Source organism: Janthinobacterium sp. SUN073, from assembly GCF_030397665.1.
In the GTDB taxonomy this organism is placed as follows: domain Bacteria; phylum Pseudomonadota; class Gammaproteobacteria; order Burkholderiales; family Burkholderiaceae_D; genus Janthinobacterium.
This window is the reverse complement of the sequence record NZ_JAPUBT010000017.1, coordinates 1-57,671: the sequence shown is the minus strand read 5'-3', so window position 1 is coordinate 57,671 and position 57,671 is coordinate 1. Positions and strand designations below refer to the sequence as shown.

The following is a 57,671-nucleotide window of genomic DNA, read 5'->3' as shown; positions in this document are numbered from 1 at the left end:
ACTGTTACTCCTGACGTCGCTACCGCCGTGAAAAACGCGAAAGCCGGTCAAGTTCAGTACCGTACCGACAAATCCGGTATCATCCACGCTACCATCGGCCGTAAATCGTTCGCTGACGCAGATCTGAAATCGAATCTGGTCGCACTGATCGACGCACTGAACAAAGCCAAGCCAGCATCGAGCAAAGGCGTGTACCTGCGCAAAGTTTCGCTGTCGTCGACCATGGGCGCTGGCGTCCGTGTTGACCAGACTAGCCTGGCAGCTTAAGTAAAGAATCAAGTCCTGTGGCGCCTCCGGGCGCTGCGGGCGCATCTTTGGGCTGTCTGTCCGGTGTTCGCACCAGGCAGGCAGACAATCAAAGACCGTTGGGCCGACTGTGATCGTACATGCAGAAGGTTAATAGGCTTGCCGGCAACGGCAAGTGCCCAACGCAGATGGTGTACCCGAACAAGTTTTGTAGTCCTCATGCTGCGTGAATCCATCCGCTCAGTTTAGTACTTCTTGACTTCGGACGCCGTGTTCGAACCGATGCAAGGCGCTCAACCACTCGGTTGTGATTGCCGAACATCATTTAAGGAGGTTGACCGTGAGTCTCAATCTGAATGACAAAAAGGCCGTCGTCGCCGAAGTTTCCGCACAAGTAGCAAATGCGCAAACGATCGTCGTGGCCGAATATCGTGGCATCCAGGTTGGTCACTTGACGCAACTGCGTGCTAAAGCGCGTGCCCAAGGCGTGTACCTGCGTGTGTTGAAAAACACTCTGGCTCGTCGCTCCGTTGAAGGTACCGCATTCGCCAGCCTGGCAGATGCCATGACCGGCCCGTTGATCTACTCGATCTCGGCCGATGCCGTTGCAGCAGCTAAAGTCATCGCTGACTTCGCTAAAACCAACGACAAACTGGTCATCAAAGCAGGTAACTACGCAGGCAAGCCGCTGGATACAGCTGCTGTCACCGCGTTGGCGAGCATTCCTAGCCGTGAAGTCCTCATTGCGCAGTTGTTGGGCGTTATGCTGGCTCCGGTTTCGGGCTTTGCACGTGGTCTGGCTGCCCTGGCAGCGAAAAAAGGCGAAGGCGCCGAAGCTCCTGCAGAAGAAGCAGCAGCAGAAGAAGCCCCAGCAGCCGCTTAATTGCGCGCGCTTTTTTCTCTCAGTACCAATCTGATGTAACTAACGTAATAAATTTAGGAGTTTCAAAATGGCAATTAGCAAAGACGATATCCTGGAAGCAGTTAGCGCCATGTCCGTAATGGACCTGAACGACCTGGTTAAAGCATTCGAAGAAAAATTCGGCGTGTCCGCAGCAGCGATGGCTTCGGCCGGTCCTGCAGCAGGCCCAGCAGCAGCTGCTGAAGAACAAACCGAATTCAACGTCATCCTGGACAGCTTCGGCGCAAACAAAGTTGGCGTCATTAAAGCAGTTCGCGAAATCACCGGCCTCGGCTTGAAAGAAGCTAAAGACCTGGTCGATGGCGCACCAAAAACTGTGAAAGAAGCAGTGTCGAAAGCTGACGCTGAAGCAGCACAGAAGAAACTGGTAGAAGCCGGCGCAACCGCTTCGATCAAGTAATATCTGTACCGGCGGCAGTTAGCGCCCGAGTCAAAGTCTGAGGTTTCCCCTCGCAAGGGGGGAAATCCGACTTTGGCTCCTTTGTCGTCTGCATCGTATTTGTCATGTAGTTGCAGCAGCAGTTTTTATTCGATTCAAGCCGGAAAGCAGAGCCTTGAGGTTTCGTCTGTGTCACACGCAGCGGTGCAAACGAACACTTGCAAAACCTGAATTTTCTATCCTTTCTGTCACTCACGGAGTGTCCATGCACTACTCATTTACTGAGAAGAAACGCATTCGCAAATCATTCGCGAAGCGCGCCAACGTTCACCACGTTCCGTTCCTGCTGGCGACCCAGCTCGAGTCTTATCATAGCTTCTTGCAAGAGGACATAGCACCGTCCGGCCGCAAGAATGATGGCCTGCAGTCGGCTTTCACTTCGATTTTCCCTATCGTGTCGCACAATGGTTTTGCGCGTCTCGAATTCTTGTCGTACGTCCTGGGTGATCCTGCCTTCGACGTCAAAGAATGTCAACAACGTGGCCTGACGTTCGCGTCGCCGCTGCGCGCGAAAGTGCGCCTGGTGATCCTGGACAAGGAATCGCCAACCAAGCCTGTCGTCAAAGAGATGAAGGAACAGGAAGTCTACATGGGCGAATTGCCGCTCATGACGACCACCGGTTCGTTCGTGATCAACGGCACGGAGCGGGTTATCGTTTCCCAGCTGCACCGTTCGCCTGGCGTGTTCTTCGAGCACGACCGCGGCAAGACTCACTCGTCCGGTAAGCTGCTGTTCTCCGCGCGTATCATTCCTTACCGCGGTTCGTGGCTGGACTTCGAGTTCGACCCGAAAGACATCCTGTTCTTCCGCGTCGACCGCCGCCGCAAGATGCCAGTAACGATCCTGCTCAAAGCCATCGGCATGTCGCATGAGCAAATCCTGGCCAATTTCTTTGTCTTCGACAATTTCAACCTGCGCTCCGAAGGCGCGGAAATGGAATTCGTCGCCGAACGTCTGCGCGGCGAAGTGGCGCGCTTTGACATCGTCGACAAGTCGGGCAAGACCCTGGTGCTGAAAGACAAGCGTATCAACGCCAAGCACGTGCGTGATATCGAAGCTGCCGGCATCAAGCACATTTCCGTACCGGAAGACTACCTGCTGGGCCGCGTATTGGCGAAGAACATCGTCGATGGCGACACCGGTGAAGTCGTCGCTTCCGCGAACGATGAGCTGACGGAAGACTTGCTGGGCCGCTTGCGCGATGCCAGCATTTCCGAAATCCAGACCTTGTACACCAACGACCTGGATCAGGGCGCCTACATCTCGCAAACCCTGCGTATCGACGATACCGCCGATCAGATGGCTGCGAAAGTGGCGATCTACCGCATGATGCGTCCAGGCGAACCGCCAACGGAAGACTCCGTTGAAGCGCTGTTCAATGGCCTGTTCTACAACTCGGACCGCTACGACCTGTCGGCCGTGGGCCGCATGAAGTTCAATCGCCGCATTGGCCGCGATGAACTGACCGGCGCCATGACCCTGTCGAACGAAGACGTGCTGGCCGTGATCAAGATCCTGGTGGAACTGCGCAATGGCCGCGGCGAAGTCGACGATATCGATCACCTGGGTAACCGTCGCGTACGTTGCGTGGGCGAACTGGCTGAGAATCAATTCCGCGCCGGCCTGGTGCGTGTTGAGCGCGCCGTCAAGGAACGCCTCGGCCAAGCCGAAGCGGACAACCTGATGCCGCACGACCTGATCAACTCGAAGCCGATTTCGGCTGCGATTCGCGAGTTCTTCGGTTCGTCCCAGCTGTCGCAGTTTATGGACCAAACCAATCCTCTGTCGGAAATTACCCACAAGCGCCGTGTATCGGCTCTGGGACCCGGCGGTCTGACACGCGAACGCGCCGGTTTTGAAGTGCGCGACGTGCATCCGACCCACTACGGCCGCGTCTGCCCGATCGAGACACCGGAAGGTCCGAACATTGGTCTGATCAACTCGCTGGCTCTGTATGCCCGCCTGAATGAATACGGCTTCCTGGAAACCCCGTACCGCAAGGTCGAAGGTTCCAAGATTACCGATCAGATCGACTACCTGTCCGCCATCGAAGAAGGCCGCTACATCATCGCTCAGGCGAATGCGACCATCAGCGATGAAGGTACGCTGTCCGATGAACTGGTCTCGGCCCGTGAAGCCGGCGAAACCATCCTGGTCTCCCCGGAGCGCATCCAGTATATGGACGTGGCGCCAGGCCAGATCGTTTCCGTCGCTGCCTCGCTGATTCCGTTCCTCGAACACGATGATGCAAACCGTGCATTGATGGGCGCCAACATGCAACGCCAGGCTGTGCCTTGCTTGCGTCCTGAAAAAGCGCTGGTCGGTACCGGTATCGAACGCACCGTTGCGGTCGACTCGGGCACCACCGTGCAAGCCTTGCGTGGCGGTATCGTCGATTACATCGATGCGGGCCGTGTCGTGATTCGCGTCAACGATGACGAAGCCACCGCTGGTGAAGTGGGCGTCGACATCTACAACCTGATCAAGTACACCCGTTCGAACCAGAACACCAACATCAACCAGCGTCCTATCGTGCAAGTGGGCGACCGTGTTGCCAAGCGCGACGTGATCGCCGATGGCGCATCGACCGACCTGGGTGAGTTGGCACTGGGCCAGAACATGACCGTGGCTTTCATGCCATGGAATGGTCTGAACTTCGAAGATTCGATCCTGATCTCGGAAAACGTCGTCAAGGACGACCGCTACACCTCGATTCACATCGAAGAGTTGTCGGTGGTTGCCCGTGACACGAAACTGGGCGCGGAAGAAATTACGCGCGACATCTCGAACCTGGCTGAAAATCAGCTGGCACGTCTGGATGAGTCCGGTATCGTCTACATCGGCGCTGAAGTCCAGGCCGGCGACACCCTGGTCGGTAAAGTGACGCCTAAAGGCGAAACCCAGCTGACCCCGGAAGAGAAGCTGCTGCGCGCGATTTTCGGCGAAAAAGCCTCGGACGTAAAAGATACGTCGCTGCGCGTGCCTTCGGGCATGATCGGTACCGTGATCGACGTGCAAGTCTTCACGCGTGAAGGTATCGTGCGCGACAAGCGCGCCCAGCAAATTATCGATGACGAACTGAAACGCTTCCGTCTGGATCTGAACGATCAGATGCGTATCGTGGAAGGCGATGCCTTCCAGCGTCTGGAAAAAATGCTGATCGGCAAAGTTGTCAACGGCGGCCCTAAAAAGCTGGCCAAAGGCGCCAAGATCACCAAGGATTACCTGGCCGATCTGGACAAATACCACTGGTTCGACATCCGCCCTGCGGACGACGATGCAGCGGTAGCGCTGGAAGCGATCAAGGAATCGATCAACGAGAAGCGTCACCAGTTTGATCTGGCCTTCGAAGAGAAGCGCAAGAAACTGACGCAAGGCGATGAGCTGCAACCAGGCGTGCAAAAAATGGTCAAGGTATACCTGGCCGTGAAACGCCGCCTGCAGTCGGGCGACAAGATGGCAGGTCGCCACGGTAACAAGGGTGTGGTTTCCCGTATTGTTCCTGTGGAAGACATGCCATACATGGCCGACGGCACGCCAGCCGACGTTGTGCTGAACCCGCTGGGCGTTCCTTCACGGATGAACGTTGGTCAGATTCTCGAGACTCACTTGGGCTGGGCTGCCAAGGGTCTGGGTATCCGCATCGGCGAAATGCTGAAGGCGCAAACCAAGGTCGAGCAAATGCGCAAGTATCTGACGACGATCTACAACGACAATGGCCGCGCGGAAGATCTGGACAAGTTTGATGATGAAGAGATCATGAAACTGGCCGAGAATCTGAAAAAAGGTGTGCCATTCGCCACGCCAGTGTTTGACGGTGCGAACGAAGAAGAGATCCGCCGCATGCTGGACCTGGCGTATCCGGACGACATCGCCAAGAACCTGGGCATGACCCCGTCGAAGAACCAGGTGACCATGTATGACGGTCGCACCGGTGAAGCGTTCGAACGCAAGGTCACTGTTGGCGTCATGCACATGCTGAAACTGCATCACTTGGTCGATGACAAGATGCATGCGCGTTCGACCGGTCCTTACTCGCTGGTGACGCAACAGCCGCTGGGTGGTAAAGCCCAGTTCGGTGGTCAGCGTTTCGGTGAGATGGAAGTCTGGGCACTGGAAGCGTATGGCGCGTCGTATGTCTTGCAAGAGATGTTGACCGTCAAGTCCGATGACGTGAATGGCCGTACCAAAGTGTACGAGAACCTGGTCAAGGGCGACCACGTGATCGACGCCGGCATGCCGGAATCGTTCAACGTGCTGGTCAAGGAAATCCGTTCGCTGGGTATCGATATCGACCTCGAACGCAACTAAAAGACAGCCACCTGTCATTTGGTTTGGGAAACACAAAGCCCGGCTGGGAAACCACGCCGGGCAATGTAGTCTCAGGAATATAGAAATTTAATCACCTCTGGAGTGATACATGAAAGCACTGCTCGATCTATTCAAGCAAGTACAGACCAACGAGACCTTCGATGCAATCAAGATCGGTCTCGCTTCGCCTGAGAAAATCCGTTCGTGGTCCTACGGCGAAGTCAAAAAGCCGGAAACCATCAACTACCGTACCTTCAAGCCTGAGCGCGATGGCCTGTTCTGCGCCAAGATCTTTGGCCCGATCAAGGATTACGAATGCCTGTGCGGCAAGTACAAGCGCCTGAAACACCGCGGCGTGATCTGCGAAAAGTGCGGCGTCGAAGTCACGCTGGCCAAGGTGCGCCGCGAGCGCATGGGCCACATCGAGCTGGCCTCGCCGACCGCGCACATCTGGTTCCTGAAGTCGCTGCCGTCGCGTCTGGGCATGGTCCTGGACATGACCCTGCGGGACATCGAACGCGTGCTGTACTTTGAAGCATACGTCGTGACCGATCCGGGCATGACCCCGCTGAAGAAGTGCCAGATCATGTCGGAAGACGACTACGCCGCCAAGTACGAAGAGTACGGCGACGACTTCACCGCCTTCATGGGCGCCGAAGGTATCCGTGAACTGCTGCGCTCGATCGACATCCACCGCGATGCCGAAACCCTGCGCGTGGAACTGAAGGAATCGAAATCCGAAGCCAAGATCAAGAAATACGCCAAGCGCCTGAAAGTGCTGGAAGCGTTCCAGCGTTCGGGCATCAAGCCTGACTGGATGATCATGGAAGTGCTGCCAGTGCTGCCGCCGGAACTGCGTCCGCTGGTACCGCTGGATGGTGGCCGTTTCGCGACCTCGGATCTGAACGATCTGTATCGCCGCGTCATCAACCGTAACAACCGTCTGAAACGCCTGATGGAGCTGCGCGCTCCAGAGATCATCACGCGCAACGAAAAGCGCATGCTGCAAGAAGCGGTCGATTCGCTGCTGGACAATGGCCGTCGCGGCAAAGCGATGACCGGCGCCAACAAACGTCCGCTGAAATCGCTGGCAGAGATGATCAAGGGCAAGGGCGGCCGTTTCCGTCAAAACTTGCTGGGCAAACGCGTCGATTACTCGGGTCGTTCCGTCATCGTCGTCGGCCCGCAATTGAAACTGCATCAGTGCGGCTTGCCGAAACTGATGGCGCTGGAACTGTTCAAGCCATTCATTTTCAATAAACTGGAACTGATGGGTCTGGCGACCACGATCAAGGCAGCGAAAAAGCTGGTCGAGATTCAAGAGCCGGTCGTGTGGGACATCCTGGAAGACGTGATTCGCGAACATCCGATCATGTTGAACCGCGCACCAACCTTGCACCGTCTGGGTATCCAGGCCTTCGAGCCAGTCCTGATTGAAGGCAAGGCCATCCAGTTGCACCCACTCGTCTGCGCCGCATTCAACGCCGACTTTGACGGTGACCAAATGGCGGTCCACGTTCCTCTGTCGATCGAAGCGCAGATGGAAGCACGCACCCTGATGCTGGCATCGAACAACATCCTGTTCCCATCGAACGGCGAACCGTCGATCGTGCCGTCGCAGGATATCGTGCTGGGTCTGTACTACGCGACGCGCGAAGCGATCAATGCGAAGAACGAAGGGATGATGTTCCCTGACGTCTCGGAAGTGATCCGCGCCTACGACAACAAGGAAGTCGAACTGACGACCCGCGTTACCGTGCGTATTACCGAATACCCGAAAAACGCCGAAACGGGCGAGTTCGAGAAAACGATTACCCGCTACGAAACGACGATCGGCCGTGCGATCCTGTCGGAAATTCTGCCTAAAGGCTTGCCGTTCTCCGTCTTGAACCGCGCGCTGAAAAAGAAAGAAATTTCCAAGCTGATCAACACGTCGTTCCGCAAGTGCGGCCTGCGCGCCACCGTGGTGTTCGCAGACAAACTGATGCAATCGGGTTTCCGCCTGGCGACACGCGCCGGTATCTCGATCTGCGTCGACGACATGCTGGTACCGCCGCAAAAAGTCACCCTGATCGCGGCGGCCGAATCGGAAGTCAAGCAGATCGAACAGCAATACGCCTCGGGTCTCGTGACCGCCGGCGAGCGTTACAACAAGGTAGTCGATATCTGGGGCAAAACCTCGGATGAAGTCGGCAAGGCCATGATGGACCAGCTCAAAGTCGAAGACGTGATCCGCCGCGACGGCACCAAGTCGACGCAAGAATCGTTCAACGCCATTTACATGATGGCCGACTCCGGCGCGCGCGGTTCCGCAGCCCAGATTCGTCAGTTGGCCGGTATGCGTGGTCTGATGGCCAAACCGGATGGTTCGATTATCGAAACGCCGATTACCGCGAACTTCCGCGAAGGTCTGAACGTTTTGCAGTACTTCATTTCGACCCACGGTGCGCGTAAAGGTCTGGCCGATACGGCGCTGAAAACGGCTAACTCCGGTTACCTGACGCGTCGTCTGGTTGACGTGACGCAAGACTTGGTGGTGATCGAGGACGATTGCGGCACCATGAACGGCGCGCTGATGAAGGCGCTGGTCGAAGGTGGTGAAGTCATCGAAGCGCTGCGCGACCGTATCCTCGGCCGTGTTACCGTGCACGATGTCGTCAATCCTGAAACCCAGGAAACGCTGTACGAAGCCGGTTCGCTGCTGGACGAAGACATGGTCGAAGAGATCGAGCGTCTGTCCATCGATGAAGTCAAGGTGCGTACGCCACTGACTTGCGACACGCGCTTCGGCCTGTGCGCCAAGTGCTATGGCCGCGACCTGGGCCGCGGCATGCTGGTCAACGCCGGCGAAGCCGTCGGTGTGGTGGCAGCGCAGTCGATTGGTGAGCCGGGTACCCAGCTGACCATGCGTACGTTCCACATTGGTGGTGCGGCATCGCGTGCGGCAGTGGCATCGTCGGTGGAAGCCAAATCGAACGGTACCATCCGCTTCACGGCAACCATGCGTTACGTGACGAACGGCAAGGGCGCGCAAATCGTCATTTCCCGTTCCGGCGAAGTGCTGATCACCGACGACCATGGCCGTGAGCGTGAGCGTCATAAAGTGCCGTACGGCGCGACCCTGATCGTCAAGGACGGCCTGGTCATCAAGGCCGGTACGGCCCTGGCAACGTGGGATCCGCTGACCCGTCCGATCATTACCGAATACGCCGGTCAAGTGCGTTTCGAGAACGTCGAAGAAGGCGTCACCGTAGCCCGTCAGGTCGACGAAGTGACCGGTCTGTCCACCCTGGTGGCGATCGATGCGAAACGTCGCGGTTCGTTGACGAAAACGTTGCGTCCGCAAGTCAAGCTGATCAACGAGGCGAACGAAGAAGTCAAGATCGCCGGCACCGAACACTCGGTGGCGATCGGCTTCCAGGTCGGCGCGCTGATCATGGTCAAGGACGGTCAACAGGTATCGGTTGGTGAAGTGCTGGCACGTATTCCTACCGAATCGCAAAAAACGCGCGATATTACCGGTGGTCTGCCACGCGTTGCGGAACTGTTCGAAGCGCGCTCGCCGAAAGATGCCGGTATGCTGGCGGAAGTCACGGGTACGGTTGCGTTCGGTAAGGAAACCAAGGGCAAGCAGCGTCTGGAAATCACGGACATGGACGGCAACAAGCATGAGTTCTTGATCACCAAGGACAAACAAGTGCTGGTGCATGACGGCCAAGTCGTGAACAAGGGCGAGATGATCGTGGACGGCCCGGCCGATCCGCAAGACATCCTGCGCCTGCTGGGTATCGAAGCGCTGGCACGTTACATCGTCGACGAAGTGCAAGACGTGTACCGTCTGCAAGGCGTGAAGATCAATGACAAGCACATCGAAGTGATCGTGCGTCAGATGCTGCGCCGTGTGCAGATCGTCAATGCCGGCGACACCAACTACATCGTTGGCGAGCAGGTAGAGCGTTCGGAACTGCTGGATCAGAACGACCTGATGGAAGCCGGAAACAAAATTCCTGCGACCTACGAAAACGTTCTGCTGGGTATTACCAAGGCTTCGCTGTCGACCGATTCGTTCATCTCGGCCGCATCGTTCCAGGAAACCACCCGCGTGCTGACGGAAGCGGCGATCATGGGCAAGCGCGATGGTTTGCGCGGCCTGAAAGAGAACGTCATCGTCGGCCGTCTGATTCCTGGCGGTACGGGCCTGGCCTTCCACCGCGCACGCAAAGAAAAAGAAGCGTGGGAAGTGGAAGAGCGTCAAGCGCTGTTGCTGGCCGAGAAAGCCTCGATGGCCGGCGAAGCTGCCGAAGCGTTGCAGGATATCGAAAGCCAGCAACACCACGGCGACGAAGCGTAATCTACGCTGTCAGCTGACAAGAACGGCACCTTCGGGTGCCGTTTTTTTATGCCTGCGTGATTCGTTTTTTTGTCCGTACGGCGCATTTCCAGCACACACGCAAGCAGAAGGCAGCGTGGGAAGTGGAGGAGTCTCAAGCCCCGCTGCCGGTCGATAAGGCCACCCTGGCCAGTGAAACCACCGAAGATTTGCTGGCTTATCGAAAGCCAGCAACACCACGGCGACGAAGCGTAATCTACGCTATCAGCTGACAAGAACGGCACCTTCGGGTGCCGTTTTTTTATGCCTGCGTGCTTATCCGAAGCATGCGTACGCATAGCGGGGAATGCGAAAAATCATTGTGACCCATTTATATCGCGGATTATAACTACTGAAAAAACGTTATTTATATGGTGGATTGAAATATTGGCTGTACGGGTAAGTGGAAAATGCATGATGCAATGAAAGTCACGCTGTTATTCATGGCTGGGATTGGAATCAACCTCTATGCCAGTATCTATCCGGTTTGGTTTGTGAATCAATATGGTCGAGTTACTGTTGCATGGACATGTTTGAACTGATCGGTAAATACAGATGATGCGGTTGGTGTCAACGGATCGGAAGTGAGCGCTCACAAGGATGACTGAGTGCTGGCTACCCGCAGTTGGGCAAGTGCGACGTCGCCCGCATGTGTTCGCTCAACTGATGGTGATCGCGTATCACCGCGTTGTGGTGCCATCACGCACTATTGCCCTCGTCACGCCAGTTTCCAGTTTATTCATGCTAAGATTTGGCGCATGATTGCCCAAGCCCTGTTTACTCCCGCCCAGCAGAAACTGCTGGGCTTGCTCTTTGTCCGTGTGAATGAAGGCTTTCACTTGAACGAGATCATGCGTTTGACGGGCCTGGGCAGCGCGTCGGCGCAGCGCGAACTGCGCCGCCTGCATGATTCCGGCCTGATCACGTCGGAGCGGATCGGTAATGTGCGGCGCTTCTGGCCCAACAAGGAAAGCCTCGTGTATCCCGAGTTGAGCGGACTGGTGCAGAAAACCTTCGGTATCGTCGGCGTGCTCAGCGCGACCCTGGCGCCCTTGCGTGCCCAGTTGCACCTGGCCTTCGTGTCTGGTGCCACGGCGAAGGGACAGGACATGCCCGGTAGCGCCATCGACTTGCTGCTGGTGGGCGAGGATGCCAATTATGGCGATCTGTTGACAGGATTGGCCCCGGCCGAGCGAACCTTAAGGCGTAAAATCAATCCCAACTTATATACGCTGGCCGATTATCGCCGGCGTCTGCGCGAAGGTCAGCCATTTCTGCTGCAGGTATTACAGCAGCCGAAGTTGTTTGTCATTGGCGATGAATCGCTATTGCAGGCGCTGGCATTGCCAGACGCTTCCTTGCAAATGAATGACATGCCATCTGTATTCTAAAGGCCGGGCCTGGCATTCAATTTCTGATGCATGAAATTGTTGGCTAGAAAAAACTCTGAGGCGGATTGATCGTATGATGAATAAACTACAGGCTTTCGGTTTAATTGTTTCCCAGGCAGTGCGCGGCGAATTAACGTTTCCCACGAGTGTTAATTCAGCGCTGCAATTGCAATTGGCCCTGGCCGAACCGGACTGCCATATCGATCATGCCATCAAGCTGGTGCTGGCCGAGCCCTTGCTGGCGGCGCGCACGGTGGCCCTGGCCAATTCGGCCGTGTACAGCCGCGGCGATGCGGCGCCCGTGACCAGCGTGCGTGCCGCCGTCATGCGCATGGGTTACCGCAATCTGTATGCGCTGGTGGCGGCCATGGTGGTGCGCCAGTTCGGCAGCAAGATCATCGACCCCGTCCTGCGCCAGAAGGCGACACAGCTGTGGGAACACACGGCGCATGTGGCGGCACTGGCGCATGTGCTTGCCCGCCGCGTGACGCACGTCGATGCGGACACAGCGCTATTCGCGGGCATCGTGCATGAGGTGGGCGGTTTTTACCTTCTGTCGCGTGCCGATGAATTTCCTGGCCTGCTCGACGACGATGCGGATCACTGGATGGAGTCCGCCGAAGAAATCATTTCCCGCGAAGTCATGAAGAAGCTGCTGATACCGCTGGCCGTGAGCGACGCCATCGAAGGCTTGCGTGATGGCTTGCTGTCGATTCCGCCCGATTCCCTGCTCGACACTTTATTGTTGGCCAAGCAACTGTCGCCCGTGCCGTCGCCGTTGCAAGCGACGTATGTGGAAATGCTCACGCCTTCCGATTCCGTCATCGATTTTATTATTGACAACGAAACCTTGCAAAGCATCCTGGCCGAGTCAAACGAGGAAGTGCGCTCGATGAGCGCGGCGTTGCTGGTGTAACTGAAAACGCCAGCGGCGAAAAAAACGGCAGCGCCATCGAGGTGCTGCCGTTTTGCCTTCAGGCCTTGCGTTTTACTTCTGCTGCGCGATCCACCGGTCGACTTTGGCTTCCAGCAGTTTCAAAGGCAGGGTGCCGTCGCCGAGCACGACTTCATGGAACTTCGGCAGGCTGAACTTGTCGCCCAAGGCAGCTTGCGCGCGCTGGCGCAGTTCGACGATCTTCAGCGCACCGATCTTGTAGCCCAGGGCCTGGCCCGGCCACGCCATGTAGCGTTCCGTTTCACTTTTCGCCACGGCGTCATAGCCGAGGGTGTCGCGCATGTACTTGATGGTCTGCTCGCGTGTCCAGCCCTTGGTGTGCAAGCCCGTGTCGACCACCAGGCGCACGGCGCGCAGCATCTCGTCGTTCAAGTGGCCGAAATACTGGGCTGGATCGTCGAACAAGCCCATTTCCTTGCCCAGGGTTTCCGCATACAGGGCCCAGCCTTCCGTGAAGGCATTGTTGCCGCCGAAACGGCGGAAGTTCGGCAAGTCCATCTCTTGCACCAGCGCCAGGTGGAAATGGTGGCCAGGCTTGCCTTCGTGCAAAAACAAGGTAGTCATGCCCGTATCGCCATACTGTTTCGGATCGGTGACGACGGACCAGAACACGCCGGGGCGCGAACCGTCGGCCGCAGGCGCCGTGTAGTGGTCGGCGGCCGTGTCGCGGCTCAGTTCAGGTTCCAGGCGCAAGTCCAGCGGCGCTTTCGGCACCAGGGTGAACAGCGCGGGCAATTTGCTGTCCAGCAGCACATTCAGCTTGCGGTAGACGTCGAGCACTTCCTGCTCCGTCTTGAACGGGCGGTATTTCGCCTGTTCCGAGACCCACACGGGCAAGCCGGCGGCCGGGCCGGTGTAGCCCATCTTCGGTCCCACGATCGCGTATTGTTCCTGGATGCGCGCCACTTCCTTCAAGCCGATGGCGTGGATTTGCTCCGGTTTCAAGTCCGTGGTGGTGCTGCTGGCCACGCGCGCCTGGTACCAGGCAGCGCCATCGGGCAGGGCGCTCCAGCCGCTGCTCGTGCGGCTGGCCGGCAGGTAATCGCGCTCCATGAAGGTGGACAGACGCTGCAGCGCAGGCATCAGTTTGGCCTGGATGGCATCGGTGTACGCCTGCGTCAGGCGCGCCTTGTCCGCCTCGGATAAGCTGGCTGGCAAGTTCTTGATGGGCGTGTAATAGACGCTGTCCTGCGGCGTGGCGCTGACGAGTTTTTTGAATTGCGGCAGGGCCGATTCCGTCAGCGCCTTCGGCAGCACGATGCCCTTTTGCATGCCGACTTTCATGTTGGCGATGGCCTGGTCTATCCAGCCGGGCAACTGGCTAATACGGCTCAGGTATGCGTCATACTCCTTGACCGTGGTCAGCGGTTGCGATGCCTCGCCGCCCGCATAATTGGCCAGGGTGACGGGCATGCTGTCCATCTGGTTCAGTGGCAGCAGGTATTCGGGGAAGCGCTCGAAGCTCAGCGCCGTCGCCAGTTCATAGTCGAGGATATCGTAGTTGATCTGGTCCTGGTGCGACAGCTGCGCGCGGCCAATGCTGCGCAGGGTCTTCTGGTACTGGCGGTACAGGGCAAACTGTTTTGCGCGCGCGGCGGGAACGATGGCGGAACCGAGCTGGTCGTCAAAACGGTTGTCGCCGCTTTCGGTGGCATTGATCGGCTCGAAACGGGCCTGCGCATCGTAGTACTGATCGGCCACGACCTGCAATCGCTGCTTGGCTTTCGGCGCGCTGACGGCCACGGTGTTGGCTGTGGGCTGGACCGCCTGCGCCATGGGCGCGTAGGCGAGTAACAGGGAGATGGCCAGGGTGCCGAGGGTGCCGGCGGCAAAACGATGCTTCATGCGCAATATCCTTTGTAAGGAGGGAATGAACGGGGCGTAGCGAGGTCAGGGGTGCTGGTCACGGTGGAGCAGCCGGGGCGTAAGCATACGCCATTGCCCAGTGCGTTTGGATAAATTGTATGAGGGGAATGTTGCTATTTTGCCGTAGGCGGCAGGGCCGCTTTCATCGCCTGCCAGTGCCCGCTGGTTAAGGGAAGGCAGGCGGGGCAGGGCGTGGCGGCGATCAGGCTCTCGATCTGCTGCGCGCGCGCCGCCGTCTGCGGGTGCGAGGAAATCCATCCCGGCACACTGGCCTTGTCCTGGTCATCGAGCTTCTGAAAAAAGCGCAGCATGCCGTCGGGACGGATCTGCGCGCGCTGCAAGGCAAGCAAACCGAGACGGTCCGCTTCCTCTTCCATGTCGCGGCTGAAATACAAGGTGCCGGCCTGGTGCGCCAGCATGGCGGCCACGGCGCTGATGTCGCCGATGGTCAGGCCCACCAGGGCGCCCCAGCCCAGGCTGCTGATCATTTGCCGCAGCGAATGGCGCTGTTCCACATGCTGCACTTCATGCGCCAGCACGCCGGCCAGCTCGCCCGGGTCGCCCGCCTGACGCAGCAAGCCCGTATGCACGACGATGATGCCGCCCGGCATGGCAAACGCGTTGACCGTGTCGTCCTGCTTGACCAGCCAGCGGTACGGGTAGCGCGATCCCGCTGTCAGCTTGCTGCCGATCTCCTGCAGCGTTTGCTGCGCCACGCCGTGCTCGCTGATGCCGCCCTGCGCGCGCACTTGCGCCAGGGCCAGTTCGCCCAGCTGCTTTTCCGTCGACAGGGGTATCCATCCCGCCAGTGTGCCGATGGCATGGCTGCCTTGCCACCACAGCAGGGCGGCAGCGACGACGGCCGCGCCCGTCAAGCCGGCCAGCCAACCCGATACTTGCCGCCGGTTGCGCTGGCGTTCGCTCCACAGACGCTGCAGTTGCGGCTGCAGCGTCTGTGGCGCTTCTTTTAGCACGATGGCGATGTCGCTCGCGGTCAGCGGTTTCAACGACGCTTGCCGGCCTTGTGCGTCGAGCCAGTTCAGGAACAGTTCAGGCCCATCGACACCGCCCACGCTGACGACCAGTTGCGCCACATCCACGTTATGGCCGGGCGCGTCGATGACCAACTGCGCGCCGAAAAAATGCGCGCTGACGGGTGTGCCAGCCGCGCCGCCCTCGGGGCTGGTCAGCAATGCCTGGAATGGCGTCATGCGGCCGCCTCGGCAAAGCGGCTTTCATATAAGGCCGCCATCAGGTCGGACTGGCTGATGATGCCGGCCAGGCGCTCTTCATCGTCGAGGATGGGAATATGGTGATAGCCGGCATCGGCCATCAGGGGCACCAGGTCGATGATGGGCGTGCCCAGGCGAGCCGTGTGCGGGGACGGCGTCATCAGCTGGCCCACCACCTCGGGCTTGTCGCTGTGGGACAGGCCGCTGCGTTGCAGCAAGCCGCGCAGGCGCTGGCGCATGCCCTGATAATCGTCGAGCCCGCCATGGCGCAGGAAATCCGTCTGCGTGATGATGCCGATGACCCGGCGCGCCCGGTTCAGTACGGGCAGGGCGCCCACGTCGTGCTCGCGCATGGTGCGCCAGGCAACATCGAGCGGCGTGCCGAATTCCACGCAGAGCACATCTTTCGACATGATGTCGGCACAGGTGACGACGCCGAAGCGGCGCTGGTAGGCGCGCATTTCCGTTTGCAGGAAGATCGCTTGCAAATCGTCGCGGCTGATGTCGAGCACTTCGCTGTGCTGGCGCAAGACGGCATCGAGATCGTCCGGTGAAAAGCCCAGGCGGTTGCTGGGCACGTCATCCCTGGTGGCGTGCGGATGCGGCGCCATCAATTGCTGGATGTGCGGGTAGCGGCGTCCCGTCAGGTTGTTGTACAGCACGGCGCAGGCGACCAGCACGGCGGAATTGAACAGCACGGTGATGAAGACGAATTCAAAGCCGGCCGCATGCACGCTGGCGCCACCGACGACGGTGGTGAGCGCCACGGCGCCGCCCGGCGGATGCAAACAGCGCAGGGCAAACATGGCGCTGATGGCCAGGCAGGCCGCCAGCGCCGCCACGCCCACGCCAGATCCTAACCATTTGACGCAGGCCATGCCGACCAGGCCGGAGACGACATTGCCGCCGACCACCGACCACGGTTGCGCCAGCGGGCTCGCTGGCAGACAGAACAGCAGCACGGCCGAGGCGCCCATGGGCGCGATCAGGTAGACGCTGGCGCTGTCGGGGGCCAGCAGGAAGTGGCAGATGAGACCAGTGAGCAGCAGGCCGCAGATGGCGCCCGCGCAGGCGCGCGCTTGTTCGCGGCGGCTGCCGTTGTTCGGTTGCGGCAGCCAGCGTGCCAGGAAAGAAGTCGTCATGGGGGAGGGCGCGTTCGGGCCGCGTTGCTCAGTGTGAGCCCGAGATTATCCCATGCGTTGCATTTCGCTGCCGGCGTTACTCTTCCGCGCAGACCGCCTGCAAGCCGTGCCGCGCCAGCAAGTTCCTGGAGACCGCGATGATGGAAGGCTCTTTTGGTGCCGCTTAGACGTTTTCCGCATAAGCACAGTGCAATTAAATGGTGGATATTTCCCACAAGCAGGCATATTCTAGGCAATCACGCCCGCTGGCAGCTGTTCAGCTGGTCTCACGATTTCTCTCAGGAGCCCTGCATGCGCCTTTCCATTCTTCTTGCCAGCCTGCTGCTTGCCGGCACCGCCGTTGCCGCCGCGCCGACACCGGCCAACCCGGTCGCCACGCCGCACTTGCCGTACAACGCGGCAGCCGACGCCAAGGCCGACGTGGCCCGCGCCTTGGCCGACGCCAAGGCGGCGCACGTGCCTGTCTTGCTGATCTTTGGCGCCAACTGGTGCGAGGATTGCCGTGCGCTCGACAAGGCATTGAAGGAAGGCAAGAACGCCGAGTTGATGCAACAGCAGTTCAAGGTCGTCAAGGTCGATGTGGGCAACTTCGACCATAACCTGGACGTGGCGCAAGCCTATGGTAATCCGCTCAAGAAAGGCATCCCGGCTGCCGTGCTGGTCTCGAGCGACAACAACCAGGTGCTGTACGCCACCAAGGGCGGTGAATTGGCGAATGCGCGCCGCATGAGTGAAAGCGGCATTTATGATTTCTTCAAGCAAGCGGCGAGCGTGAAAGCGCCGGCGATGTAATCCCCTTTAAAACTCTTCCCACGCATCGCTGGCCGGCGCTGTCGGGCGAGCGGCGGGTATCGCCGTTTTTGCCGTTAGCATGCGCGCCGGCTTGGGCTGCACGGGCTGGTGGGGCGCTTGCCGCGGCACTGCATGCCCCGTTTCTTCCAGTTTGAAGACGCTGACCACCTGCGCCAACCGGTCTGCCTGGTCTTGCAAGGATTGGGCTGCCGCCGCCGCTTCTTCCACCAGGGCTGCATTTTGCTGGGTCGCGTCGTCCATCTGCGTGACGGTGGCATTGACTTGCGCGATGCCCTGGCTTTGCTCCTGGCTGGCTGAAGCGATTTCTCCCATCAGGTCGGCGACCCTCTGGACCGACACGACGATGTCCTGCATGGTGGCGCCGGCGGAGTCGACCAGCTTGCTGCCCGCTTCCACCTTGCTGCCCGAGTCGACGATCAAGTCCTTGATTTCCCTGGCCGCCGCTGCCGAACGTTGCGCCAGGTTGCGCACTTCTGTCGCCACCACGGCAAAGCCGCGGCCCTGTTCGCCCGCGCGCGCCGCCTCGACCGCCGCGTTCAGGGCGAGGATATTGGTTTGAAAGGCAATGCCGTCGATCACACCGATAATATCCGCGATCTTGCGCGAACTTTCCGTAATCGCGCCCATCGTCTGCACGACTTGTCCGACCACTTCGCCACCCTTGACGGCGTGGCTTGAGGCCGACACCACCAACTGGTTCGCCTGCCGGGCATTATCCGCATTCTGTTTGACGGTTGACGTCAGTTCTTCCATGGCCGCCGCCGTCTCTTCCAGGCTCGATGCCTGGGTTTCCGTGCGCGCCGACAGGTCCAGGTTACCCGACGCGATCTGGCTCGATGCGCTGGCAATAGCCCCGGTACTGTCACGAACTTCGCGTATCGTCACGTTCAGCGATGCGACGAAACGGTTGAAGGCGGCGGCCAGTGCACCGACCTCGTCTTCCGATTCGACGGGCATGCGGCGGCTCAGGTCGCCATTCCCGCTGGCGATCTCGCTGAGCATGTCCGCCGCGCGTGCGACGGGGGCGGCGATGGCGCGGCTGATGACATAAATGATGCACAGGGAGATGCCGCCGCCGACCAGCCCGGCGATCAGGGCGGCGATCAGGGCCGAACGCGTGACATTGCCCAGCACTTCCGCTTCCGGCACTTCCGCCATCACATACAGATTCAATTCCGGCACGAAGGAGGCGGCGACGAGCTGCTTGCCGGCCGGCGCCGCATAACTGGCATAGGTGTATTTGTTGCCGGTCAGCAGAGTCTTGCTCAATGCTGCATTAAAGCCGGGCAAGTCCTTCAACTGATGCTTGCCATCGGCCAGGGCCGGGTCGCGATGGATCAGCAGGTTGCCGTCGGCGCGTACCAGGTAGACATGGCCCGTCTGGCCGACCTTGTAGCTGCGGATGGTGTCGGCCATGGCATCGACGCTCAAGCCCATGCCTGCAATGACGGCCTTGCCACCGGCCGTCTGGCCCCGCGCATTCAGGAACAGCATGAAACTGCCCGAGGCTGGATCGCGGTCCAGATTGATCGTGTGCTGTTTGTTTTCGTCGAGCATGCTGAAGAACCAATGATCGGCTGGCTGTTGCTTGTCCAGTGTGCGGATCAGGCCCGCATCGGTCATGTACCGGGACGCAGTTTGCGAACTCCAGCTGACGACGGCCGCCTTGTTTTTTTCCTTGAGCATCCTGGCGTAGCGCTGGAAGGTCGGCAAGCCGTTTTCCGCCAGGTCCGCATCTTCCCAGTCTTGCAAAAAGACATCATTGGCCATCGTTTGCACGACCGACAGCGGTTGATTGATCTGGCGCAGCACATCATTGCGGATTTCTCCCACCTGGGCTGGCAGTTCCTGGCCGACGACCCGCTCGCGCACATAGTCGCTGCTCATGCGCACGCTGAGGAAGGATGAAATTCCCATGAACAGCAGCAGGCATAAGCCCATGCTGAACATCAGTTTTTTCTGGATGGAAAGATGGCGAAGCAAATGCATGGAAGACCCTGGGAATGGGCCCGCGCGACCGGCAGAGGTTGCCAGAAAGGCACGGACAAGTGCGCAGTATAGCGACGGATAAGGGGCATATAGTGGGGGTATGCCGTATTTAATGCAGTTGTGTTGCTGTATGGCAACGATTGTAAGGTGTTAACATGCGTGTTTTTCATGTACACCGGCGCAGGGTGGAAAAACGTTCAGGCAGGCAAGCCGTGGGCGATCAATTCCAGTGGCAATTCCGTGCTGCACTTGATTTGCTCCATGGAAAAGGCGGACGACACGCCCGTCAGCTGCACGGCCTTGATGAGCTTTTTATAAAAGGTATCGTAGCCCTTGATGTCGGTGGTGACGACTTTCAGCAGGTAGTCGATGTCGCCGCTCATGCGGTGGAATTCCTGTACCTCGGGCAGGACGATGACGGCGGCGGCGAAGCGGCGCAGCCATTTTTCATCGTGCTGCCCCGTGCGCACGCTGACGAAGACGGTGACGGGCAAGCCCACTTTTTGCCGGTTGACGATGGCCACGCGGCTCTCGATATAGCCCTCTTCCTCCAGGCGCTTGACCCGCTTCCAGCACGGCGTGCTGGACAAGCCGATCTTCTCGCTGAGGGCGGCGATCGACAGGGTGCCGTCCTGCTGCAGGGCGGCCAGGATGGCGCAGTCGAATTTGTCGAGCGTGGTATTTGGTGAATTCATTTTACTATTCCAGTTTTTATAGTATGACTATGCTGCATAGTAGCGTAGTTGCAGTGTCTTTTGGCATATCTTCACGGCAGCGTGCCGGTAAACTATCCATACGTTTCAGCCACTGGCGCTGCGCCCTTTTTAGAGAATACTCAGACGGTCATCATGAAAGAAATCTACCTCGACAGCAATGCCACCACTTGCGTGCTGCCCGCCGCCGTTGCCGCCGCCCGGCAAGCGATGGAGCAGGGCTATGGCAATCCCAGCAGCACCCATGCCACGGGATTGCAGGCCAAGGCCATGATGGATGGCGTGCGCCAGCGCGCCCGCGGCTTGCTGGGCGTGGGCGACGGCCGCTTGATGTTCAATAGCGGCGCCACCGAAGGCATCCAGACGGCCGTGCTGTCGGCCCTGTGCGCGCTGCGCGAACGGCGCGCTGCGGGCCAGCGCATCGGCAGCCTGCTGCTGTATGGCGCGACCGAGCACAAGGCCGTGCCGGAAAGCCTGGCGCACTGGAACCGGCTATTGGGACTGAACCTGGAAGTGCGCAAGTTGCCCGTCGATGCGCAGGGGCGCCACGATCTGCAGGCACTTGACGCGCTGATCGGCGACACAGCCATGCTGTGCACGATGGCGGCGAATAATGAAACGGGCGTCGTCAGCGATTTGTCCGCCATCGCGCAACTGCTGCAGGAACGCGGCGCGGACGCCTACTGGATGGTCGATTGCGTGCAGGCGCTGGGCAAGCTGAAACTGAACCTGGCCGCCACGCGCATCGATTACGCGCCGTTCTCCGGCCACAAGCTGTATGCGCCGAAGGGCATCGGCATGCTGTATGTGCGCGCCGGCGCGCCATTTACACCGTTGATGATGGGCGGCGGCCAGGAGGCGGGCCTGCGCTCGGGCACGGAGAACATGGCCGGCATCGCCGCCCTGGGCGCCGTGCTGGCTGCGCTGGACGATGGCAAGACCTTCCGCAGCCACGCGGAGCTGGTCGCTTTCCGCGCGCAGCTGGTGACCAGCCTGGAGCGCGCTTTCCCCGGCATCGTTTTCAATATGCCGTTTGCGTTGTCGCTGCCGACGACGCTCAATTTTTCCGTGCCGGGCCTGTCCTCGAAAGAGCTGCTGGACCTGTTCGACGCGGCGCGCGTGCGCGTCAGCTCGGGCAGCGCCTGTTCCGCCGCCAAGGCCCTGCCCAGCTATGTGCTCGAAGCGATGCACGTGCCGCAATGGCGCGCCAGTTCGGCCATCCGTTTGTCATTCGGCCCCCTGATCGATGCCGCGACGATAGCGGCCGCCTGCGCGCGCATCGAGCGCTGCGGCGAAGCGCTGCGCAGCAGCTGTCTGCTGCCGTCGGCGCTGACGCCATCGCAGCAGGACGGCGCGCAGGACGGCATAATCCAGCTGAGCGTCGATGGCCAGTGCACCTGGCTGCTCAGCGACGCCGCCAGTGCCAGTTGCGTCGTCATCGATCCCGTCGCCGCGCTCGTGCCGCGCCTGGCCGCCTTCATCCGTTGCCAGCACCTGGCCTTGCGCGCCATCGTGCACACGACGGCGCCAGCCGACCATGGCGTGGCGCGCCTGGCCTTGCTGCAGGAACTCGCCATCGAACAGGTGGGTCGCGTCGATATCGACGGTGAGCTGGCACTGGGCCAGCAGCGTTTGCGCCGCGTCGAGTGTGGCGAAAACCATGTGTATTTGCTGGGGCAGCGCTTCGCCTTCATCGGCACGCTCGCGCCCGAGGCGCTGACGCCCTTGCTGGATGCGGCGCTGCTGACGCCGGACACCGTGCTGTGCGCCGCACGCGACGACGGCAGCATCTGCGGCACCGTGCGCACGGTGCGGGACGGCCTCGTGCCGGCCGCCGAACTGCAGCTCGATGCGGCCAGCCTGCCCGCCTTCTTGCGCCAGCATCCTGACGCCATCCTCGTCGACGTGCGCGAAGCGTATGAACACGCGGCCTGCGCCGGAAACGTGTTCGAGGGCTGCGCCGTGCACAGCGTACCGCTGAGTCGCCTGGCCGGGCAGGTGGCCGCATGGCTGCAGCAGCCTCACTGCCCGCTGGTCTTTTTCTGCCGCAGCGGCAACCGCAGCGCGCGCGCTAGCGCCTGTCTGCGCCGCCTGGGCCATGCTGCGGCATGGCAACTCAACGGCGGCATGGCGATGGCGGAAGCGACGCGCCACCCGCTGGCCATCGCGGCCTGACGGGACTGAAGTTTCCCCTCGGGAATGTTGCACCGTGCCATTATTGGCACGGTGTTTCCGTTTATTTTCTCCCCTTCATTTCCTCCCGGCATTTTTCTACCCTGAACGGGCTGATTTCTTTGCCTGCACGTCCCTAAAACCTCAGGTATGTACGCTAGCGCACGGTCTTGCGCGCAGCGCGCACCTACGATGAAGTTCAGAAAATCTCCCTATACCCTGAGATTCGTCGCAACGCTCCGGCGCTTCGCTTTCCGTCTTCGCCAGTGTCCGATCGTGTTCTTCCAGACTTGGCCAGCGTGACGGTGGCCGCTGGCTGCCTGCGCGCACCTAGCGAGGCCAAGTTGAAAGAGTACACCGCAGTCGTCACGCAGCAGATCAAGGAACAGCTTTCCAAGTTCAAGGCAATCTTCCGCGACCATCCCCTTGCACCGGACAGTTTCGACGCTGCGCGCGACGATGCCTTGCCCCTGCGTTCCGAGTTATTCAGCGCCATGCAGATGGCCGCCCACGGCAAGCACGTGGCCGCCGGCCACGCGGTGGGCAAGCACCATGGCCGCGACCGCCTGCTGGCGCGTCTGGCCGACAATGCTGCCCTGATCACGGCCACCGTCAATGAGCTGACGGCCACGGTGAAAAGCGGGCGGCAGGTCACGCCCGCCTCGGAGTGGCTGCTGGATAATTTTTACCTGATCGAAGAGCAGATCCGCACCACGCGGCGCCACTTGCCGAAGAACTACAGCAAGGAGCTGCCGCGCCTGACGTCGGGCGTGGACGCGGGTTGCCCGCGCGTGTACAAAATTGCGCTGGAAATCATCTCGCATGGTGACGGCCGCGTCGACCTGGAAAACCTGTGCCATTTCATCGAGGCTTACCAGGATGTCGCCACGCTCACGCTGGGTGAACTGTGGGCCGTGCCCATCATGCTGCGCCTGGCCCTGATCGAAAACCTGCGCCGCGTCGCCGTGCGCGTGGCCGACGACCGCATGCAGCGCGACCTGGCCAATACCTGGGCCGACCAGATGACGGACATCGCCGAGCGCAATCCCAGTGGCTTGATCCTGCTGGTAGCCGACATGGCGCGTTCGAATCCACCGATGACCAGCGCCTTCGTGGCCGAATTGTCGCGCCGCCTGCAGGGACAAAGTTCCTCGCTGACCCTGGCCCTGTCGTGGCTGACGCACAAGCTGGCCGAGTCGGGCCTCACCATCGAACAGCAGATCCAGTCCGAGATCGGGCAGCAGGCGGCCGACCAGGTGTCGATCGCCAACAGCATCGGCAGCCTGCGTTTTCTCGGCACCATGGATTGGCAGGAATTCGTCGAGACCATGAGCGTGGTCGAGCAGACCTTGCGGCTGGACCCGGCCGGCACGTATGGCTTGATGGATTTCGCCACGCGCGACAGCTACCGCCACGCCATCGAACGCATCGCCAGGCGCAGCGCGCGCAGCGAAGTGGCAGTGGCCGAGATGGCGGTGCAGCTGGCGCATACGCACGGCAACGGCAATGACGCGCGCCGCGGCCACATCGGCTTTTACCTGGTCGGGCGCGGCGTGCTGGTGCTGGAAAAGCAGGCCGGTGCGAAGCTGCCTTTCATCGAGGCGCTGCAGCATACGGCGCGCGCCGCGCCGCTGGCCAGCTATCTGGGCGCCATTGCGTTCCTGACCCTGGCGACGAGCGCCTTGCTGCTCGAGCGCGCCGTGCGCCATGGCGTGCAGGGCTGGCCCCTGGCGGCACTGGGCGTGCTGGCGCTGCTGGGCAGCAGCCAGCTGGCCGTGGCCGTGGTGAACTGGCTGGCGACCCTGATGACGTCGCCCCATCCGCTGCCGCGCATGGATTACCAGGCCGGCATTCCGTCAGATGCGCGTGGCATCGTGGTGGTGCCGACCCTGATCTACAGCGAGGCCAACGTGGCCGCCCTGTGCGAGGCGCTGGAAGTGCGCTACCTGGCCAACCGCGATCCGAACCTGCGTTTCTGCCTGCTGACGGATTTTGTCGATGCGTCCGCGCAAACGATGCCGGGCGACGAAGCCTTGATGCGCCAGGCGCAGGAGACCATCCGTGGCTTGAACGATAAATACCGCGTGGAAGGCGCCGAGTTCAAGGCCAATGGCGAACCGGCCGACGGCGAAGAGCTGGGTCTTGCGGGGCCGTTCCTGCTGCTGCACCGTCCGCGCTTGTGGAATTCGCAGCAGAATGCGTGGATGGGGCAGGAGCGCAAGCGCGGCAAATTGTCCGATCTGCACGCGTTTTTGCGTGGCGGGGCACGCGACAGATTCTCGCTGGTGGAAGGCGAACTGCGCGGCCTGCGCAGCATCCGATATGTGATCACGCTCGACACCGATACGCAGCTGCCGCGCGACGCGGCGCGCGAATTCATCGCCACCATGATGCACCCGCTGAACCGTCCCGTGCTGGACGCGGCGGGCACGCGCGTGGTGGCCGGTTACGGCATCCTGCAGCCGCGCGTGGCCGTGGCGCTGCCCAGCGCGAATGCTTCGCGCTACGAGCTGCTGTGCGGCGGCGAGCCGGGCATCGACCCGTATACGCGCACCGTCTCCGACCTGTACCAGGACGTATTTTACGAGGGCTCCTTCATCGGCAAGGGCATCTATGACCTCGACATGTTCGAGCGCGTGCTGGGCCAGCGCCTGCCCGACAATAAAATCCTCAGCCACGATTTATTGGAAGGCTGCTACCTGCGCGCCGGCTTGCTCAGCGACTCGCAGCTGTATGAGGAATACCCGGCCCGCTACGACGCCGACGTGAGCCGCCGCCAGCGCTGGATACGCGGCGACTGGCAGCTGATCGGCTGGTTGCTGGGCCGCGTGCCGGGCCGCGCCGGCAAGCGCGAACGCAATCCCTTGTCGATGCTGTCGCGCTGGAAGCTGTTCGACAACCTGCGCCGCAGCATCGTGGCGCCGGCCACCACCCTGTCGCTGCTGCTGGTGTGGGGTTTCTTGCCGCACGTGGTTTTCTGGAGCGTGGCGGTGCTGGCCATCATCTTCCTGCCGCCCGTTTTTTCGGCCCTGTACGATCTGCTGCGCAAACCGCGCGACACCCTGTGGCGCCAGCATCTGGCCGCGTTCGAGCGGCGCTGCGGCGTGCAGTTTTCGCATGCCATGCTGACCCTCGTCTTCCTGCCGTACGAAGCATGGATCAGCCTCGATGCCATCGCGCGCACCCTGTGGCGTCTGGGCGTGTCGCACAAGCATTTGCTCGACTGGCGCGCCTCGAACCTGCATACGTCTTCCGGCTCGCAGGCAGACAGCTGGCGCGCCATGTGGTGCTCGCCCGCGCTGGCGCTGGTCACCTTTGCCGCCTTGCTGCACTGGCGCCCGGCGGCGTTGCCGGCTGCCGCCGTGGTGCTGCTGCTGTGGCTGGTCGCACCTGCCATCGCCTGGTGGATCAGCCGCCCCATTGAACGGGCCGTGGCGCGCCTGTCGGCCGAGCAGGGGCGTTTCCTGCATGGCGTGGCGCGCAAGACCTGGGCCTATTTCGAGACCTTCGTCGGACCGGACGATCACTGGCTGCCGCCCGATAACATGCAGGAGCATCCGAACCTGGTGGTGGCGCACCGCACCTCCCCGACGAATATCGGCCTGGCCCTGCTGGCCAACCTGACGGCCTACGATTTCGGCTATATCACCATGGGCCAGTTGATCGAGCGCAGCCGCGCCACCTTGCGCAGCATGGGCGAACTGGAGCGCTTCCAGGGGCATTTCTACAACTGGTACGACACGCAAACGCTCAAGGCGCTGCAGCCCATGTACATCTCGACGGTCGACAGCGGCAACCTGGCCGGCCATCTGCTGACCTTGCAGCCCGGCCTGGTGGAACTGTACGACGCCCCCATCATGGGGCCACAGATCGTGGACGGCATCCGCACGACGGCGCAGGTACTGCAGGAATTCATCGCCGCCGAAGGCGAAGGCAAGGCGGTGCGCGCATCGCTGGCGCTGCTGCAGATGCCGGCCGTGCCAGCCAGCCTGCCCGCATGGCATGCCTACCTGAGTGCGGCGAATGGCGCGGCCGACGCGCTGCTGTCGCTGACCCTGCAAAGCGAGGATGGCGAACTGGCCATGTGGAGCGGCGCGCTGGCGCGCCAGTGCCGCGCGGCGCTGGCCGAGTTGCTGCAACTGGCGCCATGGGCGGCACAGGCAGGCCTCGATGCGGCGTGGCTGCGCGTGCCGACCCTGCGCGAACTGGCCAATCTGGAGGCGCCGGAAGGCCTGCCTTCCGAGCTGGCCGCATGGCTGGTGCAAGGCCGCGAACAGGCGGGCCGTCACATGCGCGACATCGCCCATGCGGCGGGCCAGGCGCGCGATTTTGCGCAGATCGAATACGCGTTTCTGTACAACCCGTCGACCAAACTGCTGGCCATCGGCTACAACGTCAGCGAACGGCGCCTCGACCCCAGCTACTACGACTTGCTCGCATCCGAAGTGCGCCTGGCCAGCTTCATCGCCATCGCCCAGGGCCAGCTGCCGCAGGAGCATTGGTTCGCGCTGGGCCGCCAGCTGTGCATGGTGGCGGGTCAGCCCGTGCTGTTGTCGTGGAGCGGCTCGATGTTCGAGTATCTGATGCCGCTCCTGGTGATGCCGAATTATCCGAACACACTGCTCGACCAGACCTATCACTCCGTCATCGAGGCGCAGATCGACTATGGCCGCCAGCGCGACGTGCCGTGGGGGATTTCCGAATCCGGCTACAACACGGTCGACGCCAGCCTGAATTACCAGTACCGCGCCTTTGGCGTGCCGGGGTTGGGCCTGAAGCGGGGCCTGGCCGACGACCTGGTGGTGGCGCCATACGCCAGCATGATGGGTTTGATGGTGCAGCCGGAAGCGTCGTGCCAGAACCTGCAGCGCATGCAGGCGGCCGGCTACATGGGCCGCTATGGTTTTTTTGAAGCCATCGATTTCACTACGGCGCGCCTGCCGCGCGGGCAGGCCAGCGCCGTCATCCGTTCGTTCATGGTGCATCACCAGGGCATGGGCTTTTTGGCCCTCAGCTACCTGTTGCACGACCGCCCCATGCAGCGCCGTTTCGAGTCCGATCCGCTGCTGCAATCGGCCTTGCTGGTGCTGCAGGAACGCACGCCGCAGGCAGGCGCGTTTTATTCGAACACGGCCGAACTGGCGGTGCTGCGCAGCGGCGCGCCCGAACAGGCCATGCCGATGCGCATCCTCACCCAGGCCAACAGCGCCGTGCCCGAAACGCAGCTGCTGTCGAATGGCCGCTACCACGTCATGGTGAGCAATGCGGGCGGCAGCTACAGCCGCTGGAAAGACTTGTCCGTGACGCGCTGGCGCGAGGACAGCACGCGCGATAACTGGGGCAATTTCTGCTACCTGCGCGACCTCGACGACGGTGCCGTCTGGTCCACCATGTATCAACCGACCCTGGTCGAACCGAAGAAATACGAAGTGATTTTCTCCGAAGGGCGGGCGGAATTTCGCCGTGCCGACCATGGCCTCGACCTGTACACGGAAATCGTCGTTTCGCCCGAGGACGACATCGAAATCCGGCGCACGCGTATCAGCAACAATTCGAACCGCCAGCGGCGCATCGAGATCACCAGCTTTGCCGAAGTGGTGATGGCGCCGGCGGCGGCCGATGCGGCGCATCCCGCGTTCAGCAAGCTGTTCGTGCAGACGGAAATCCTGGCGCATGAAAATGCGATTTTATGCACGCGCCGGCCCCGCTCGAAAGACGAGCAGATGCCGTGGCTGCTGCATGTGATGACCGTGCACGATATCGAGCACTATGCCGTGTCGTTCGAGACGGACCGCGCGCGCTTTATCGGCCGCGGCAACACGGCGCAGCTGCCGCAGGCGCTGCAGGATAGTGGTCCGCTCGGTGGCGGCCACGGTTCCGTGCTCGACCCCATCGTGGCCATCCGTTACGTCATCACGCTCGAACCGGACCAGGCGGTCACGGTCGATAGCGTGACCGGCATGGTGGAACAGCGCGAGGCGGCGCTGCACCTGATCGACAAATACCAGGATCGCCACCTGGCCGACCGCGTGTTCGAACTGGCCTGGACGCACAGCCAGGTGGTGCTGCGCCAGTTGAATGCCAGCGAAGCGGACGCGCAGTTGTATGCGCGCCTGGCCAATGCCGTGATCTACCCGAATGCGACCCTGCGTGCCGAGGCCGGCATCCTGATCAAGAACCAGCGCGGCCAGTCCGGCCTGTGGGCGTATGCCATTTCCGGCGACTTGCCCATCGTGCTGCTGCAGATACGCGACGCTGCCAATATCGAACTGGCGCGCCAGATGGTGCAGGCGCATGCCTACTGGCGCCTGAAAGGATTGATCGTCGACCTGGTGATCTGGTACGAGGAACAGTCGGGCTACCGCCAGCTGCTGCACGACCAGATCATGGGCCTGATCGCCTCGGGCATCGATGCGCAGGCGATCGACCGTCCGGGCGGTATTTTCGTGCGCCTGGCCGAGCAAATCGCCAACGAAGACCGCATCTTGCTGCAATCGGTGGCGCGCGCCATCATCAGCGACTTGCGCGGCACCCTGGCCGAGCAGGTCAAGCGTCCGCCCAGCCCTGTACTGCGCATGCCGCCGCTGCTGCAGGACTCGGCCCGCGAACAGGGCGGTGTGCCGCACCGGGCGTCAAAGCGCGCGCTGATCCTGGAAAATGGCCTCGGTGGTTTCACACCCGATGGGCGCGAATATGTGATCACCACGGGCGAAGGCACACAGACGCCGGCGCCCTGGTCGAACGTGCTGGCCAACGCGCAATTCGGCACAGTGGTGTCGGAAGGCGGCCAGGCGTATACGTGGAGCGAGAATGCGCATGAATTCCGCCTCACGCCATGGCAGAACGACCCCGTGTCCGACCTGTCCGGCGAAGCGTTTTACGTGCGCGACGAGCAAACCGGCCAGTTCTGGTCGCCGTCGGCCCTGCCGGCGCGCGGTAGTGGCGACTACGTGACGCGCCATGGCTTTGGCTACAGCATGTTTGAACACAGCGAGGGCGGTATCGCCACCGAATTGTGTACCTATGTGGCGCTCGACGCGGCCGTCAAATATTCCGTCATCAAGGTGCGCAACGACAGCGGCGTGCCGCGCCGCCTGTCCGTTACCGGTTATGTGGAATGGGTGATGGCCGACCTGCGCGCCAAGTCCTGCATGCACGTGGCGACCGAGGTCGACACCATCAGCGGCGCGCTGTTTGCCCGCAATAACTACAACACGGAGTTTTCAGGCCGTGTCGGCTTTTTCAATACCGACGCCAGCATCCGCTCCATCACCTGCGACCGCAATGAATTCATCGGCCGTAATGGCAGTCTGGCGCAGCCGGCGGCGCTGCGGCGCGTGCGCCTGTCCGGCAAGGCGGGCACGGGGCTGGACCCGTGCGCAGCGATCCAGGTGCCGTTTGAACTGCAACCGGGGCAGGAGCGCGAAATCGTCTTCCTTCTCGGCGTGGGCGGGCGCCGCAATGCCGACGCCAGTACCATGGTGCAGCGCCATGCGGGCAAGGATGCGGCCCGTATGGCGCTCGACGCGGTGCGTGCGCACTGGGAGAGCACGCTGGGCGCCGTGCGCATCGAAACGCCCGATCCATCGCTGGACGTGATCGCCAATGGCTGGCTGATGTACCAGACCATCGCCTGCCGTTTGTGGGCGCGCAGCGGCTATTACCAGTCGGGTGGCGCCTACGGTTTCCGCGACCAGCTGCAAGATGCGATGGCCATGATCCACACGGCGCCGCAACTGCTGCGCGGCCATTTGCTGCTGTGCGCGGCGCACCAGTTTGTGGAAGGCGACGTACAGCATTGGTGGCATCCGCCGTCGGACCGGGGCGTGCGCACGCACTGCTCCGATGATTACCTGTGGCTGCCGCTGGCCGCCTGCCGCTATGTGATTGCCACGGGCGACGTCAACGTGCTGTCCGAAGTGGCGCCCTTCATCGAGGGACGCGCCGTCAAGCCGGAAGAGGATTCCTATTACGACTTGCCCGTGCGTTCGGGCGAGTCGGCCGACCTGTACGAGCACTGCGTGCGCGCCATCCGCCACGGCTTGCGCCTGGGTGTGCACGGCTTGCCCCTGATGGGCTCCTGCGACTGGAATGACGGCATGGACAAGGTGGGCGAACACGGCAAGGGCGAGAGCGTGTGGCTGGCCTTCTTCCTGTACGAAGTGCTGCAGCGCTTCGCCGAGGTGGCCGTGCTGCGCGGCGACGCGGCGTTCGCCCAATTCTGCCGCGACGAAGCCGTGAAACTGGCGGCCAATGTCGAGGAACATGCGTGGGATGGCGAGTGGTACCGGCGTGCCTACTTCGACGACGGCACACCCTTGGGTTCGCATACGAACGAGGAATGCCAGATCGATTCGATTTCGCAAAGCTGGGGCGTGCTGTCGGGCGCGGCCAACAAGGAGCGCGTGGCCGGCGCCATGCGCCAGGTCGATGCGCGCCTGGTGCGCCGAGATTCCGGCGTGATTCAGCTGCTCGATCCGCCGTTCGACAAATCCGACCTCAATCCCGGCTATATCCGCGGCTATGTGCCGGGCGTGCGCGAGAACGGTGGTCAGTACACGCATGCGGCCATCTGGACGGCGATGGCGTTTGCCCGCATGGGCGATGGCGAAAAGGCGTGGGAACTGCTGCGCATGATCAATCCCGTATGCCATGGCGTGGATGCGCAGGCGGTGCAACGCTACAAGGTCGAGCCGTATGTGGTGACTGCCGACGTGTATGCCGTGGCGCCGCACGTGGGGCGCGGCGGCTGGAGCTGGTACACGGGGTCGTCTGGCTGGCTGTACCGGCTGATCGTCGAATCCCTGCTCGGCTTGACGCGCGAAGCGAACATGCTGCGTGTGTTGCCGACCATGCCGGCCGAATGGGACAGCTTCAAGCTGCATTACCGCTTCGGTGCCAGCAGCTATGCCATCACGGTGGAAAGGGCACAGGGGCGGCCCGCAGGACTGTCGCTCGATGGCGTGGCGCAGGAGGGCAACAGCATCGCCCTGCGCGACCAGGGCCGCGAGTATGCGGTGCTATTGCTGGTGTAGTCTTGCCCATGTCTCAAGAAAGCGCGCTGACCGTTCGGGATCAGCGCGCCGGCATGCATGTTGCCGACATTGGTCAGAAGCCCAGGGCCGCGCCCGCGCCCAGCAGGGTCGCCACGCCCAGCACGGCAAACACCAGCGCCGCGATGCCGTGTACCAGACGCAGCGACACGCGGTTGGCGATCTTGTCGCCCAGGTAGACGGCCGGCACGTTGGCCAGCATCATGCCGAAGGTGGTGCCCAGCACGACGGAAACAATGTCGTGGTAGCGCGCCGCCAGCGCCACGGTCGCCACCTGCGTTTTATCTCCCATTTCCGCCATGAAGAAGGCGATCAGGGTGGTCAGGAAGACGCCATACTTGGCCAGCTTCGTCTCGTCTTCGTCGAGCTTGTCGGGGATCAGGGTCCAGGCCGCCATTGCCAAAAAGGAGACGCCGAGTACCCAGCGCAGTACGTCGGGCCCCAGCATGCTGGTGATCCAGGCGCCGACGGCGGCGGCAAACGCGTGGTTGGCGACGGTGGCGACGAAAATGGCCAGCACGATGGGCAAAGGCTTGCGGAATTTGGCCGCCAGCAAAAAGGCCAGGAGTTGGGTTTTGTCGCCGATTTCAGCGAGACCGACGATGCCGGTGGAGATGAGGAATGCTTCCATGAGATTGCAAGAGGTACGCGGGCCGGACGAATTAACCAATGATCCATGGGCGACTCCGGCCCATGCGGCCGCCCTGGATCAATGGTCTCGTCAAGTTCTGCAACCACCTGCACCATGGCCTGCGGGCCAATTATGTTGATACAGGTTCCCGCGGCATGACCGCGGGACGACTACTCCCCAATGTTCGAGGCGCATCATACGCCAATGCCCGTGCCGGCGCCAGTGCTGCCGGGGCATGGCACTGGCTGGTGTGTGGGACTTCCACAACAATGAGCGCTTTGCAAACAGACTCGACTTAGAATGCAGTCTGTCCACGACTCCCAGATGGAATGCGCCATGCCGGTCCTTGTCCGCTTGCTTGCCTTGTGCCTGACCTTGTTTGCTCCCTTGCCCGGCCTGTGCGCCGCCGCGCCCTTCGACGACAAGTTCCGCCAGCTGGAAGAATTGCTGCCCACGCCGAATAACTACCGCACGGCGTCCGGTGCGCCGGGCCACGCCTACTGGCAGCAGCGCGCCGATTACGTGATCCGCGCCACCTTGGACGAGGCGCGCCGCGAAATCACGGCCAGCGAGCAGATCACCTATCACAACCGCTCGCCGGACAGCCTCGCGTATCTGTGGCTGCAGCTGGACCAGAATGGCTTGCGCCAGGATGCGGACCAGCGCCGCGTATTGAGCGCGCCGTCGCGCCAGGCCTGGCTCAGCGGCACCGAAGAGGAAGCGCTGAAATTCGAAGACTTGCGCGCCCTCCATGCGGGCCGCGAATTCGACGGCGGCTTCAAGCTCACCGCCGTGAAAGCGGCCAGCGGCAAGCCGCTGCCGTATGTGGTCAACCAGACCATGCTGCGCATCGATTTGCCGGTGGCGCTGGCGCCCGGCCAGAGCATCAGCTTTGGCATCGACTGGTCCTACAAAATCAATGACCAGAAGGTGCTGGTCGAGCGCTCCGGCTATGAATATTTTGAAGACGACAAGAACACGATTTTCCAGATCGCACAGTGGTTTCCGCGCATGGCCGCGTATTACGACGCCGTTGGCTGGCAACACAAGCAATTCCTCGGCTCCGGCGAATTCACGCTGGAATTTGGCGACTACGAACTGTATCTGACGGTGCCGGGCGACCATGTGGTGGCCGCCACGGGCGAGCTGCAAAATCCTGCCAGCGTGTTGAGCGCGGTGCAGCGCGAGCGCCTGGCGCAGGCGAAAAACAGCAATACGCCGCTGCTGGTGATCACGCCCGCCGAAGCGCTGGCGGCGGAAAAGGGCCGGGCGGCGGGGATGAAAACCTGGCACTTCAAGGCGGCCAATGTGCGCGACGTGGCGTGGGCGTCGAGCCGCAAGTTCATCTGGGATGCGCAGGGGCTAAATAGCGGCGGCAAGCGCGTGATGGCCATGTCGTACTATCCGAACGAGGGCAACCCGCTGTGGCAGCAGTACAGCACGCGCGCCGTCGTGCACGCCATCGAACAGTACAACAAGTACAGTTTCGATTACCCGTATCCGAACGCGATTTCCGTCAACGGCGCCGTGGGCGGCATGGAGTATCCGATGATTGCGTTCAATGGCGGGCGCCCCGTGAAGGACAAGAAGACGGGAGCGCTGACCTATTCGAAGACGGCAAAATATGACCTGATCGGCGTGATCATCCATGAAGTGGGCCACAATTATTTTCCCATGATCGTCAATTCGGACGAGCGCCAGTGGACGTGGATGGACGAGGGCCTCAATTCCTTCCTGCAGTACCTGGCCGAGCAGGCGTGGGAAGAGCATTTTCCGTCCTGGAATGGCGAGCCGCGCAAGATCGTCGACTACATGCGCAGCCAGAACCAGGTGCCCATCATGACCAATTCCGAGTCCTTGCTGCAGTTCACGGCGAACGCCTACGACAAGCCGGCCACGGCCCTCAACATCCTGCGCGAGACCATCCTCGGGCGCGAACTGTTCGACTTCGCCTTCAAGCAATACGCCTTGCGCTGGAAGTTCAAGCGGCCCACGCCGGCCGACTTTTTCCGCAGCATGGAAGACGCTTCCGGCACTGACCTGGACTGGTTCTGGCGCGGCTGGTTCTATACCACCGACGCGGTCGACATCAGCATCGACGGCATCAGCGAATATGGCGTGAGCACGAAAAATCCGGAAACGGAAAAGGCGTGGAAGAAGGCGCAGAAGGCGGCGCAGCCCATCTCGATCTCGGACCAGCGCAACAAGGCGCTGCCGAAGAAGGTGGAGCTGGACCCCGCGCTGAAGGATTTCTATAACCGGCACGATGAATTCACGGTCACCAACAAGGACCGCAACAGCTATGCGGAAGAGCAGGAAACGCTGGAGCCATGGGAAAGAAAACTGCTGGAGCAGCATAATATGGGCAAGCATCTGTACCTGGTCGATTTCTCGAATCTCGGCGGCCTGGTGATGCCGCTGATCCTGGAAATCGAACTGAAAAGCGGCAAGAAGATCATCGAGCGCGTGCCGGCCGAAGTGTGGCGCTATGCGCCGCACAAGATCAGCAAGGTCATCGTCACGGACGAGCCGATGGTGGGGCTGGTACAAGACCCGTACTGGGAAACGGCCGACATCGACACCAGCAACAACGCCTGGCCGAGAAAAATTACGCCGTCGCGCCTGGAACTGTTCAAGCTGGACCGCGACAAGAATAACCTGATGAAGGATTTTAATACGCCGCTGAAGGCGCCCGAGGCCAAGCCGGAAGCCAAGAGCGAGACGAAATAGGGAAAAAGCGCCGGCCAGTCCGGCGCTTTTTTCTGCCGGCCTGCGCCGGAAGTGCTATTCTGCGCGACGCCCCGGCGCACACGGACCGGGGCTTTCGCAAATCATTCAAAAGACGACCATGCAAACTTTGACCTTCCTGCGCGCGCTGGGCTGTGCGCTACTTTGCCAGGTGACCCTGGCAGCGCACGCCGATCCCCTCAGCTACGCGCGTTACGACCAGGTGCGTACGCGCGACCTGCAGCTGGACCTGAAAGCCGATTTCAAGCAAAAGACGCTCTCCGGCTATGCCGAGCTGTCCTTGAACTGGATCGATCCGGCGGCGCGCACGCTGGTGCTCGATACGCGCGATTTGTCGATCGCGAAAGTGCAGGTACAGGACAAGCGCGGCGCATGGCAGATGGCGCCGTACCAGCTGGACAAGGCCGACCCGGAAAAGGGTCAGGCGCTGCGCATCACCACCACGGGCCAGCCGGGCAAAGTGCGCGTCTATTACCATACGGCGCCGAACGCCATCGCGCTGCAGTGGCTCACGCCGCGGCAAACCATGTCGGGCAAGCTGCCTTTCATGTTCAGCCAGTCGCAAAGCATCAACGCCCGCTCGTGGGTGCCATCGCAGGATACGCCGGCCGTGCGTTTTACCTACAGCGCGCGCATCGAGGCGCCAGCGGGCATGCGCGTCGTGATGAGCGCCGAGAATGACGAGAAGGCGACGGGCAAGGGCGGCTGGAAATTCAGGATGCCGCAGCCGATTCCATCGTACCTGCTGGCCATTGCCATCGGCGAACTGGAAGTGCGCAAACTCGGCCCCCGTTCGGCCGTGTATGCCGAGCCGCCGCGCATCAAGGCGGCCGAGTACGAGCTGGCCGACACGGAAAAGATGATTCAGGCAGCCGAAGCGCTGTACGGCCCGTATGGCTGGGGGCGCTACGACATGATCGTGCTGCCGCCATCGTTCCCCTACGGCGGCATGGAAAACCCGCGCCTGACCTTCCTCACGCCGACCATGATCGCGGGCGACCGCAGCCTGGTCGACCTGATCGCGCATGAACTGGCTCACTCGTGGTCGGGCAACCTGGTTACCAACGCGTCATGGAAGCACATGTGGCTCAACGAAGGTTTCACCACCTACGTCACCACGCGCATCGTCGAGCAGCTGTATGGCAGCGAAGTGGCGCAGATGGGCGTGCAGGTCGACCAGGAAGAACTGGCTGCCTCGATCCGCGAATTGCCGGCCGCGAAAACGGCGCTGATCACGCGCGACGCGGACGCCAATCCCGCGGAAACGTATACGGATGACGGCATCATTTATCCGAAGGGCGCCTGGTTCCTGGCCACCATGGAGCGCCGTGCCGGCCGCGCCGTGTTCGATCCTTTCCTGCGCGGTTGGTTCGACCAGCACGCGTTCCAGAGCGTGACGACGGAGCAGTTTATCGCCTACCTGCGCAAGAACCTGCTGGCGCAGCATCCGGACGTGATGCCGCAAGCGGAACTCGATGAATGGCTGTATGGCACCGGCGTGCCGGCCAGCGCGCAGCGCGTTGTCTCGCCGCGCCTGGCGCTGCTCGACCAGCACCGTGACGCCTGGCTCAAGGGCGAGCTGTCCACCAAAGACCTGGGCATGGACAAGTGGATTGCCATCGAATCGATGCACTTCCTGAACGACATCAACAACAAGGCCAGCGCGGCGCAATTGCGTGAGCTGGACCAGGACTACGGTGTGGGCAAGAGCGGCAATAATGAAGTGGCCTACCGCTTCTATCTGGCCTCCGTGAACGCTGGCTACGACGTGCACCAGCCCTTGCAGGCATTCCTGATGAGCGTGGGTCGCCAGAAGTTCGTCGTGCCCCTGTACAGCGCCTTGATGAAGACGCCGCAAGGCCACGCCTGGGCCAAGGACGTGTATGCGCAGGCGCGCGAACGCTACCACCCGGTGACGCAGGAAAGCGTCGATAAATTGATGGCCGCGCAAGCGCATTGAACCTTATTTGGACATCCTGACCATGCATACCATGAACCGCCTCGCCGCCGCCATCGTGCTGGCGTTTTCGAGCATAGCCTTGCCGGCGCTGGCCTTTGACGCCGCCCCCGTCGTTGCCGCTGCGCCTGCCCCCGCGCCCGCCTTCGATCTTGAGCGCGACGTCGCCACCGCCCTGAAAGTGTTCGACGTACCCGGCATGGCGATCGCCATCGTCAAGGATGGCAAGGTCATCACCGCCAGGGGTTTCGGCGTACGCAAGCTGGGCGAACCGGCATCCGTCGACGCCAGGACGCTGTTCGAAGTGGCATCGAACTCGAAGGGTTTCACGGCCGCCGCGCTGGCCATGCTGGTCGACGAAGGCAAGCTGGCCTGGGACGATCCCGTCACCAAACATTTGCCCGGCTTCCAGATGCACGATTCCTACGTGACGGGCGCCATGACCATCCGCGACTTGCTGACGCACCGCAGTGGCCTGGGGCTGGGGGCAGGCGATTTGCTGTGGTGGCCCACCACCACGTTTTCCACCGACGAGATCATCGAGAAGCTGCGCTACATCCGTCCGGCCACGAGTTTTCGCAACAGCTATGCCTACGATAACCTGCTGTATATCGTGGCCGGCAAGATCATCGCCGACAAGGCGGGCAAGAGCTGGGGCGAGGCGATGCACGAACGCATCCTGGCGCCGCTGGGCATGACGGGCACCACCACCAGCCTGCTTGAAAACGCCGGTAACCCCGACGTCGCCAATGCGCACAGCAAGATCGACGGCAAGATCGCCGCCGTCAAATCGATGCCCGTGCCGAACGCCGTGGGCGCCGTCGGCATCAACACGAATGCGGAAGATATCGCCAAGTGGATGATGGTGCTGCTCGACGAAGGCAAGATCGCCGGCGTGAAAGACAAGGATGGCAAGGACGCGCGCCTGTTCAGCGAAAAGCAGAGCCGTGAAATGTGGACGGCGCAAACGCCGATCAAGATTGCCGAGCCTAAACCGTCGCTGGCCGCCACAAAACCGAACTTCAGCGCGTATGGCCTGGGCTTTCAGCTGCGCGATTACAAGGGCATGAAAGTGGCCATGCACGGCGGCGCGCTACAGGGATTTTATTCGCGCGTGGTGATGGTGCCGGAAGCGAAACTGGGTGTGGCCATACTCACCAATGCGGAAAATGGCGGCTCCATGACGGCACTGCAATGGCGCATCCTCGACCATTACCTGCAGGCGGCGCCGTCGGACTGGCTGGCGCTGGTGGCCAAGGTGGAGCAGGACCAGCATGCCGAAGAAGTCAAGAAGCAGGGCAAGGCGTCGAGCGCGCGCGCGGCCAAATCGCAGCCATCGTTGCCGCTGGCCGCGTATGACGGCGAGTATGAAGACGCCTGGTATGGCAAGGTCGTGATCAAGCCGGAAGGCAAAAAGCACATCCTCAGCTTCACGCGCACGCCGGACCTGACGGGCGAGCTGGAACACTGGCAGCACGACACCTTCATCGTGCGCTGGAAGGAGCGCAATTTCAACGCCGACGCCTACGTGACGTTCTCGCTCAATCCCGATGGCAGCATCGACAGGGTCAAAATGGCGCCCGTGTCGGCCGAGACGGATTTCAGCTACGATTTCCAGGACCTGAACCTGGCGCCGGTAAAGCCGAAGGAAGGCAAGAAGTAAAGCAGGAATCAGAAGGCCACCGTGAGGTGGCCTTCTGCACATTATGGCTTGACGAACTTCAGGGTCATGCGGTCGCTCTCGCCGATGGCCGTGTATTTGGCCCGCTCGACATCCTTGTTGGCGTAGGTCGGCGGCAACGCCCAGACGCCGCCCTGGTGGTCGGCATGGTCTTTCGGATTGGCGTTGATGTCGGACTTGGCCGCCAGCCTGAAACCTGCGCCTTCGGCCAGCTTGATCACATACGCTTCGTGCATGTAGCCGCTGCTGGCCGTGGCATCTTGCGCCTTGCTGGCCGGCAGGCGGTGCTCGACGACGCCGAATACGCCGCCCGGTTTCAGGCTGTCATACACTTCCTTGAACAAGGTCTGCATGCCTGCTTCGCCGATCGGTATCCAGTTGTGGATATTGCGGAAGGTGAGCACCATGTCGGCCGTGCCCTTGGGCGCGATGCGGTAGGTGGTGGGCGGCGCGAAGGCGCCGATTTCCACCTTGCCGAAAGCGGCCGGATTGGCGTCGAGTTTTTGCTGGAAGCGCGCCGCGCCGCGGCGTGCGCCTTCGCTGCTTGACTGCGGATCGTTGCCGGCGGCGATCAGCTTGCCATTCTCGCGCAGGTAGGGTGCCAGAATTTCCGTGTACCAGCCGCCGCCGGGCGCCAGCTCCACCACCGTCATGCCCGGCTTGATGCCGAAGAACGTCAATGTCTCATACGGGTGCCGGGCGCTGTCGCGTAGCGCGTTGGCGGGCGTGCGCGCACTGCCGGCAATGGCCGCCTTCAGGGCTGCGTCGCTGCTGTCGGCCGCCAGCACTGCGCCGCTGCCGCCGCAGGCCAGCATGACCGTCAGGGCCGCGGCCAGGGATACTCGCTTCATCATCATCTGCTCCATTCATGAGGGGGTCGATTGGTGGCGATCGCCATCAACGCCGATCATCGGGCAAGCACGCTGGCCGGTCAAGCGGATTCCGCCAGCCATGCGGCGGCATATGCGGGCATGTCGCTGGTATTGAGCGCATCGGCGATGGCCGCGCCACGGCCGTGCGTAAAAGGCAGTTCGCCCGTCCAGACGACGTGTGCCATGTCGCCCGCGTCGTCGAGCGGGCCACCCTTGCGCTGCTTGACGGCGCATTCGTCGAGCGCGATGCGCAGCACGGTGGTGGCCGCGTATTCCTTGGCGCTGCCGCCGCGCACCTGCGCCAGGCGTCCCGGCGCCAGCTTTTCCATCAGCGCATCCATGGCCGCATGCTGCTGGCCGATGTCGGCCACCTTGTCAAAGCGCCCGTACACCATCGCCGAGCGGTAGTTCATGGTGTGATTGAAGGCCGAGCGCGCCAGCACCAGGCCGTCGAGATGGGTGATGGTCACGCACACGTCGGTGTCGTTGACGAGTTGCTTGAGCATGCGGCTGCCGTTCGAGCCATGGATGTACAGGTGGCCGTCGATGCGCCAGCAGGCGGTCGGGATGCAATGGCTGCCCTTGTCGTCGCGGAAGGCGATATGGCACAGGAAGGCGGCGTCGACGATGGCATACAGGGTGGCTTGCTCGTAGCTGGCCAGTTCGGCGACACGGCGCACGCGGGTACGGGGGCTGGGAGGGAGGGCGATAGCGGTCATGGCGAAAATCCGGTTGGTTGAGGAAGCAGGCCGCACTATAATCGGCATCTGGCCCTGAAAAAAGATCCAGAAGTTAGAAATAATTTGGAGCCATAACGGGAGTCGCATGGATTATGCATTGCTGCTGAACGCTTTCGAACGCACGCACCGCGAGCGGGGCTGGTCGCGCCAGCGCCTGCTGCATGAATGCCTGCGCGCGGCGATCCGCGGTGGCCAGCTGGCGCCAGGTGCGCGTCTGGCCGCCACGCGCGTGCTGGCGGCGGAACTGGGACTGGCGCGCAATACCGTGCTGTATGCCTACGAGCAGCTGGCCAGCGAAGGGTTTGTCTTGCCGGACCGGCGCGGCACCGTGGTCGCCGGCAACGTTGGCCAGCCGGTGGTCGCGCCACCGGCCGGCAGCAAGGACGGCTTGTCGCGCCGCGCACAACATTTGCGCGGCGTGGCGGGACAGGATGTGAATGCGACGGTGGTGTTTCCCGCCGACGCGATGGGGGCGTTCGCGCCTGGCGTGCCGGCGCTGGACGAATTCCCGCTGGCGCAGTGGCGGCGCATGCTGGACCGCGCATGGCGCGCGCTGACGCCGCGCCAGCTCAATTACGGCGACCCTGCCGGTGAGCCGCAGCTGCGCATGGCCATCGCCGACCATTTGCGCGCCGCGCGCGGCGTCGTCTGCGATGCCGGCCAGGTGTTCATCACGGACGGCACGCAGAGCAGCCTCGATGTGTGCCTGCGCGCCTTTGCCGACCAGGGCGACACCTTGTGGATCGAGCACCCCGGCTATGGCGGCGCGCTGGCGGCGGGGCGTGGCGCCGGGCTGCAGGTGACGGGCATTGCCGTCGACATGGATGGCATCGCGCCGACGGACGACGACTGGAACGCGGCGCCGCCGCGCCTGATCTACACCACGCCATCGCACCAGTATCCGACCGGCAGCGTGCTCAGTCCCGCGCGCCGCATGGCGCTGCTCGAACGTGCCCGCGCCACCGGTGCCCTGATCATCGAAGACGATTACGACAGCGAATTTCGCCATGGCGGCCCACCCCTGGCGGCCATGCAGGGACTGGTGGCCGATGCGCCCGTCGTGTATCTGGGCACGTTCAGCAAGACCATGTTTCCGGCCTTGCGGCTGGCCTTTATTGTCGTGCCGTCAGGGCTGGCCGGGGCCTTCGCGCAGATGCAGGCGCAGGGCGCCACACGGGGGCGCGTGGCCGAACAGCTGGCGCTGGCCGAGTTCCTGCGCAGCGGCCTGTTTGCGCGCCATGTGCGTCGCATGCGTCGCCTGTATTGCCAGCGCCGCGACGCCTTGAGCGAGGCATTGCAGCGCCATGCGTGTGCGGGCGCGGTCATCCATGGCGGCACGGCCGGCATGCACCTGGCGCTGCGTTTTCAAGACGTGCAGTGGGATGACCTGGCGTTGAGCCGCCGCGCCGCGCAGGACGGCATCGTGGCGCTGGCGTTGTCCGCGCATGGCACGGGCGAGAGGAGGGGCGAGAGCGCCGGCTGGAACGGTTTCCTGCTCGGTTATGCGCAGGTGCCGGCCGAAAACATGGACGGCCTGGCGCGCCGCCTGGGCGCGCTGCTGCCGGCGTGATGCGGCGCTACGGCCTTACTGCTGGTCCTGCATCCACTGCTTCAAGCCGTTGACCCAGTTCTTGGCGGGCAGGTTGAATTGCTTCTTGATGGTGGCGGCGCGTTCGTACAAGTCGCTGAAATCGAGCGATGGCGATTTTTTGAAGGCCAGCACGACGATGTTTTCATCCTCCGTTTCCGGCACCCAGACGACGGCGTCGAAGACCAGTTCCATCGCCTGCAAGTTCTTGTCGTAGTTGGGGAAGTCGCCGAAGACATTCGTGCACATGATGCCGTCGTCCGTCAGGCAGTCGAAGCAGGCCCGGTAGAACTCGGGCGTGTCGAGCACGGGGCCGCGCGCCTCTTCGTCGTACAGGTCCACTTGCAGCGCGTCGACCGTGCCATGGTTGGCAGGATCGAGCACGAAGTCGAGCGCATTCATTTCGCGCACGTCGAGACGCGCATCGTTTGGCGGCAGCGCAAACTGGGCGCCGCAGATGGCGATCACGTTCGGATTGAGTTCGATGGCCGTGACCGTGGCATCGGGGAAGCGGCGGTAGCTGAATTTGGTCAGCGCGGCGCTGCCCAGTCCCAGCTGCACGATGCGTTTTGGCTGCGTCTTGAACAGCATCCACATCATCATCATCTGCACGTATTCGAGCTCGATGGCATCGGGTTTGTCCAGGCGCATGGCGCCCTGCACCCACTTGGTACCCAGATGCAGGTAGCGGATGCCGCGGTGTTCGGTGGTGGTGGCCGGCGGGTGGCCCGGGTGGCTGAAAGCGGTATGGCTGGTGGAGGTAAAGTCGGTCGTCATGGCGTCAGTGTAGCAGCCACATGAAAAAAGACGCCGCAGCGTCTTTTGGGAGGGGAGCGCAAGATTGCTTGCGGCGCCGTGCCAGGAAGCCCAATATCCCCGGGCCGGCCAGCATCATGGCATACGTTTGCGGTGCGGTGCGGCTCGGCAACCGGGGCAAGGTTCAGAAGGGAAGAATCAATGTCACCGCCAGTCCACCGCCTTCGCGGTTGGCCAGGGTGATGCGTCCGCCATGCGCCTCGGCGATCTCGCGCGCCAGGGCCAGGCCCAGTCCCGTACCGCTGCGCTTGGTGGAGTAAAACGGCACCAGCGCGTTTTCCAGCACGGCGCCGCTCATGCCCGGCCCCCGGTCGCGCACTTCGATGCGCAACTGGCCTTGCGCCTGGCTGACGTGCAGCCCGATGTGCTGGAGCTTGGAGCCGGACTCCAGCGCATTCTTGAGCAGGTTGAGCAGTGCCTGCTGCATTTGCGCCGCATCGAACACGGCGGCCTGCGTCGGCGGCGGGCCGTCGAGCGTGAAGGCCGCTTGCGAAGCCAGGCTGTCGAGGAAGGGTTGCCACTCGCACGGCGCCAGGCGCGGCGCGGGCAGCTTGGCAAAGCGCGCATAGCCGAGGATGAAGGTTTCCAGGTGGCGCGTGCGCTCTTCGATGGTGGCGAGGATTTGCGGCAGGCGCTCGGTCTGGCCGCGGCGTACCAGCTCGGCGCCGGAATGGGCCAGCGAGGCCAGTGGCGCCAGCGAGTTGTTGAGCTCATGGCTGATGACGCGGATCACCTTTTTCCAGGTCTGCACTTCCTGGCGCCGCAGTTCCAGCGTCAGCTGGCGCAGCAGCAGCAGCTCATGCTTGCGCCCGTTCAGGCTGAAGCTGCGCCGCGCCAGGTGATACACCTCTTCCTGTTCCCCTTCGCCGCTGGTAAACAAGCCGTCGTTGCGGCGCGCCAGCGCCTCGGCCAGGGCCGGCGCCGCCTCGCGCACGATGTCGGCCAGGTGGCGTCCTTCGAGCCGGCGGCCGTGGTGCAGCAACTGGCGCGCGGCCAGGTTGGCGTAGACGATGGCGCTGCCTTCGGCCACCAGCAGCATGGCCACCGGCGTGTTTTGCACCATGGTGTCGAGCAGCAGTTCGCGCTGCACCAGGTCCAGGCGCTGCTTGCGCAGCACGTTGCCCAGCGCATTGTGGGCCGCCACCAGGTCGGCCAGTTCATCGTTCTGTGGCCAGCGCAAGCTGAAGCCAAAGTCGCCGTCCTGGTAGCTGGCGACCGTGCCGCTCAAGGCGCGAAACAGCGACAGCATCGATTGCAGCTGTGCGCGGATGGTAATGACGGCCACTGGCAGCACGCATAGCAGGGTACCGGCCAGCACCAGCAGCGGCTGGCCTGGCAAGAAATGCGCGAGCAGCAGGGCGATGACGATGCCCAGCACCAGCAAGGTGACGATCAGCGCCGTCCAGCGCGTGAGCAGGGAGAGGCGCATGGGGCGGTATGCCATCAGCCGCGCGCGATGCCCAGGCGTTCCATGCGCCGGTACAGCGCCTGGCGCGACAGCCCCAGTTCCTGCGCCGCCTGCGCCACCACGCCGTGCGTGCGCGCGAGCGCCGCGGTGACGCTGTCGCGGTCCGGTTCCGTCGCGGCGCCATCCTGCTGCACGCGCAGCGATGGCGCAGCCGCCAGCGGCAAGCCCGTTTCCTGCGCGCCGATCACCGGGCCGGCCGTCAGCAGGCTGGCGCGCTGCATCACATTTTTCAGTTCGCGCACATTGCCCGGCCAGCCGTGCGCCAGCAGGGATGCCTGCGCCTGCGCATCCAGGGTTTTTTCGCTGCCCAGGAAATGCCGCGCCAGTACCAGGATGTCCAGCGGGCGCTGCGCCAGCGGCGGCAGGCGCAGTTCGATCACGTTCAAGCGGTAGAACAGGTCTTCGCGAAACGTGCCCGCCTTGATCATCGCCGGCAGGTCGGCGTTGCTGGCGCTGATGACGCGCACTTTCACTTGCCGCTCGCGGTTCGAGCCGAGGCGCTCGAAGCGTCCCGTTTCCAGCACGCGCAGCAGTTTCATTTGTCCGGCCAGCGGCAGGTTGCCGATCTCGTCGAGGAACAGGGTGCCGCCGTCGGCCGCGTCGAACTTGCCATCGCGCGCGCGCGTGATGCCGGTATAGGCGCCCGCCTCGGCACCGAATAGTTCCGCCTCGATCAGCTCCACCGGCACGGCGCCGCAATTGAGCACCACGAAGGGACCGCTGGCGACCTGCGAATTGGCTTGCACGATGGCGGCGATGCGCTCCTTGCCGCTGCCGTTCGGCCCCGAAATGAGCACGGGCACGTCGGCCCGCGCCACCTGGCACGCCAGGTGCACCACTCTTTCGGTGGCCGGGTCTTGCCACACCATGCCGCGCAAATCGAAGTCGTGTTCCAGCGCGTGGCGCTGGCGCTGCTCGACCACCACGCGCTGGCGCAGCGCGCGGTTGGCCTGTCCCAGTTCCAGCAGGTTCTGCACGCTGGCGATCAGGCGCCGGTCATCCCATGGCTTGGCCAGGTAGTCGGCCGCGCCGGACTTGATCAGGTCGACGGCCGCGTCGAGCTGGGTCCATGCCGTCAGCAGGATCACGGGCAGGTCCGGGTAGCGCGCGCGGATGGCGTGGAACAGCGCGCTGCCTTCCTCGCCCGAGGTGGTGTCGGCCGTGAAGTTCATGTCCTGCACCACCAGGTCGATGGCGTGCCGTTCGAGCAGTTGCAAGCCCTCCTCGGGCGAGGCGGCGCGCACGGCGTCGATCTCGTGCAGGGAAAACAGCACGTCGAGCGCGATGGCCACGGCGGCATTGTCGTCAATAATCAGTACGGTAGGCATGCGCGCAGCATATCACTCAGGTGCCGCTTCAGGTACTGCGGGTGGCCGTGGCCGGCGAAATGCTGGCCGCGCGCCAGGCCGGGCCGTACACGGCGCCCAGGCCCAGCAGCCAGAAGACGGCCGCGCCACCAAGCAGGTAGGGCAGGGGCAGGCGCGCCATTTCCAGCTGGCTTACCAGCAGCTGGTTCAGCGCCAGGGCCAGCACCACGCCAGCAGCCACGCCGACGCTGGTGATCATGAAATTCTCCGTCAAAAAATAGCGCAGGATGTCGATGCGGCGCGCGCCCAGGGCACGCCGCACGCCGATCTGCTTGCGCCGCTGCGTCACCCACAGGCTGGCGATGCCGACGATGCCGCTGGCTGTCACCAGCAGCAGCAGGGCCGAGACCGTGATCAGCATCCACGACATCGCGCGGTCGGCGCGGTAGCGCGTGTCGCGGTCTTCATCGAGCGTGCGCAGGCGCACGATCAGCTTGTCCGGCGTGGCTGCGCGGATGGCCTGTTCGGCTTCTTTCATCACGCGGTCGCGCTGACCCGCTTCGGCACGGATGGTCAGCAGGGTATCGCCGTCGCCCGTCAGGCGTACGGGAAACAGCACCGAATACTCTCCCTTGTCACCCACTTCCGCACCCTGGCTCTGCAGCCGCTCGACGACGCCGACGACTTGCAATTGCTGCGCTCCTTCGCCGGTACCCAGGAAGAGGGGCATGCCCAGGGCACTGCCGCCACCAGGATGGATTTTCTCGGCCATCGCCCGCGTGACGATGACTTGCGGGGGGAATTCTTCCGTCACGTTCTGGTCGATTTCGACGATCTCGCCTGGCGTGAAGTCGCGTCCTTCCAGCAGCTTCAGCCCCCAGGTCCTGATCAGGGAATCGGGCGTGATATACACGGCGGCAACGGCGGAACTATTTTCCTGCTTGCGGCTGGCGGCGAAGCCGCTGTTGCTGCCATTGCGCGACAACGGCACCTGGCTCACCTGCGCTACCGAGACGACGCCCGGCACGGCGCGCGCGGCCGCGGCCAGGCGCTTTTGCAGCGCGAGTTCTTCGTTGTGCCCCAGCGGGCGCAGGTTGCGCGCCAGCAGGTGGAAGACGTCGCCCTCCGCCGCCACGCCGCTGGGTCGCGCCGCCACTTCCTGGCGCACGTTGACGATATGCAGGGCATTGGCCAGGATGGCCAGGCTCAGGGCTACTTGCACGGCGACCAGGATGGCGCCGGTTTTGCTGCGCATCAGCGCAGACAGGATGGGTCGGATTTCCATGGTGATCCTATTCGTGTGCGGTCGATTCTGTCATTGGGATTTGAGCTGGATGGCCGGCGTCACCTGGCAGGCGCGCCAGGTCGGCAGCAGGCCCGCCAGGATCGCTGCGGCCACCGAGATGACGAAGGTCATGGCCAGCATCACCCAGTCCATGTGCGCGGCGACGGTCAGCTGCTTCGACTGCATGCCGATCAGTGCCAGCGCACCGAATGACAGCAACAGTCCCAAAATGCCGCCGGCCAGGCCGATGACGGTGGTCTCGACGAGGAACTGACGGAAGATATCGCTGCGCGAGGCACCCAGTGCGCGGCGGATGCCCACCTCGGCGGCGCGGACCGAGAACTTGGCCAGCAGCAGGCCGATGGTGTTGACCAGGCACAGGGCCAGAAAACCGAAGGCAAGCCAGGCCGACAGCTTGTTGTCATTACCCACCACGCGCAGGTGCACCAGCCATTCATCGATGCTGAACAAGCGGTTGGGCGCAGCGCGTTTCAGGCGGCCCAGCTTGCGCTGTTCCTGCGCATAGCTGTCGAGGTAATTTTGCAATTCGCCGCGCTGGCCGTCGTTGGCCATCTCGAACCAGAACTGCATCCACGTGCATTCCGAATCGAGCGTGCCCTGGTAACCCGGCTCTCGGTTGCCGCTGCAGTTCATGCTGCCGTTATGGCTGCTCTGGTGGCGGATCGCGCTGGTAAACGGGATGAAGTAACTTTCCTCGCTGCCAAAGGCGCCGCTGCCGATGATGCGATGGATGCGCGGCACGGGTTCCCATTTATCGAGCACGCCCGTGATCTGGTATTGGAAACCCATGAGCGTCATGCGCTGGCCCACAGGATTGCTGTCGCCGTACAGCTTTTCCGCCAGCTTGCGCGACAGGACGATGACGTCGGCACCGGCGGCATCGTCTGCCTCGCTCCATGGCTGGCCATGCAGGAAGGGCGTCTCGAACATGGGAAAGAAGTCGCGGTAGGCGGCCAGGCCTTGCGACGTGAAGGCGCCGATGTCCTTGCGCTGCGGCTCGATGGCGCCGCCCACGCCGTACATGACGCTGCGCCGTTCGCCCAGTTTGCTGTTCTGGAAATTGACGGCGTCGCGGTAGCTCAGTTGGTCGTCGCCCGTCTTTTTTCCCGGCGTATAGCCGGAGAGGGAACCGTTGTCGACCAGCGGCACAAACATGCGGCCATTCTTGTGCGGCAGGGGATTGCCCGACATGACATGCAGGATGGTCAGGGTAGAGATGCTGGCGGCCACGCCGATGGCCAGGGTCAGCACCATCAGTGCCGTCAGGGCAGGGTTGCGGCGCAGGCTGCGCAGGCCGAGCAGAAAGTAGTACTGGAACATGGGCGATCCTCAGACAGTGGCGGCGTTGCTGCCGGCTTTGGCCTGGCTGCTGGCCAGCGTCGGCCCCTTGTGCGCCAGGTCCGACACCTGGCCATCGATGATGTGCACGTTACGCTGCGAGCGCAGTGCCAGTTCGGGATCATGCGTGACCATCAGGATGGTGGTGCCTTGCGCGTTGATGTCTTCCAGCAGTTCCATCACGCCGCGCGCCATCTGCGTGTCCAGGTTGCCGGTCGGTTCATCGGCCAGCAACAGTTTGGGCGAGCCGGCCAGCGCGCGCGCGATCGCCACGCGCTGCTGCTGGCCGCCCGACAATTCGGCCGGATAGTGTTTCATGCGCGACGCCAGTCCCACCTTGGCCAAGGCATCCTCGATGCGTTCGCGCCGCTCGGCGCTGTTGAAGCCCCGATAGCGCAGCGGCACGTCGACGTTGTCGAACAGTGACAGGTCGGGGATCAGATTAAAACCCTGGAAGATGAAGCCGAGTTTTTCATTGCGCAGGCGCGAGCGGGCATTGTCGTTCATGCCCTTCACGTTGACGCCGTCGAGGATGTATTCGCCGTCGGTGAATTCTTCCAGCAGGCCAGCGATGTTCAGAAAGCTCGTCTTGCCGGAGCCGGACGGCCCCGTGACGGTGACGAACTCACCTTGTTGCACATGGATGTCGAAGCCGCGCAGCGCGTGCGTTTCGATCATGTGAGTGCGATAGACTTTGTTCAGGTTTTGCATGCGCAGCATGGAGGGCCTCTTGATGGAATGGAGTGGGTGCAGCTGACTAATTGAGGGAAACGCGGGCCGCGTTCTCGAACGCTTCCGTGCCGGCGACCACCACCTTGTCGCCCAGCTTCAGGCCGCCGAGGATTTCCACGGCCGAGACGCTGGTGGCGCCCATCTTGATGGGCGTGCGGATGGCCACGCCGTCGCGCACGACATAGGCGTAGCGGCCGCCTTCTGCCTCGACGAAGGGGCCGCGCGCCAGCATCAGCACATTCGGCTTTTCGTCGATCAGCAGGCGTGCCGTGACGCGCTGGTTCTGGCGCAGGCCGGCCGGCTGTTCGCCGTTGAAGCGCACGCGCGCCAGCACCTGGTTTTTGACCACTTCGGGCGACAGGGCCGAGAGTTTGCCCGTTGCCTTGATGGCGCCCGTTTCGATTTCCGCGCTCATGCCCAGGCCGATATCGGCCACATACGTTTCCGGCACTTCCAGCTCCACTTCCAGCTGCGACAGGTCGACCAGGGTCATCAGCGCCGTATTGGCTTGCACCACGCTGCGGTTGGCGACCGACAGCGTGCCGATGAAGCCGTTGACGGGGGCGCGCACGGTCAGCTCGTCGACCCTGCGCTGGGCGTTGTCACGGCTCAGGCGCTGGCGTTCCAGTTCATTCGCCTTGGTTTTCAAGGCCAGGGTCACGTCTTCGCTTTCCAGGCCCGCCGCCTGCGAGGCGTGCTTGCTGCGGATGTCGGCGGAATTCAAGGCATCCTTGGCCTTCTGGTAATCGATCTTGGCGATGATGCCCACCTGCGCCACGCTTTCATAGCGTTCCAAAGTACGCTGTGCGGACAGGCGCTCGATCTCCGCCGTATCGGCTTCACGGCGCGCCAGCAGTTTCTGCTTCTTGGCCAGGATCTGCTGGCGCGCCACCTCGGCTTCCAGTTGCTGCACGCTCGATTGCTCGCGCTTCAATGCGTCGGACAGGTCAGGCGATTCCAGCACGGCCAGGATGTCGCCCTTGTTCACCGTGTCGCCGGCCTTGGCCTTCAATGTCACGGTCGCTACCGTGGTCGAATACAGGGTGGGACTGATGGCGGCCACCACGCGGCCGTTCACGGCGGCGTCGCGGATCAGGGTGCCGCGCGTGACGTCGGCGATGCGCAGGCGGCTGCTGTTGACGGAATGCTCGCTGTTGCGCCAGCCGGCAATGGCAGCGATGGCGGCGCCAATGACGATGACGGCGCCGGCCAGCAGCAGGGCACGTTGCTTGTGGCGCTGGCCCGGCGGGGCGGACAGGACGGCGTCTTGAGAGGAGGTATCGCGGATCATGGTCAGGTCTCGTGGAGAATGCCTTTTCCAATGCACGATCCATGCCAGTTATCAAGTCGTTGATTTGAATGGGAATTATTTTGACCGTCCGGCTGTCCGCCGTGTCCGTGCTGTCCAGGCGGTGTCCGCGTGCGCATGGATCTTGATATTCTGGCAATCGACCTGATCTGCGGCCCATGCAGTGATGGCGCGCGGCGCCATGCTGGTCCCCTTCTTTGGAGCATGATGTCGCCTTCGCCCTCCCTTTTTGCCCGCCTGGGCCCCTGGCTGCGCCAGTTTGCCAGCCTGCCCGAGCCGGCGGAATTCGATTACCCCTTTGCCCGCAGCGACATTGCCATGTTGCAGCAGGTCGAAGCTGGCCCGGTCCAGCTCGATGAACAGACCTGGGACGAAATGCTGGTCGATGACTACCATATGCAGCTCGCCGATCAGACCAGCATTCTTGGCCAGCAGCGATTGCATCAGCGCCTGGCCGGCGGCACGGCGGACGCCGCCTCGCGGGCGCGTATCGCGGCCTTGCTGGGCGCGCCGGCACAGCAGGCGGTGATCGAGCAAGCCATGCGGCCGCTGCGCACGGCAGACATGGAAGTGGCGGCGCTGCTGTGCGGTGCAGCGCCGCCAGCACCACCGTGGTGGAGCCGCTGGCTGCTGCTGCCGACACTGGCGTTGTTGGTGTCGCTGCTGGCCGCGTGGCTGTTTGCGCCGCTGGCATGGGCCGTCGCGGTGCCCGTCTGGCTCCTGCTGATGGCGTTGCAGATGCGTTTTTACGAGCGTTGCAAACCGTGGGAGCGCAGCGTCTTTACCTTGCAGCAGATACTGCTGGTGCATGGTCGCCTGGGCGCGCTCGATACGGCGTTCACGGCAGATCTGCGAGAAGGTGGGCGGGCTGCCGGCGTGATCAACCGCCAGATCACGCCAGTACGCTGGATCAAGATGATTCCCCTGCTGAGCGAATATGATGACTGGCTCATGCTGGGCAATATCCGGCGCTACTTCCACAGCCTGCGCGTGGTGCGGCGCGAACGCGCCTTCTTGCGCCAGAGTTTCCTGCTGCTGGCCGACCTGGAGGCGGACCTGGCTCTGGCGCGCCACCTGCGCGGTCGCGCACAGTTTTGCTGGGCGCAGGAAGCCGATGCGCGGCAGTTGTCGCTCGATGCCATGGTGCATCCGCTGCTGGACGGCGCCGTGCCGCTGTCGCTGCAGCTCGATGGCCGCGGTGCCTTCATCTCGGGCCAGAATGCCATCGGCAAGAGTACCCTGTTGCGCGGCGTGGGGTTGAACCTGATCAGTGCGCGCGCCTTCGGCTTTTGCTATGCGCAGGCGGCCCAGGTGCCCATGCTGCCCCTGTATTCGAGCATGCAGAACGAGGACTCGCTCGATGGCGGCGAAAGTCTCTATATCGCCGAATTGCGGCGCGCGCGCGAATTGCTGGCGCTGGCAGAAGCGGGGGCGCCGGCGCTGTTCCTGATCGACGAGATTTTTCGCGGCACGAACCACCTCGAATCGGTGGCGGCCGCGGCCGCCGTGCTGCATTCCCTGGCCGCGCGCCACCTGGTGATCGTCTCGTCGCACAACCTGGTGCTGGGGCCGCTGCTGGAAGACTGCCTGGCGCCGTGGTGCGTGCGTCGCGATGACGGGGGCGCACTGCTGCTGGCGCCCGGCGTGCTGCAGGCCACCAACGGCATCGCCCTGCTGGCGCAGCGCGGTTTTGACGCCGGTATCGCGGACAAGGCGGGGCGCGTCTTTGACTGGCTCAGCACGCACATGGCGCAACCGGCCGATTGCGGCGGCGTCCTCGAACGGGCCTGATGGCCGCCCTTACTTGTCCTGCTTTTCCGGCGTGCTCTTGTCGATCACTTCGCGGCAATCGCCACGGATGATGGCGTTGTCGTAGTTGGTCCAGCCGTAGCTGTCGACGTAGCGCTTGTGCTGCTTGAAGCGGGGACTGGCGATGCTCCATTCGGGCTGTTCGCCGGCAAAGCGGATGTCGCCCAGGTCGAGCAGCGTGTGGAACATGTTTTCGGTCGACAGGCGCGCCTTCTGATGGCGCCGCAGCTGCGTCACCTTGTCCGGATAGTGCTGCTGGAATTGCGGCGAATACCAGACGAAGGCGGGCACGTGGAATTCGAACTGCGTGTTGTGGCCATGGAAGGCCAGGCGGCAGGTGCCGTCGTACAGGGTCTGGCCATGATCGGCCACGTAGACGAGCGAGCTGCGCAGGGCGGTGCGCTGGCCATCGTCCTTCAGCATGCCGATCACGTTCGACAGGAACCAGTCCGTGTACAGGATGGAACTGTCGTAGCTGTTGTTGAGCTGTGGCTTGATGGCCGTGTCCGTGTAGACGGGCTTGTCGACGCCAAACAGCGACGGCTGCCACTTGTCGAATTGCTTGGGGTAGCGCTGGCTGTAGTTCCAGTGGCTGCCCAGGGTGTGCAGCACGATGAGTTTTTTCGGCGCCGGGTCGGCCAGCGCATTCTTGAACGGGTCGAACAGGATCTGGTCGAAGTTCGAATTGTTGGTAAAGCCGCCCAGGTTCAAAAATTGCACCACGTCCGCTTCCTTGGCAAACACGGACACGGGCGTGTCGAACTGGCCGAAGGAAATCTGGTTCGACAGCCAGTAAGTCTTGAAGCCCGCTTCCTTGTAGGCGGTGAGGAAGGATTTTTCCGAGAAGCCATCCTTGAGGCTTTGCGTGGCCGGCTTGCGCGAGATGATGACGGGCACGGACAGGCGCGTGGCGGAAACGGCCGTGATGACATCGGCCAGCGGCACCAGGTTGCTTTCCTGTTTCAGCAGGGGATTGGTGTCGCGTTCGTAGCCGTTCAGGCTCCAGCGGTCGTAGCGCGACGATTCGCCGATCACCATGACCACCACTTCCGGATGGGGATCGGGCTGTTGCTGGTGCGCGCCGAAACGGAAGCTGCTGCTTTTCTGTCCGAGCTCGGCCAGGTACTTGCGTTCCTTGTAGAAATCGAAGCCGCGCGCGGCCAGGCCGAATGGCCAGGAATTGCTGACGGTGTCGAAGGCGTAGGGCAGGCGCGCCCAGTGGGGCAGGCTGGGCCAGCCCAGGCCCGTTTCGTCGGCGCCGGCGATGCTGGCGTTCTCCGGCTTGCTGCTTTCCTCGTCTTCTTCGGCCGTTTCGTCTTCGGCCGAGCTGGCGTCGCCGAAGCCGGAGGCGCCCGCCTTGCCGCTGGCCGCCGGCCCGCCGGCTTTGGCGGACGCGGGCGCGCTATGCAGAACCTTGGCCTCGAAACCGAATTCGTAGCCATACCACCAGAAGCCGCCCAGCAGGATCAGCAGCACGAAGGCGGCGGGGCGCGTCTTGCCGCGCCAGTCCAGGTCGCGCGTGCGCGTGGCGGCAAACCAGCCGAGTGCGCACCAGGCGATCACGCCCAGCATGACGGCGCCCATCAGCCACACTTTTTGCCCGAGGAATTCCATCGCTTCCTTGGGGCTGGTTTCGAAGATGATGCCCAGGTGGTGCGTGGAAATACCCTGGCCATAGAAAATGAACAGGTAGATTTCCGTCGGCAGGGCCAGGAAGGCGGGCACCAGCAGCCAGTGGAAGTACGCTGGGCGCTTGAAAACGCTCCAGACGGCCAGCCAGGCCAGCAGCTCGAAGGTGAGCATCTGCCAGGGATGCTCGAGCGCACGCCCCAGCAGCGCGGGGACGAAGGGCACGGCCGTCAGCAAGGCATACGTCAGGAGCAGGAACAGAGTGGCGGGGCGAAGCAAGGAGCGCATAAAGGAGGGCAGCGAAAAATGTCCGCTATTATCAATCCTTTTGTTGTCTTGTGGTCGTACAAGAATGCGCGCGTCCGATGCTTGGTTGCAGAGAAAGAATGCCAAATCATCAAGCGCCGCGAGGTGCCGGCGTCTGCGCGCCGCAGCCAAAGATTAGTCAAAATGCCACAAAAGTGCCGCTTTTTTGCCTTTTTTTATAGCAAAAAGCGGTAAACTGATTGACCCCCTGTAACACAAGGTCTAAACTAGCGAGTTCTCGATTTTATTCTGCTCATCGTTTACGTATTGCTTGGCATTTCTTGGCCGCTCCTTATCGAGTGGCTGCGGGCGCCTCCGGTGCGCAGTAGATGGAAGCGGGACGAGGTTTTAGTCGCCGGGCATCTTGCCCGGGTTATTAATCGTAGTTTTTTGTTGGATTTATAACGATGCCAACCATCAATCAATTGATTCGCAATCCACGCGTCGCTTTGACCGTGAAGAGCAAATCGCCGGCGCTGGAAAACAGCCCGCAAAAACGTGGCGTTTGCACACGTGTTTACACCACGACTCCAAAGAAGCCTAACTCGGCTCTGCGTAAAGTCGCTAAAGTTCGCCTGACCAATGGTTTCGAAGTCATTTCGTACATTGGCGGTGAAGGCCATAACCTGCAAGAGCATAGTGTTGTGCTGTTGCGCGGCGGTCGCGTCAAGGATTTGCCGGGTGTGCGTTACCACATGGTTCGCGGTGCTCTGGATACCCAAGGCGTTAAAGACCGTAAGCAATCGCGTTCGAAGTACGGTACCAAGCGCGCTAAAGCAGGCAAGAAGTAATAAGTTGTACGCAGCAAACCCAAGTTTCGCTCAGTGGCAACTAGCTAAGTGAATGTAGTCGACCGCATCTGGTCGAGTAAGTGGAAGACTATGATGGTCGTCCGCGAGTGTGCGAAGAACGCGCGCTCAACTGAAGATTGAAAGGAATTGATATGCCACGTCGTCGTGAAGTACCCAAGCGCGAAATTTTGCCAGATCCAAAATTCGGCAACACTGATGTCGCTAAATTTGTAAACGTGCTGATGCTGTCCGGTAAGAAATCGGTTGCAGAAAACATCATCTACGGTGCTTTCGAGCACATCGCAGCAAAATCGGGCAAAGATCCGCTCGAAGTTTTTGCTACCGCAATCAACAACGCCAAGCCGCTGGTTGAGGTGAAATCCCGTCGCGTCGGTGGTGCAAACTACCAGGTGCCGGTCGAAGTTCGCCCAGTCCGTCGTATGGCTCTGTCCATGCGTTGGTTGCGTGAAGCTGCTAACAAGCGCAGCGAAAAATCGATGCCACAACGCCTCGGCGGTGAGCTGATGGAAGCGGCTGAAAGCCGCGGCGGCGCGATGAAAAAACGCGACGAAGTCCATCGTATGGCTGAAGCGAACAAAGCGTTCTCGCATTTCCGCTTCTAATATAAAGCCAGCTACCGCAAGGCGGCTGTCAAGCATCTGTTGTTCGAGGCCGGGCTCATTTTTGCAAAAAAATGCTGCTCGGTTTTGTCCATTCATTTAGGATTAATTATGGCCCGCAAGACCCCCATTGAGCGCTACCGCAATATCGGTATCTCCGCTCACATCGATGCAGGTAAGACGACCACCACCGAGCGCGTTCTGTTCTACACGGGCGTGAACCACAAGCTGGGCGAAGTCCATGATGGCGCTGCCACCACCGACTGGATGGCGCAAGAGCAAGAGCGCGGCATCACGATTACCTCGGCTGCTGTTACGTGCTTCTGGAAGGGCATGGCAAACAATTTCCCTCCGCATCACATCAACATCATCGACACCCCAGGTCACGTTGACTTCACCATTGAAGTAGAACGTTCGATGCGCGTGTTGGATGGCGCCTGCATGGTTTACTGTGCAGTCGGCGGCGTGCAGCCACAATCGGAAACGGTTTGGCGCCAGGCTAACAAGTACAAAGTGCCACGTCTGGCCTTCGTGAACAAGATGGACCGTACCGGCGCCAACTTCTTCAAGGTCTACGATCAGATGCGTTCGCGCCTGAAGGCCAACCCAGTGCCTATTCAGATGCCTATCGGCGCTGAAGACCTCTTTACCGGTGTTATCGATCTGGTCAAGATGAAAGCGGTCATCTGGGATGACGCTTCGCAAGGCATGAAGTTTGAATACGGCGAAATTCCTGCCAACCTGGCTGCTGAAGCTGCCAAGTGGCGCGAAAACATGGTTGAGGCCGCTGCTGAAGCGTCCGAAGAACTGATGAACAAGTACCTGGAAGAAGGCGACCTGTCGGAAGACGAGATCAAGGCTGCCCTGCGTCAGCGTACCATCGCCAGCGAAATCGTTCCAATGCTGTGCGGTACCGCCTTTAAAAACAAGGGCGTACAAGCCATGTTGGATGCGGTCATCGAGTATCTGCCATCGCCAATCGACATTCCACCTGTCCCAGGTCTGGACGAGGACGAGCAGCCAGTTGAGCGCGCAGCTGACGACAATGAGAAATTCTCGGCATTGGCGTTCAAGATCGCAACCGATCCGTTCGTCGGTCAGTTGTGCTTCATCCGCTGCTATTCGGGCACGTTGAATTCGGGCGATTCGGTCCTGAACTCCGTGAAGCAGAAGCGTGAGCGTATTGGTCGTATCGTGCAGATGCAAGCCAATGAGCGCGAAGAAATCAAGGAAATGCGCGCTGGCGACATCGCTGCCGTCGTGGGTCTGAAAGATACCACCACTGGCGATACGCTTTGCGACGAAAAGGCAAGCGTCGTTCTGGAGCGCATGGTCTTCCCCGAGCCGGTGATTTCGCAGGCAGTCGAGCCAAAAACCAAGGCCGACCAGGAAAAAATGGGCCTGGCGCTGAACCGCCTGGCAGCAGAAGATCCATCGTTCCGCGTGCGTACCGATGAAGAATCGGGCCAGACCATCATCGCCGGTATGGGCGAGTTGCATCTGGACATCATCGTTGACCGCATGAAGCGCGAATTCAACGTTGAAGCGACCGTCGGCAAGCCACAAGTGGCTTACCGCGAAACGATCCGTAAAGTGTGCGAAGAGTCGGAAGGCAAATTCGTCAAGCAATCGGGTGGTCGTGGTCAATACGGTCACGTGGTTCTGAAGATCGAACCGCAAGAACCGGGCAAGGGCTTCGAATTTGTTGACGCGATCAAGGGCGGTACCGTTCCTCGCGAATACATCCCTGCAGTTGAAAAAGGTGTGCGCGACACGCTGACTTCGGGCGTGATGGCTGGTTATCCAGTTGTTGACGTTAAAGTCACGCTGTTCTTCGGTTCGTACCATGATGTTGACTCGAACGAAAATGCATTCCGCATGGCCGCTTCGATGGCATTCAAAGATGGCTGCCGCAAAGCATCGCCAGTCATCCTGGAGCCGATGATGGCCGTGGAAGTGGAAACGCCGGAAGACTACGCCGGTACCGTGATGGGCGATCTGTCGTCGCGTCGCGGTATGGTGCAAGGCATGGATGAAATTGCTGGTGGTGGCGGCAAGATCATCAAGGCCGAAGTGCCTCTGTCGGAAATGTTCGGTTACGCCACATCGTTGCGTTCGTCGACCCAAGGTCGTGCGACTTACACGATGGAATTCAAGCACTATGCTGAAGCACCTAAGCATGTGACTGAAGCGATCGTAAGCTCGAAAGCTAAGTAATAGAAGTTCCGGGCCGGCTTTCACGAGAATGCCGGTCCCTACATTTAAATCATTGTTCTAAGGAAGAATAAAATGGCAAAAGGTAAATTCGAACGGACCAAGCCGCACGTCAACGTCGGCACCATCGGCCACGTCGACCACGGTAAAACCACGCTGACCGCTGCAATCGCAACGGTTCTGTCGAAGAAATTC

General features: G+C 61.9%; 35 protein-coding genes and 1 riboswitch (1 of these 36 running past the window's edge). Of the genes, 19 read left to right on the top strand and 16 right to left on the bottom strand.

Annotated elements, in window-relative coordinates; genetic code table 11:
• The 7 genes from rplA to O0882_RS27870 form a co-directional block, all read left to right on the top strand.
• Positions 1-267, top strand: the final stretch of a protein-coding gene (rplA, locus tag O0882_RS27900) for a 50S ribosomal protein L1 (protein ID WP_071079797.1). 429 nt of this gene lie to the left of the window's left edge; 267 of the gene's 696 nt are visible here — the last part of the coding sequence; its start codon lies beyond the left edge, outside the window; its stop codon occupies positions 265-267.
• A 319-nt stretch (positions 268-586) separates the two neighbouring features.
• Positions 587-1,129: a 50S ribosomal protein L10 gene (gene rplJ / locus O0882_RS27895; RefSeq protein ID WP_071079796.1), complete on the top strand. Its 543-nt coding sequence runs from the start codon at positions 587-589 to the stop codon at positions 1,127-1,129.
• 67 nt (positions 1,130-1,196) lie between these two features.
• The gene (gene rplL / locus O0882_RS27890; protein WP_010394320.1) at positions 1,197-1,568 is read left to right on the top strand and encodes a 50S ribosomal protein L7/L12; all 372 of its coding nucleotides are present in this window, start codon (positions 1,197-1,199) and stop codon (positions 1,566-1,568) included.
• A gap of 244 nt (positions 1,569-1,812) precedes the next feature.
• Entirely contained in the window at positions 1,813-5,919 is a 4,107-nt protein-coding gene (rpoB, locus tag O0882_RS27885) for a DNA-directed RNA polymerase subunit beta (protein ID WP_282409781.1), read from the top strand.
• Between the two features lie 109 nt (positions 5,920-6,028).
• On the top strand, positions 6,029-10,270 hold the full coding sequence (gene rpoC / locus O0882_RS27880; RefSeq protein WP_096233372.1) for a DNA-directed RNA polymerase subunit beta': 4,242 nt from the start codon (positions 6,029-6,031) through the stop codon (positions 10,268-10,270).
• 776 nt (positions 10,271-11,046) lie between these two features.
• Positions 11,047-11,679, top strand: a complete 633-nt coding sequence (locus O0882_RS27875; protein WP_289953300.1) for an ArsR family transcriptional regulator — start codon at positions 11,047-11,049, stop codon at positions 11,677-11,679.
• A gap of 76 nt (positions 11,680-11,755) precedes the next feature.
• Positions 11,756-12,595 carry an HDOD domain-containing protein gene (locus O0882_RS27870; protein ID WP_289953303.1) on the top strand — a complete coding sequence of 280 codons (840 nt, stop codon included), beginning with the start codon at positions 11,756-11,758 and terminating at the stop codon, positions 12,593-12,595.
• A 72-nt stretch (positions 12,596-12,667) separates the two neighbouring features.
• On the opposite strand, the gene O0882_RS27865 is transcribed toward O0882_RS27870, so the two are convergent.
• The 3 genes from O0882_RS27865 to O0882_RS27855 form a co-directional block, all read right to left on the bottom strand.
• Positions 12,668-14,479, bottom strand: coding sequence for a DUF885 domain-containing protein (locus tag O0882_RS27865; RefSeq protein ID WP_289953299.1), 1,812 nt, complete (start codon positions 14,477-14,479; stop codon positions 12,668-12,670).
• Between the two features lie 134 nt (positions 14,480-14,613).
• Positions 14,614-15,711 (bottom strand): M48 family metallopeptidase, encoded by a 1,098-nt coding sequence (locus O0882_RS27860; RefSeq protein WP_289953294.1) that lies wholly within the window; start codon positions 15,709-15,711, stop codon positions 14,614-14,616.
• Positions 15,708-16,874, bottom strand: a complete 1,167-nt coding sequence (locus O0882_RS27855; RefSeq protein WP_289953293.1) for an HPP family protein — start codon at positions 16,872-16,874, stop codon at positions 15,708-15,710. The genes O0882_RS27860 and O0882_RS27855 overlap by 4 nt, the downstream gene beginning before the upstream one ends.
• 291 nt (positions 16,875-17,165) lie before the next feature.
• Here O0882_RS27855 and O0882_RS27850 point away from each other — a divergent pair, with 291 nt between their 5' ends.
• Positions 17,166-17,666 carry a thioredoxin family protein gene (locus O0882_RS27850; protein ID WP_289953291.1) on the top strand — a complete coding sequence of 167 codons (501 nt, stop codon included), beginning with the start codon at positions 17,166-17,168 and terminating at the stop codon, positions 17,664-17,666.
• 6 nt (positions 17,667-17,672) lie between these two features.
• Here O0882_RS27850 and O0882_RS27845 read toward each other — a convergent pair whose 3' ends face one another.
• Both O0882_RS27845 and O0882_RS27840 read right to left on the bottom strand, forming a co-directional pair.
• Positions 17,673-19,676 carry a methyl-accepting chemotaxis protein gene (locus tag O0882_RS27845; RefSeq protein ID WP_289953288.1) on the bottom strand — a complete coding sequence of 668 codons (2,004 nt, stop codon included), beginning with the start codon at positions 19,674-19,676 and terminating at the stop codon, positions 17,673-17,675.
• A gap of 197 nt (positions 19,677-19,873) precedes the next feature.
• On the bottom strand, positions 19,874-20,371 hold the full coding sequence (locus tag O0882_RS27840; protein ID WP_219887499.1) for an Lrp/AsnC family transcriptional regulator: 498 nt from the start codon (positions 20,369-20,371) through the stop codon (positions 19,874-19,876).
• Positions 20,372-20,524: 153 nt separating this feature from the next.
• On the opposite strand from O0882_RS27840, the gene O0882_RS27835 reads away from it, so the two are divergent.
• Both O0882_RS27835 and O0882_RS27830 read left to right on the top strand, forming a co-directional pair.
• Positions 20,525-22,564, top strand: a complete 2,040-nt coding sequence (locus O0882_RS27835) for an aminotransferase class V-fold PLP-dependent enzyme (protein ID WP_289953278.1) — start codon at positions 20,525-20,527, stop codon at positions 22,562-22,564.
• Between the two features lie 341 nt (positions 22,565-22,905).
• Complete coding sequence (locus O0882_RS27830) at positions 22,906-31,596, top strand: glucoamylase family protein (RefSeq protein ID WP_354670296.1); 8,691 nt, start codon at positions 22,906-22,908, stop codon at positions 31,594-31,596.
• A 73-nt stretch (positions 31,597-31,669) separates the two neighbouring features.
• Here O0882_RS27830 and O0882_RS27825 read toward each other — a convergent pair whose 3' ends face one another.
• Entirely contained in the window at positions 31,670-32,245 is a 576-nt protein-coding gene (locus O0882_RS27825; protein ID WP_099760947.1) for a TMEM165/GDT1 family protein, read from the bottom strand.
• Between the two features lie 9 nt (positions 32,246-32,254).
• Positions 32,255-32,436, bottom strand: a riboswitch (yybP-ykoY riboswitch).
• Positions 32,437-32,581: 145 nt separating this feature from the next.
• On the opposite strand from O0882_RS27825, the gene O0882_RS27820 reads away from it, so the two are divergent.
• The 3 genes from O0882_RS27820 to O0882_RS27810 all read left to right on the top strand — a co-directional run bounded on the left by O0882_RS27820 (position 32,582) and on the right by O0882_RS27810 (position 38,613).
• Positions 32,582-34,975, top strand: coding sequence for a M1 family aminopeptidase (locus O0882_RS27820; protein WP_289953276.1), 2,394 nt, complete (start codon positions 32,582-32,584; stop codon positions 34,973-34,975).
• 118 nt (positions 34,976-35,093) lie between these two features.
• Entirely contained in the window at positions 35,094-36,953 is a 1,860-nt protein-coding gene (locus O0882_RS27815; protein WP_289953274.1) for a M1 family metallopeptidase, read from the top strand.
• Positions 36,954-36,975: 22 nt separating this feature from the next.
• On the top strand, positions 36,976-38,613 hold the full coding sequence (locus O0882_RS27810) for a serine hydrolase (RefSeq protein WP_289953272.1): 1,638 nt from the start codon (positions 36,976-36,978) through the stop codon (positions 38,611-38,613).
• A gap of 41 nt (positions 38,614-38,654) precedes the next feature.
• Here O0882_RS27810 and O0882_RS27805 read toward each other — a convergent pair whose 3' ends face one another.
• Together O0882_RS27805 and O0882_RS27800 are read right to left on the bottom strand one after the other, a co-directional pair.
• Positions 38,655-39,485 (bottom strand): methyltransferase, encoded by an 831-nt coding sequence (locus O0882_RS27805; protein ID WP_289953270.1) that lies wholly within the window; start codon positions 39,483-39,485, stop codon positions 38,655-38,657.
• 77 nt (positions 39,486-39,562) lie between these two features.
• Positions 39,563-40,222 carry a pyridoxamine 5'-phosphate oxidase family protein gene (locus O0882_RS27800; protein ID WP_289953268.1) on the bottom strand — a complete coding sequence of 220 codons (660 nt, stop codon included), beginning with the start codon at positions 40,220-40,222 and terminating at the stop codon, positions 39,563-39,565.
• A 106-nt stretch (positions 40,223-40,328) separates the two neighbouring features.
• Between O0882_RS27800 and O0882_RS27795 the strand changes: the two genes are divergently transcribed.
• Positions 40,329-41,813, top strand: coding sequence for a PLP-dependent aminotransferase family protein (locus O0882_RS27795; RefSeq protein WP_289953267.1), 1,485 nt, complete (start codon positions 40,329-40,331; stop codon positions 41,811-41,813).
• A gap of 15 nt (positions 41,814-41,828) precedes the next feature.
• Here O0882_RS27795 and O0882_RS27790 read toward each other — a convergent pair whose 3' ends face one another.
• The 7 genes from O0882_RS27790 to O0882_RS27760 all read right to left on the bottom strand — a co-directional run bounded on the left by O0882_RS27790 (position 41,829) and on the right by O0882_RS27760 (position 50,089).
• The gene (locus O0882_RS27790; RefSeq protein WP_289953266.1) at positions 41,829-42,608 is read right to left on the bottom strand and encodes a spermidine synthase; all 780 of its coding nucleotides are present in this window, start codon (positions 42,606-42,608) and stop codon (positions 41,829-41,831) included.
• Between the two features lie 163 nt (positions 42,609-42,771).
• The gene (locus O0882_RS27785) at positions 42,772-44,076 is read right to left on the bottom strand and encodes an ATP-binding protein (RefSeq protein WP_289953265.1); all 1,305 of its coding nucleotides are present in this window, start codon (positions 44,074-44,076) and stop codon (positions 42,772-42,774) included.
• Positions 44,077-44,090: 14 nt separating this feature from the next.
• Complete coding sequence (locus O0882_RS27780; protein WP_289953264.1) at positions 44,091-45,443, bottom strand: sigma-54 dependent transcriptional regulator; 1,353 nt, start codon at positions 45,441-45,443, stop codon at positions 44,091-44,093.
• Positions 45,444-45,471: 28 nt separating this feature from the next.
• Positions 45,472-46,707: an FtsX-like permease family protein gene (locus O0882_RS27775; RefSeq protein WP_289953263.1), complete on the bottom strand. Its 1,236-nt coding sequence runs from the start codon at positions 46,705-46,707 to the stop codon at positions 45,472-45,474.
• A 30-nt stretch (positions 46,708-46,737) separates the two neighbouring features.
• The gene (locus O0882_RS27770; RefSeq protein ID WP_289953261.1) at positions 46,738-48,048 is read right to left on the bottom strand and encodes an ABC transporter permease; all 1,311 of its coding nucleotides are present in this window, start codon (positions 48,046-48,048) and stop codon (positions 46,738-46,740) included.
• A gap of 9 nt (positions 48,049-48,057) precedes the next feature.
• On the bottom strand, positions 48,058-48,786 hold the full coding sequence (locus tag O0882_RS27765; RefSeq protein WP_289953259.1) for an ABC transporter ATP-binding protein: 729 nt from the start codon (positions 48,784-48,786) through the stop codon (positions 48,058-48,060).
• 37 nt (positions 48,787-48,823) lie between these two features.
• Positions 48,824-50,089 (bottom strand): efflux RND transporter periplasmic adaptor subunit, encoded by a 1,266-nt coding sequence (locus tag O0882_RS27760; RefSeq protein WP_289953256.1) that lies wholly within the window; start codon positions 50,087-50,089, stop codon positions 48,824-48,826.
• A gap of 225 nt (positions 50,090-50,314) precedes the next feature.
• On the opposite strand from O0882_RS27760, the gene O0882_RS27755 reads away from it, so the two are divergent.
• Positions 50,315-51,898, top strand: coding sequence for a DNA mismatch repair protein MutS (locus O0882_RS27755; RefSeq protein ID WP_289953255.1), 1,584 nt, complete (start codon positions 50,315-50,317; stop codon positions 51,896-51,898).
• A 9-nt stretch (positions 51,899-51,907) separates the two neighbouring features.
• Here the strand turns inward: O0882_RS27755 and O0882_RS27750 are convergent, their stop codons facing one another.
• Entirely contained in the window at positions 51,908-53,833 is a 1,926-nt protein-coding gene (locus tag O0882_RS27750; RefSeq protein WP_289953254.1) for a phosphoethanolamine transferase, read from the bottom strand.
• A gap of 425 nt (positions 53,834-54,258) precedes the next feature.
• Here O0882_RS27750 and rpsL point away from each other — a divergent pair, with 425 nt between their 5' ends.
• The 4 genes from rpsL to O0882_RS27730 form a co-directional block, all read left to right on the top strand.
• Positions 54,259-54,642: a 30S ribosomal protein S12 gene (rpsL, locus tag O0882_RS27745; RefSeq protein WP_010394376.1), complete on the top strand. Its 384-nt coding sequence runs from the start codon at positions 54,259-54,261 to the stop codon at positions 54,640-54,642.
• 152 nt (positions 54,643-54,794) lie between these two features.
• Entirely contained in the window at positions 54,795-55,265 is a 471-nt protein-coding gene (gene rpsG / locus O0882_RS27740) for a 30S ribosomal protein S7 (RefSeq protein WP_010394377.1), read from the top strand.
• A 108-nt stretch (positions 55,266-55,373) separates the two neighbouring features.
• Positions 55,374-57,479, top strand: a complete 2,106-nt coding sequence (gene fusA / locus O0882_RS27735) for an elongation factor G (RefSeq protein WP_289953253.1) — start codon at positions 55,374-55,376, stop codon at positions 57,477-57,479.
• Between the two features lie 72 nt (positions 57,480-57,551).
• Positions 57,552-57,671 (top strand): GTP-binding protein (locus O0882_RS27730; protein ID WP_017452634.1); only part of this gene is annotated, 120 nt, incomplete at its 3' end.

What these genes read in the sequence shown, in the direction of transcription:
- rplL (WP_010394320.1), top strand. Translation starts at nt 1,197, where the DNA reads ATGGCAATTAGCAAAGACGATATCCTGGAAGCAGTTAGCGCCATGTCC.
- rpoB (WP_282409781.1), top strand. Translation starts at nt 1,813, where the DNA reads ATGCACTACTCATTTACTGAGAAGAAACGCATTCGCAAATCATTCGCG.
- rpoC (WP_096233372.1), top strand. Translation starts at nt 6,029, where the DNA reads ATGAAAGCACTGCTCGATCTATTCAAGCAAGTACAGACCAACGAGACC.
- O0882_RS27875 (WP_289953300.1), top strand. Translation starts at nt 11,047, where the DNA reads ATGATTGCCCAAGCCCTGTTTACTCCCGCCCAGCAGAAACTGCTGGGC.
- O0882_RS27870 (WP_289953303.1), top strand. Translation starts at nt 11,756, where the DNA reads ATGAATAAACTACAGGCTTTCGGTTTAATTGTTTCCCAGGCAGTGCGC.
- O0882_RS27865 (WP_289953299.1), bottom strand. Translation starts at nt 14,479, where the DNA reads ATGAAGCATCGTTTTGCCGCCGGCACCCTCGGCACCCTGGCCATCTCC.
- O0882_RS27860 (WP_289953294.1), bottom strand. Translation starts at nt 15,711, where the DNA reads ATGACGCCATTCCAGGCATTGCTGACCAGCCCCGAGGGCGGCGCGGCT.
- O0882_RS27855 (WP_289953293.1), bottom strand. Translation starts at nt 16,874, where the DNA reads ATGACGACTTCTTTCCTGGCACGCTGGCTGCCGCAACCGAACAACGGC.
- O0882_RS27850 (WP_289953291.1), top strand. Translation starts at nt 17,166, where the DNA reads ATGCGCCTTTCCATTCTTCTTGCCAGCCTGCTGCTTGCCGGCACCGCC.
- O0882_RS27845 (WP_289953288.1), bottom strand. Translation starts at nt 19,676, where the DNA reads ATGCATTTGCTTCGCCATCTTTCCATCCAGAAAAAACTGATGTTCAGC.
- O0882_RS27840 (WP_219887499.1), bottom strand. Translation starts at nt 20,371, where the DNA reads ATGAATTCACCAAATACCACGCTCGACAAATTCGACTGCGCCATCCTG.
- O0882_RS27835 (WP_289953278.1), top strand. Translation starts at nt 20,525, where the DNA reads ATGAAAGAAATCTACCTCGACAGCAATGCCACCACTTGCGTGCTGCCC.
- O0882_RS27825 (WP_099760947.1), bottom strand. Translation starts at nt 32,245, where the DNA reads ATGGAAGCATTCCTCATCTCCACCGGCATCGTCGGTCTCGCTGAAATC.
- O0882_RS27820 (WP_289953276.1), top strand. Translation starts at nt 32,582, where the DNA reads ATGCCGGTCCTTGTCCGCTTGCTTGCCTTGTGCCTGACCTTGTTTGCT.
- O0882_RS27815 (WP_289953274.1), top strand. Translation starts at nt 35,094, where the DNA reads ATGCAAACTTTGACCTTCCTGCGCGCGCTGGGCTGTGCGCTACTTTGC.
- O0882_RS27810 (WP_289953272.1), top strand. Translation starts at nt 36,976, where the DNA reads ATGCATACCATGAACCGCCTCGCCGCCGCCATCGTGCTGGCGTTTTCG.
- O0882_RS27805 (WP_289953270.1), bottom strand. Translation starts at nt 39,485, where the DNA reads ATGATGAAGCGAGTATCCCTGGCCGCGGCCCTGACGGTCATGCTGGCC.
- O0882_RS27800 (WP_289953268.1), bottom strand. Translation starts at nt 40,222, where the DNA reads ATGACCGCTATCGCCCTCCCTCCCAGCCCCCGTACCCGCGTGCGCCGT.
- O0882_RS27795 (WP_289953267.1), top strand. Translation starts at nt 40,329, where the DNA reads ATGGATTATGCATTGCTGCTGAACGCTTTCGAACGCACGCACCGCGAG.
- O0882_RS27790 (WP_289953266.1), bottom strand. Translation starts at nt 42,608, where the DNA reads ATGACGACCGACTTTACCTCCACCAGCCATACCGCTTTCAGCCACCCG.
- O0882_RS27785 (WP_289953265.1), bottom strand. Translation starts at nt 44,076, where the DNA reads ATGCGCCTCTCCCTGCTCACGCGCTGGACGGCGCTGATCGTCACCTTG.
- O0882_RS27780 (WP_289953264.1), bottom strand. Translation starts at nt 45,443, where the DNA reads ATGCCTACCGTACTGATTATTGACGACAATGCCGCCGTGGCCATCGCG.
- O0882_RS27775 (WP_289953263.1), bottom strand. Translation starts at nt 46,707, where the DNA reads ATGGAAATCCGACCCATCCTGTCTGCGCTGATGCGCAGCAAAACCGGC.
- O0882_RS27770 (WP_289953261.1), bottom strand. Translation starts at nt 48,048, where the DNA reads ATGTTCCAGTACTACTTTCTGCTCGGCCTGCGCAGCCTGCGCCGCAAC.
- O0882_RS27765 (WP_289953259.1), bottom strand. Translation starts at nt 48,786, where the DNA reads ATGCTGCGCATGCAAAACCTGAACAAAGTCTATCGCACTCACATGATC.
- O0882_RS27760 (WP_289953256.1), bottom strand. Translation starts at nt 50,089, where the DNA reads ATGATCCGCGATACCTCCTCTCAAGACGCCGTCCTGTCCGCCCCGCCG.
- O0882_RS27755 (WP_289953255.1), top strand. Translation starts at nt 50,315, where the DNA reads ATGTCGCCTTCGCCCTCCCTTTTTGCCCGCCTGGGCCCCTGGCTGCGC.
- O0882_RS27750 (WP_289953254.1), bottom strand. Translation starts at nt 53,833, where the DNA reads ATGCGCTCCTTGCTTCGCCCCGCCACTCTGTTCCTGCTCCTGACGTAT.
- rpsL (WP_010394376.1), top strand. Translation starts at nt 54,259, where the DNA reads ATGCCAACCATCAATCAATTGATTCGCAATCCACGCGTCGCTTTGACC.
- rpsG (WP_010394377.1), top strand. Translation starts at nt 54,795, where the DNA reads ATGCCACGTCGTCGTGAAGTACCCAAGCGCGAAATTTTGCCAGATCCA.
- fusA (WP_289953253.1), top strand. Translation starts at nt 55,374, where the DNA reads ATGGCCCGCAAGACCCCCATTGAGCGCTACCGCAATATCGGTATCTCC.